The organism is Streptomyces sp. NPDC103540, assembly GCF_055584445.1.
In genome coordinates, this window is record NZ_JBVJMA010000006.1 from 458,428 (window position 1) to 516,098 (window position 57,671).

General features: G+C 74.7%; 40 protein-coding genes (2 of these 40 only partly in view). 17 read left to right on the plus strand and 23 right to left on the minus strand.

Features of this window, described 5'->3' with window-relative positions:
* From ACZ6ZI_RS17655 to ACZ6ZI_RS17680, 6 genes are all read right to left on the minus strand, one after another.
* Positions 1 to 531, minus strand: partial view of a hypothetical protein gene (locus tag ACZ6ZI_RS17655; protein ID WP_363058989.1) — the 5' portion only. The gene continues 120 nt to the left of window position 1, outside the view; the window shows 531 of its 651 coding nt (coding positions 1-531); the start codon lies at positions 529 to 531; the stop codon falls past the left edge of the window.
* Complete coding sequence (locus tag ACZ6ZI_RS17660) at positions 528 to 1,019, minus strand: DUF6114 domain-containing protein (RefSeq protein ID WP_469521469.1); 492 nt, start codon at positions 1,017 to 1,019, stop codon at positions 528 to 530. The genes ACZ6ZI_RS17655 and ACZ6ZI_RS17660 overlap by 4 nt, the downstream gene beginning before the upstream one ends.
* Positions 1,010 to 1,633 carry a DUF6230 family protein gene (locus tag ACZ6ZI_RS17665; RefSeq protein WP_469521471.1) on the minus strand — a complete coding sequence of 208 codons (624 nt, stop codon included), beginning with the start codon at positions 1,631 to 1,633 and terminating at the stop codon, positions 1,010 to 1,012. The genes ACZ6ZI_RS17660 and ACZ6ZI_RS17665 overlap by 10 nt, the downstream gene beginning before the upstream one ends.
* A 126-nt stretch (positions 1,634 to 1,759) precedes the next feature.
* Complete coding sequence (locus tag ACZ6ZI_RS17670; protein WP_469521473.1) at positions 1,760 to 2,716, minus strand: MerR family transcriptional regulator; 957 nt, start codon at positions 2,714 to 2,716, stop codon at positions 1,760 to 1,762.
* Positions 2,717 to 2,744: 28 nt separating this feature from the next.
* On the minus strand, positions 2,745 to 3,950 hold the full coding sequence (locus ACZ6ZI_RS17675; protein ID WP_469521672.1) for a methyltransferase: 1,206 nt from the start codon (positions 3,948 to 3,950) through the stop codon (positions 2,745 to 2,747).
* Between the two features lie 83 nt (positions 3,951 to 4,033).
* Positions 4,034 to 4,390 (minus strand): tetratricopeptide repeat protein, encoded by a 357-nt coding sequence (locus ACZ6ZI_RS17680; RefSeq protein WP_469521476.1) that lies wholly within the window; start codon positions 4,388 to 4,390, stop codon positions 4,034 to 4,036.
* Positions 4,391 to 4,541: 151 nt separating this feature from the next.
* On the opposite strand from ACZ6ZI_RS17680, the gene ACZ6ZI_RS17685 reads away from it, so the two are divergent.
* Both ACZ6ZI_RS17685 and ACZ6ZI_RS17690 read left to right on the plus strand, forming a co-directional pair.
* Positions 4,542 to 5,507 (plus strand): pirin family protein, encoded by a 966-nt coding sequence (locus ACZ6ZI_RS17685; protein WP_469521479.1) that lies wholly within the window; start codon positions 4,542 to 4,544, stop codon positions 5,505 to 5,507.
* Positions 5,508 to 5,746: 239 nt separating this feature from the next.
* Positions 5,747 to 6,997 carry a beta-propeller fold lactonase family protein gene (locus tag ACZ6ZI_RS17690; RefSeq protein WP_469521482.1) on the plus strand — a complete coding sequence of 417 codons (1,251 nt, stop codon included), beginning with the start codon at positions 5,747 to 5,749 and terminating at the stop codon, positions 6,995 to 6,997.
* A 721-nt stretch (positions 6,998 to 7,718) separates the two neighbouring features.
* Here the strand turns inward: ACZ6ZI_RS17690 and fabG are convergent.
* The 3 genes from fabG to ACZ6ZI_RS17705 form a co-directional block, all read right to left on the minus strand.
* Positions 7,719 to 8,507 carry a 3-oxoacyl-ACP reductase FabG gene (gene fabG / locus ACZ6ZI_RS17695; RefSeq protein ID WP_469521675.1) on the minus strand — a complete coding sequence of 263 codons (789 nt, stop codon included), beginning with the start codon at positions 8,505 to 8,507 and terminating at the stop codon, positions 7,719 to 7,721.
* Positions 8,508 to 8,890: 383 nt separating this feature from the next.
* Complete coding sequence (locus ACZ6ZI_RS17700) at positions 8,891 to 12,970, minus strand: DEAD/DEAH box helicase (protein WP_469521484.1); 4,080 nt, start codon at positions 12,968 to 12,970, stop codon at positions 8,891 to 8,893.
* Positions 12,971 to 13,174: 204 nt separating this feature from the next.
* The gene (locus tag ACZ6ZI_RS17705) at positions 13,175 to 13,423 is read right to left on the minus strand and encodes a DUF6243 family protein (RefSeq protein WP_469521487.1); all 249 of its coding nucleotides are present in this window, start codon (positions 13,421 to 13,423) and stop codon (positions 13,175 to 13,177) included.
* Positions 13,424 to 13,773: 350 nt separating this feature from the next.
* Between ACZ6ZI_RS17705 and ACZ6ZI_RS17710 the strand changes: the two genes are divergently transcribed.
* Positions 13,774 to 14,496: an SDR family oxidoreductase gene (locus ACZ6ZI_RS17710; protein ID WP_469521490.1), complete on the plus strand. Its 723-nt coding sequence runs from the start codon at positions 13,774 to 13,776 to the stop codon at positions 14,494 to 14,496.
* A 398-nt stretch (positions 14,497 to 14,894) separates the two neighbouring features.
* Positions 14,895 to 15,530: a carbonic anhydrase gene (locus ACZ6ZI_RS17715; RefSeq protein ID WP_363061271.1), complete on the plus strand. Its 636-nt coding sequence runs from the start codon at positions 14,895 to 14,897 to the stop codon at positions 15,528 to 15,530.
* 399 nt (positions 15,531 to 15,929) lie between these two features.
* Here ACZ6ZI_RS17715 and ACZ6ZI_RS17720 read toward each other — a convergent pair whose 3' ends face one another.
* On the minus strand, positions 15,930 to 16,616 hold the full coding sequence (locus tag ACZ6ZI_RS17720) for a TetR/AcrR family transcriptional regulator (RefSeq protein WP_469521494.1): 687 nt from the start codon (positions 16,614 to 16,616) through the stop codon (positions 15,930 to 15,932).
* Positions 16,617 to 16,680: 64 nt separating this feature from the next.
* Between ACZ6ZI_RS17720 and ACZ6ZI_RS17725 the strand changes: the two genes are divergently transcribed.
* The gene (locus tag ACZ6ZI_RS17725; RefSeq protein WP_469521497.1) at positions 16,681 to 18,300 is read left to right on the plus strand and encodes an FAD-binding oxidoreductase; all 1,620 of its coding nucleotides are present in this window, start codon (positions 16,681 to 16,683) and stop codon (positions 18,298 to 18,300) included.
* Positions 18,301 to 18,527: 227 nt separating this feature from the next.
* Here ACZ6ZI_RS17725 and ACZ6ZI_RS17730 read toward each other — a convergent pair whose 3' ends face one another.
* Entirely contained in the window at positions 18,528 to 18,821 is a 294-nt protein-coding gene (locus ACZ6ZI_RS17730; protein ID WP_469521500.1) for a VOC family protein, read from the minus strand.
* 141 nt (positions 18,822 to 18,962) lie between these two features.
* Positions 18,963 to 19,328 carry a transglycosylase family protein gene (locus tag ACZ6ZI_RS17735; RefSeq protein ID WP_469521503.1) on the minus strand — a complete coding sequence of 122 codons (366 nt, stop codon included), beginning with the start codon at positions 19,326 to 19,328 and terminating at the stop codon, positions 18,963 to 18,965.
* 436 nt (positions 19,329 to 19,764) lie between these two features.
* On the opposite strand from ACZ6ZI_RS17735, the gene ACZ6ZI_RS17740 reads away from it, so the two are divergent.
* Positions 19,765 to 20,373: a response regulator transcription factor gene (locus ACZ6ZI_RS17740; RefSeq protein WP_469521506.1), complete on the plus strand. Its 609-nt coding sequence runs from the start codon at positions 19,765 to 19,767 to the stop codon at positions 20,371 to 20,373.
* A 43-nt stretch (positions 20,374 to 20,416) separates the two neighbouring features.
* On the opposite strand, the gene ACZ6ZI_RS17745 is transcribed toward ACZ6ZI_RS17740, so the two are convergent.
* The 4 genes from ACZ6ZI_RS17745 to lanKC form a co-directional block, all read right to left on the minus strand.
* Positions 20,417 to 22,201, minus strand: coding sequence for an ATP-binding cassette domain-containing protein (locus ACZ6ZI_RS17745; protein ID WP_469521509.1), 1,785 nt, complete (start codon positions 22,199 to 22,201; stop codon positions 20,417 to 20,419).
* Positions 22,198 to 24,252: an ATP-binding cassette domain-containing protein gene (locus tag ACZ6ZI_RS17750; RefSeq protein WP_469521513.1), complete on the minus strand. Its 2,055-nt coding sequence runs from the start codon at positions 24,250 to 24,252 to the stop codon at positions 22,198 to 22,200. Before ACZ6ZI_RS17750 ends, ACZ6ZI_RS17745 begins: the two co-directional genes overlap by 4 nt.
* Before the next feature lie 67 nt (positions 24,253 to 24,319).
* Positions 24,320 to 24,457 (minus strand): SapB/AmfS family lanthipeptide, encoded by a 138-nt coding sequence (locus ACZ6ZI_RS17755; RefSeq protein ID WP_031143925.1) that lies wholly within the window; start codon positions 24,455 to 24,457, stop codon positions 24,320 to 24,322.
* Positions 24,458 to 24,471: 14 nt separating this feature from the next.
* Positions 24,472 to 27,093, minus strand: a complete 2,622-nt coding sequence (gene lanKC / locus ACZ6ZI_RS17760; RefSeq protein ID WP_469521517.1) for a class III lanthionine synthetase LanKC — start codon at positions 27,091 to 27,093, stop codon at positions 24,472 to 24,474.
* A 193-nt stretch (positions 27,094 to 27,286) separates the two neighbouring features.
* On the opposite strand from lanKC, the gene ACZ6ZI_RS17765 reads away from it, so the two are divergent.
* Positions 27,287 to 27,760 (plus strand): GNAT family N-acetyltransferase, encoded by a 474-nt coding sequence (locus tag ACZ6ZI_RS17765; RefSeq protein ID WP_469521521.1) that lies wholly within the window; start codon positions 27,287 to 27,289, stop codon positions 27,758 to 27,760.
* Positions 27,761 to 27,942: 182 nt separating this feature from the next.
* Here the strand turns inward: ACZ6ZI_RS17765 and argB are convergent, their stop codons facing one another.
* Positions 27,943 to 28,866, minus strand: a complete 924-nt coding sequence (gene argB / locus ACZ6ZI_RS17770) for an acetylglutamate kinase (protein ID WP_469521524.1) — start codon at positions 28,864 to 28,866, stop codon at positions 27,943 to 27,945.
* A gap of 106 nt (positions 28,867 to 28,972) precedes the next feature.
* The gene (locus ACZ6ZI_RS17775; protein WP_469521527.1) at positions 28,973 to 29,920 is read right to left on the minus strand and encodes a methionyl-tRNA formyltransferase; all 948 of its coding nucleotides are present in this window, start codon (positions 29,918 to 29,920) and stop codon (positions 28,973 to 28,975) included.
* Positions 29,921 to 30,192: 272 nt separating this feature from the next.
* Here ACZ6ZI_RS17775 and ACZ6ZI_RS17780 point away from each other — a divergent pair, with 272 nt between their 5' ends.
* The 8 genes from ACZ6ZI_RS17780 (at position 30,193) to ACZ6ZI_RS17815 (ending at position 50,483) form a co-directional block, all read left to right on the plus strand.
* Positions 30,193 to 31,548 carry a lysine N(6)-hydroxylase/L-ornithine N(5)-oxygenase family protein gene (locus ACZ6ZI_RS17780; protein ID WP_469521531.1) on the plus strand — a complete coding sequence of 452 codons (1,356 nt, stop codon included), beginning with the start codon at positions 30,193 to 30,195 and terminating at the stop codon, positions 31,546 to 31,548.
* Between the two features lie 99 nt (positions 31,549 to 31,647).
* Positions 31,648 to 32,706 carry a FecCD family ABC transporter permease gene (locus tag ACZ6ZI_RS17785; protein WP_469521534.1) on the plus strand — a complete coding sequence of 353 codons (1,059 nt, stop codon included), beginning with the start codon at positions 31,648 to 31,650 and terminating at the stop codon, positions 32,704 to 32,706.
* A gap of 89 nt (positions 32,707 to 32,795) precedes the next feature.
* Positions 32,796 to 33,830, plus strand: coding sequence for a FecCD family ABC transporter permease (locus tag ACZ6ZI_RS17790; RefSeq protein WP_469521680.1), 1,035 nt, complete (start codon positions 32,796 to 32,798; stop codon positions 33,828 to 33,830).
* 23 nt (positions 33,831 to 33,853) lie between these two features.
* Positions 33,854 to 34,708: an ABC transporter ATP-binding protein gene (locus ACZ6ZI_RS17795; RefSeq protein ID WP_469521536.1), complete on the plus strand. Its 855-nt coding sequence runs from the start codon at positions 33,854 to 33,856 to the stop codon at positions 34,706 to 34,708.
* 114 nt (positions 34,709 to 34,822) lie between these two features.
* A complete protein-coding gene (locus ACZ6ZI_RS17800; protein WP_469521541.1) occupies positions 34,823 to 35,899 on the plus strand; it encodes an iron-siderophore ABC transporter substrate-binding protein in 1,077 nt (358 codons plus the stop codon).
* Positions 35,896 to 37,692 carry an ABC transporter ATP-binding protein gene (locus ACZ6ZI_RS17805; protein ID WP_469521544.1) on the plus strand — a complete coding sequence of 599 codons (1,797 nt, stop codon included), beginning with the start codon at positions 35,896 to 35,898 and terminating at the stop codon, positions 37,690 to 37,692. The genes ACZ6ZI_RS17800 and ACZ6ZI_RS17805 overlap by 4 nt, the downstream gene beginning before the upstream one ends.
* Positions 37,693 to 37,747: 55 nt before the next feature.
* Complete coding sequence (locus ACZ6ZI_RS17810; RefSeq protein ID WP_469521547.1) at positions 37,748 to 48,796, plus strand: amino acid adenylation domain-containing protein; 11,049 nt, start codon at positions 37,748 to 37,750, stop codon at positions 48,794 to 48,796.
* A complete protein-coding gene (locus tag ACZ6ZI_RS17815) occupies positions 48,783 to 50,483 on the plus strand; it encodes an ABC transporter ATP-binding protein (RefSeq protein ID WP_469521552.1) in 1,701 nt (566 codons plus the stop codon). The genes ACZ6ZI_RS17810 and ACZ6ZI_RS17815 overlap by 14 nt, the downstream gene beginning before the upstream one ends.
* Positions 50,484 to 50,542: 59 nt before the next feature.
* Here ACZ6ZI_RS17815 and ACZ6ZI_RS17820 read toward each other — a convergent pair whose 3' ends face one another.
* Positions 50,543 to 51,622, minus strand: a complete 1,080-nt coding sequence (locus ACZ6ZI_RS17820) for an alpha/beta hydrolase-fold protein (protein ID WP_469521555.1) — start codon at positions 51,620 to 51,622, stop codon at positions 50,543 to 50,545.
* 149 nt (positions 51,623 to 51,771) lie between these two features.
* Here ACZ6ZI_RS17820 and ACZ6ZI_RS17825 point away from each other — a divergent pair, with 149 nt between their 5' ends.
* Both ACZ6ZI_RS17825 and ACZ6ZI_RS17830 read left to right on the plus strand, forming a co-directional pair.
* Entirely contained in the window at positions 51,772 to 51,990 is a 219-nt protein-coding gene (locus tag ACZ6ZI_RS17825; protein ID WP_469521558.1) for an MbtH family protein, read from the plus strand.
* On the plus strand, positions 51,990 to 53,564 hold the full coding sequence (locus ACZ6ZI_RS17830; protein ID WP_469521563.1) for an amidohydrolase: 1,575 nt from the start codon (positions 51,990 to 51,992) through the stop codon (positions 53,562 to 53,564). Before ACZ6ZI_RS17825 ends, ACZ6ZI_RS17830 begins: the two co-directional genes overlap by 1 nt.
* 123 nt (positions 53,565 to 53,687) lie before the next feature.
* Here ACZ6ZI_RS17830 and ACZ6ZI_RS17835 read toward each other — a convergent pair whose 3' ends face one another.
* The 4 genes from ACZ6ZI_RS17835 to ACZ6ZI_RS17850 form a co-directional block, all read right to left on the minus strand.
* Positions 53,688 to 55,517, minus strand: a complete 1,830-nt coding sequence (locus ACZ6ZI_RS17835) for an SIP domain-containing protein (RefSeq protein WP_469521566.1) — start codon at positions 55,515 to 55,517, stop codon at positions 53,688 to 53,690.
* Between the two features lie 117 nt (positions 55,518 to 55,634).
* Complete coding sequence (locus ACZ6ZI_RS17840) at positions 55,635 to 56,678, minus strand: ABC transporter substrate-binding protein (RefSeq protein ID WP_469521569.1); 1,044 nt, start codon at positions 56,676 to 56,678, stop codon at positions 55,635 to 55,637.
* A gap of 13 nt (positions 56,679 to 56,691) precedes the next feature.
* Positions 56,692 to 57,498, minus strand: a complete 807-nt coding sequence (locus tag ACZ6ZI_RS17845) for an ABC transporter ATP-binding protein (protein WP_363061177.1) — start codon at positions 57,496 to 57,498, stop codon at positions 56,692 to 56,694.
* Positions 57,495 to 57,671 carry the final stretch of a FecCD family ABC transporter permease gene (locus ACZ6ZI_RS17850; protein WP_469521574.1) on the minus strand. It continues 924 nt past the right edge of the window, so the window shows 177 of its 1,101 coding nt (coding positions 925-1,101); its start codon lies off the right edge, out of view; its stop codon occupies positions 57,495 to 57,497. Before ACZ6ZI_RS17850 ends, ACZ6ZI_RS17845 begins: the two co-directional genes overlap by 4 nt.

The following is a 57,671-nucleotide window of genomic DNA, read 5'->3' on the forward strand; positions in this document are numbered from 1 at the left end:
GACGGTGGCGCCCACGAAGGTCAGGCTGGGCGGGGCGCCGTTGGTCCAGGTGCCCGCCACGTTCGCCGGACCGGACGGGGCCGCCGTGACGGTGCAGTTGGCCAGGCCGGTCGTCTGGAGGACGAGACCGCCCGTCGGCACCGTCATGGTGGCGGTGATCGGCGAGCCGTTCTGCATGGACACCGACCAGGCGCCGCTGGTGGTGACCGTCGGGGTCACGCCCGGCAGGCTCGCCGTACAGGAGCTGTACGTCGGCGGCGAGATCGGCGAGGACACCGGTCCGGCCGGGTTGTGGTTGCCGGGGGCGGCCGGCACCGTGCCGGTGGACACGGAGACCGAGCAGGTCACCGTGACCGACCCGGCCTTGAGGGTGGCCTTTCCGCTGAGGGTGGCCTTGAAGGCGTGCCCGGCCGGGCTGACGGTGGTCGATCCGGCCAGGGGTGACGGCGAGGCGGTGGCGGTGGCGGAGGACACCGTCAGTGCGGCCGCGGCCGCCGTCCCGAGGATGAGCGCGGTGCGCGTACGGCTCATGGCTGAGCTCCTTGGGGATCGGGTTGGTGCGGGGCGGTGGTGGGGGAGGGCTCGAACTCCTGCGTGGGTGTGGGTGCGGGTGCGGGTGCAGGTGCGGACGCGGGCTCGGAGGCGGCGGAGCCTCGGGCGCGCGGGGCGGCGTAGGGCTGCCAGGCGAACATCAGCCCGCCGCCGAGGATGCCGATCAGGGTGCCGACGAGGAACCCGCCGAGGTTCGACAGGACCAGCGCGGCGGTGGCGATGAGCGTGGTGAGCACCCCGGCGAGGGTGCGCTGTGCGGGGGAGAACCAGGCGGTGAGCCCGAGGACGATCATGACGATGCCCATCAGGACGGACGGGATGCCCGCGACCCCCTGCTGGAGCATGATCTTCAGGGGGGCCAGCGGCAGGACGCAGATCCACGCGCCGGCCAGGACGGCGAGCAGACCGCCCCAGAAGGGTCGGCCGCGCCGCCACCGTCGCCACCGCCCGCCACGGCTCAGAAGCATTCCTTCTTGCCCTTGCTGATGTTCATGCTCAGCCCGGACAGCTTGAAGGTGCCCGCGTTCGTGGCCCACGCGGTCTGCTGGAGGTTGCTGATGGTGACGGAGTCGGCCTGCTGCGCGAACAGGTCCTGCATGCCCTGCGCGTCGGCCGGACCCTTGTCGAGGGTGGACGCGTCGCGCCCGATCTCGATGTTGCTGAACACGGCGTCGCCGGCGAGCTGGGTGGCGTCGACGAAGAGGTTGCTCGCCTCGACCGGGGTCTTCTGACCGGCGGTCAGGTTCAGCGAGATGTCACCGATGACGGGGAGGGTCGTGACCACCGACTGGCACAGGCTGTTCAGCTTGGCCTCCCTGATGGCGGTGACCGCCACCGGGATCAACTCCTGGCGGGCGTTGACGTCGACGCTGCCGTACTGGGCGAACCCCTCGCCCTCCAGGCTCTTCGCCGACACCTTGAACTGCTGGCCCGACACCGCGAAGGAGGCGGCGAGCACCCCCTGCGCGAGGGCGATCCCCAGGCCCGCGGTCACCGCCACGGCGGGCACGGTCAGTACGGCGAACCGGCGCCAGCGGACCCGGCCCCCGCCTCTGTCCTCGTCGCCGGGCGGTTCGGACACGTTCGGTGAGTTTGCCATGGGATCGTCCCAACATCTCGGCTGTGCACCTTTGTTACCGACGAGTTGAATGTAAGAGTGCCAATGGTGGTTGGCAAGGTTGTGCGACCGCACCCTTTCGGCCGACTCCTACCGCTCCGTACGCGGCTCCGCGTCCGCCCCGCCCCGCCCCTCGGGGCCCGTCCTGGTACGGGGCCGCGTCCCCAGCAACGCGGCCACCTCGGCCTCGACGCGCTGCGCCATCGCCCGTGAGAACTCCGCCGCCACCACCTCGCCCGCCACCGGGCGCAGAGCCGCCACGGCCTCCCTGATGTGATCCAGTTCGGTGGCCGAAAGCCGCTCCAGCCCGTCGGGGCCGATCACGTGCCGGCGGAACAGCGTGACGAAGCGGTCCGCGAGCGCGGCCGCCTGCGCCTGCGCGAAGTCCCCCGCGTCCAGGATCTCGTCGAGCGGCACCCCCTGCCGCGTCAGCGCCACCGTCGCCTCCAGCAACCGGCGGCTCGGGTACGTCACCCGGTCCCCGTCGACCCGTACGTAACCGGCCCGCGCCGCCCTGCGCGTGTGCTCGGCGGTGGCGCTCGGGCCGAACAGCTCGCGGAGCCCGTCCCGGGTCATGGTCACGGGCTCCTCCCGCACCCAGTCCCGCGTCATCTCCCGCTCCAGGCCCAGGAGTTGGGAGATCCCGCCGCCCTGCTCCCAGGCGGCCAGCAGCTCACCGATGCCGTTGACGGTGTACCCGCGCCCCAGCAGGTCGCTGATCAGGCGCAGCCGGGTCAGGTGGTCGTCGGAGTACCACGCGATGCGGCCCTCGCGGCGGGGCGGGGGAAGCAGCCCGCGCTCCTGGTAGTAGCGCAGGTTGCGCACCTTGACCCCCGCGGCCGCGGCGACGTCCTCCCGGCGGTAGCGCCGCGCGCCGCCGCCGGGAACCCCGTCGCGCGCCGCGTCCGCTCCTCCGGCCGCCGGAGGGTCGGCCGGAGGTCGCGTCGGATCGCCCCTCCGGCCCTCGGCCCGGCCCTCGGCCCGGCCCTCGGCCTTCGCCCGGGTGTCCGTCCGCCTGTCGTCCCGCTGTCGCGCCTGGCTGCTCACGCGGCCGAGTGTAGGACGTACCGGCAGGTCACATGGGGCGCGGACGGTTCTCCCGCTTGACCGCGCGCAGGACGACGAACTTCGGCTCGCTCGCGACGACTTCGTCGTTGCCGAACAGGCGGCGCAGGTGCGTGTGGTAGCCCATGTGACGGTTCGCGACCACCCACAGCTCGCCGCCCGGCCGCAGCACCTTCCGCGACTGCGCGAACATGCGCAGCGCGGTGGCGTCCGAGGTCGCCTGGTGGGAGTGGAACGGCGGGTTGCACAGCACCAGGTCCACCGAACCGGGCGCCAGCATGGCCGCTCCGTCCCCGACGTGGAACTCGGCCGTCCGCCGGCCCGGCCTGACGTTGGCCTCGTAGGTGGCCCGCGCCGAGGCGACGGCCTGGTAGGACTCGTCGGTGAAGACCACTTCGGCGTCCTCGTCGGCCACCGCCACCGCCGTCCCGACGACGCCGTTGCCGCAGCCCAGGTCCACGACCCGGGCCCCGTCGGTGTTGGTCGGGATGCTCTGGAGGAAGAAGCGCGTGCCGATGTCGAGGCGGTCCGCGCAGAAGATCCCGGCGTGGTTGACGACGGTCAGCCCGGCGCCCGAGCCGCCGTCCGGGTCCACCGTGTACGTCAGCGGCCACGGCGCGGGCGAGGGGGCGACGGCCCGCTCGCCGACCAGCGCCGGGTCGGGGGCGCAGAAGATCAGGCGGGCCTTCTTCTCCGCGAGGGAGGTCTTCGTCGGCCCGAGGATCTGCTCGAACAGGCGCAGCGTGGAGGTGTGGATCTCCTTCACCATGCCGGTGCCGACGATCACCGTGTCCGCGTGGACGTGCGGCGCCACCCGGTGGAGCTGGTCCTCCAGCAGCGCGAGGCTCTTGGGGACCCGGACCAGCAGCACGTCGATCCGCGCCGGCGGGGCGTCGCGCGTGGTCAGCAGCGTCACCGTGGCCTTGGAGGTGCCGATGCCGGCCCGGTCCAGGTTGGCCTCGGTCGCGGACCGGGTCAGGGCGGAATCGGTGATCTGCGTCGGGTGGTGCGCGGCCAGGGCCGTCGTCAGCGCTCCCCAACGGTCGCCGAGCACCGTGATTTGCCCGGCGCCGGCCAGGTCCATCGGGCCGCGCTCGCCGGTACCGGCGTCGAGGTGACGCAGCAGGTACTCGTCGGCGGCGTCCCAGGCGCGGAGCCGGTCGCGCGGGTCCGCGGGGAAGCGGGTGAGTTCGTAGGAGCCGAAGGGCGTGGTCAGGCGGTTCATATTGGGACCCAGGCTAGCCGAGGCGACCGCCCGGCCCCGCACGCGCGGGGCCGGGCGGCCGTGTCGGGGCGCCCTCAGGACCCGTCGGGGAACTCCCCGGCCATGGCGGCGGCCATCCGCAGGTACGGTCGGGCCTCCTCGGACCGACCGGCACGCTCCAGGGTCCGCCCCAGGAGCAGCTGCGCGTAGTCCTCCACCGGCCAGCGCTCCAGGAGGGCGCGCAGCTCGCGCTCGGCGCGCGCGAGCTGCGCCGAGTGGTAGTAGGCGCGGGCCAGCAGGAGGCGCGGAGCGAGCTGCTCGGGGGCCTCCTCGACGACCGTGGCCAGTACGCGGGCGGCGTTCGCGTACTCCTTCGCGTCGAAGAAGAGCCCGCCGCGCGCCCAGCGCTCGGCCGTCGTGCCCTGCTCGTAGTACTCCGGCGGCGTGTTCATCGCCCGCATCGCGTCCTCGCTTCCCTGCCGCGGTCCCGCGGCGCCCTGTGGCGCGCCCCGCGACCGTCCGGTCCCTGCAACACGGCGGCCGGCCCGAACATTCCTGACGAAGAGGCCAGGTGGGCGCCGGTACGGGGCTAAGTTGTGCCGTATGAGCAATCTCGATCGCCAGCCCGCCCTCTCCGCCTGCGGCGGCCGCGGCTTCGTCGTGGCAGAGCCCGTACGAGAGCTCCTCAGCCCGCGCACCGTCAAGCTCGGCGAGGCCACCGAGGTCCGCCGACTCCTGCCCAACCTGGGCCGCCGCATGGTGGGCGCCTGGTGCTTCGTCGACCACTACGGCCCGGACGACATCGCCGACGAACCCGGCATGCAGGTCGCGCCCCACCCCCACTCGGGACTGCAGACCGTCAGCTGGCTGCACGAGGGCGAGGTCCTGCACCGCGACAGCGTCGGCAGCCTCGCCACCATCCGCCCCCGCGAACTGGGCCTGATGACCTCCGGGCACGGCATCAGCCACTCCGAGGAGAGCCCGCGCCCGCACGCCCGCCTGCTGCACGGCGCGCAACTGTGGGTGGCCCTGCCCGACGCCCACCGCGACGTGGCCCCGCACTTCCAGCACCACGCGGAACTCCCGCAGGTCACGGCCCCGGGCCTGACGGCGACCGTGATCCTGGGCACCCTGGACACCGCCACCTCCCCCGGGACGGCGTACACCCCCATCGTCGGCGCCGACCTCACCCTCGCGGCGGGCACCGAGACCCGGCTCCCGCTCGACGCGGACTTCGAGTACGCGGTCCTGTCCATGTCCGGCGAGGCCCACGTCGACGGCGTCCCGGTCCTCCCGGGCTCGATGCTCTACCTCGGCTGCGGTCGCACGGACCTCCCCCTGCGCGCGGCCTCGGACGCGAGCCTGATGCTCCTGGGCGGGGAACCGTTCGAGGAGGAGATCGTCATGTTCTGGAACTGGATCGGCCGCTCCCACGAGGAGATCGAGCGGTTCCGCGAGGACTGGTCGAACGGCACCCGCTACGGCGAGGTCAAGGGCTACGACGGCCCCCCGATCCCGGCGCCGCAGCTCCCGCCGACCCACTTGAAGCCCAGGGGAAGGGTCCGCTGAGCTCCGGCTCCGGGGGTCTGTCGAGGGGCGATCCCGCATCGGGTCGCCGACCGTGGCGGTCCGATGCGGTGTTCGCGCGCCGAGGCCTGGCCGTCGACCCCGCCCCGGAGGCAGGCCGGATTGCGACATTTGGATTACTGGAGACATGTCGTGATTGATAATCAGATATAAGTACGCATAGAACGTTCCTCGCAGCTCGAACGGGGACACTCCCTGATCGGGTCGTTCGAGGAGGACCCATGCAGCACTTCGCCGTCCGCGGGAATCCGCGTGTGGGGAGCGTCCGGGGGTACGTGTCGGAGCACGGGGTCCGGAGGGCGTCGTGCGCGGTACTCGCCGCCGCGGCCGTTCTGACGCCGTCCGTCGCCCTGGCGGTTCCCGCCGCACCCGGGACGTACGCGTACGTCGCCAACACGGGCCAGAACGAGGTCCGGGTGTTCGACACCGCCACCAACGCCCTCGTGACGAGCATCGACACCGGAGCGTTCAGCGGGCCCCTTCAGGTCGCCGCCACCCGAAACGGCAAGAAGGTGTACGTGACGGAGCGGGACTCGGGCGCCGTTTCGGCGATCGACGCCCTCACCAACACCGTGGTGGCCGAGATCCCCACGGGGAACGGCACTCCGGAGAGCGTGGCCATCTCGCCGGACGACCGGCGCGCCTACGTCACCGTGGAGGGGAACGGAGCGGCCAACCGCGTGGTGGCGATCGACACCGCCACCGATGCCGTCGTGGGCACCCTGGAGACGGGGGTGGACACGCTCCCGAACGGGCTGGCGGTCTCCCCGGACGGGAAGCGCGTCTACGTCGCCTACCGGGGCGCGGGTGTGGTGGCGGTGATCGACTCCGCCACCATGACGCCCGTCACGACGGTGGACGTCGGACCGAGCGCACCGCGAAGGGTGGCCATCTCGCCGAGCGGCGCGCGGGTCTACGTCACGGAGAACAACTCGGGCGAGGTGTCGGTCATCGACACCGCCACCAACACGGTCGTGGTGCCGATTCCGGTCGGCCAGGGGCTGGACGGCGTGAAGGTCTCGCCGGACGGAAGGCGCGTCTACGTCGCCGACCGGAGCAACGCCCGGGTGACGGTCATCGACGCCGCCACGAACAGCGTCGTCACGTCGATCCCCACCACCTTCGATCCCGCGGAGATGGCGGTTTCCCCCACCGGAGCCCGCCTGTACGTCAGCCACCCCAACGGCGTGCACGGGATGTCCGTCATCGACCTCGCCACCGACTCCGTCTCCGCGACGGTCGACGGTCCCGGGCTCATCGGAATCGACCTGGGTTCGGTGCCCGGTACCTCGAAGGTGTCCTGCCCGGCCGGCAGCGTGCTGACCGGCGGCGGATTCGGATCCACCGGTCCCGCACCGGATCAGCTCGTCAGCAGGCCGGTGCCCGGCACCGACGCCTGGGAGGTGAACGGGCAGAACAGGACGCGGGACGACGTCACCCTCACCCCGTACGCCGTCTGTGCCACGCCATGAGGGCCTCGCGACGGCCCGAAGGCGATCGCCGACCGCCCACGGGCCCGGGCCCCGGGTCCACTCCCACCGGACGATGATCAGGAGCAAGCGCATGCCGTCTGACAGCACAGCAGCGACGCGGCGGAGCGGTCCGCCGCGCCGGACCGGACGGGTCGCCGGAGCCGTCGTCTCGCTCGCCCTCACGGGTGCCGGTTTCGCGGCGCCCGCTGCCGCCGCCACCCCGCAGGACCCGTCGGACGCGCTGTACCTGACGGTGGATCCGCCTCCGCACCACGACGCGTGCGCCGAGGCGCGGCCGTGGGAGTCGTGCGAGCCCCACCCCGGAGGGCCTCCGTTTCCCCCCGGACCCCCTGGACCCGCCGGACCTCCCGGACCCGCCGGCCCGGCCGGCGCCCCGGGACCGGCCGGACCGGCCGGTGCCCCCGGTCCTGCGGGAGCCCAGGGTGCTCCCGGGGTCCCCGGCCCGGCCGGCACCCCGGGAGCGGCCGGGCCCGCCGGGCCCCAGGGAGTGGCCGGACCCGCGGGCCCCGTCGGTCCTCCCGGACGCGTCGCCACCCTCGTCGTCACGGGCGAGCCCGTCTTGATCCCCGCGGCCCCGTAGCGGCTGCCGGGCCCCGTGCGGGCTGCCGCACCGCACGGCCGGTCGGGCGGCGACGACCCGCGGGAAACCCTCGCGCCGCCGTCGCCCGGTCGGGGGCCGGGCCGAGGGCGGCGGCGCGGGTCAGGGGGTTCGTGGGGTGAAGGCGTCCAGGGATTCGGGGAGGGTCTGGCCGCCGTCGACGGTGAGGGTCTGGCCCGTGATGAACGCGGCTTCGTCGGACGCCAGGAAGAGCGCGGCGTGGGCGACGTCGGCGGTCTCGCCCAGTCGGCCGAGCGGGATCGACGCGGTCATCCGCCGCAGGTAGTCCTCGCCCAGCCCCGTGAGGCCCTCGGTGCGGACGTTGCCGGGCAGGACGGCGTTGACCGTGATGCCCGAGGGCGCGAGTTCGAGCGCGGCGCCCCGCAGGAATCCGAGTTGGCCCGCCTTGCTCGCCCCGTAGTGGGTCCAGCCGGCGTACCCGGTGGCGGGGCCGGTGATCGAGGAGGTCAGTACGACGCGGCCGTGACCAGCCCGCTCCATCGCCGGCAGGAAGGCCTTCACGGTCAGGATCGAGCCGCGCAGGTTGACCGCGAGGACGTCGTCCACGTCCTCGGCGCTCATGTCGCGAAGCGGCTTCTCCGGGAAGACCCCGGCGTTCGCGCACACCACGTCCACGTGACCGTGGCGCCGTTCCGCCTCGGCGGCCACCCGCTCGACCGCCTCCGGATCCCGCAGGTCCACACCCAGGCCCTCGACCCGTCCGCCCGTGGCGCCGGCGATCCCGTCGGCGACCTTGCGGGCGACCGCCTCGTCCCGGCCGGTCACCACCACGGCCGCGCCGCGCAGGGCGAACAACTCCGCGATGCCCCGGCCGATCCCGCGCGTCCCGCCGGTCACGACCACGGACCGCCTTCGCCAATCGGTGCCCATCATCCCTCGCCCGTTCCCTCTCCGTCCGAACCACGCGCGAACCGGAGCCGCCGGAGCCGCTCGCCTCCGCCGGGGTCCGCGCCCACCCGGGACAACGCCCCGGCCCCGAGGGCCGTCACGGCGTCGGTCGGGTGGGCCCGCCATCCCCTCGCGAGGGCGAAGTCCTACCGCGCCCAGCGCTTCGATGGCCTCCTCCATCTCACGGACGCGGTGGCGCAGGCGCACCGGTTCCTGGAGGCGTTCGGTGTACACGTCCGCGCCGTAGCTGACCTGGTGGCCGCCGTTGGCCAGGGCTGTCGCGGCGAGTACCTCGGGGTGCGCCCCGCGTAGTTGTCGCCGGCGAAGCCACGCTCGTCCGGGTCATGCCGTCGCTGTACGGTTCCTCAGGGCTGTTCGGGTCCTCGGGGTGGGTCCGTTGCTTCGTGGAGGGCACTCTCCGGCGGCCAGTCGGCGCGGTCGCGCAGGTGGTGGAACTCGGTCAACTCGGAGGCGAGGACGTCGAAGTGCGCGAGCGGGGCCCACAGGGCGCGCTCGCCGATGACGTAGAGGCGGCGTTTGGCGCGGCTGGCGGCGACGTTGAGCAGGTGCGGGGTGCGGGCCGCCCACGCGCGGGCGCCGGGTCGGCCGCCGCCGAGCACGAGGACGACCACGTCGGCCTCCTTGCCCTGGGCCCGGTGGACGGTGGCGCAGCGCTCCTCGATCAGCGCGGACGTCCACTCCTCACGGCCCCGGCAGACCTTCTGGCACGCGGCGACCAGCGCCCGGAAGGGGGCGATGACGCGCACGCGTTCGACGTCCACGCCCTGCCGGCGCAGGTGGTCGAGGACGAACTCGAAGGCCCGGCGGTCGCGTTCGCCCCACGGCGCGTCGGACGGGCGCGCCGGATCGTCGGTGTTGAGCCAGCGGCTGGGGAGCAGGCCGTCCCGATCCGCGTCGGGGAACGCCTTGTGCGCGGTGCCGTGGACCATCAGGCCCCCGTACGCGACCTCGTTGCTGACCGTGAACATCGGTTCCTCGCAGCGGCGGTGCACGCGCAGCGGCGAGCCCACCCAGACCCGCTCGTCGCCGCCGTCCGGGGCCGGTAGGTAGGTGCCGTGGCGGTTGGTCCGGTCGGCGACGGCCTGGGCCGAGGTGGCCGAGGGCAGCCAGTGTTCGTCGACGCCGTAGGCGCGCAGCAGCCGGTGCTGGAGGGCCGCGGGCATCGTGACGACCGGTTCGAGCTGGAGGGGATCGCCGACCAGGACGGCGCGCCGGGCCCGCCACAGCGCCCCGGCGGCGGCCTGCGGGGTGGCCTGTCCGGCCTCGTCGACGAGGACCCAGCCGATCGACTCCCGGCCGAGTCGGGCGAACATGCTGCCGATGGAGGAGAACGTCGTGGAGACGACGGGCACCAGGAGGAAGAGGGTGTGCCAGGCGTGCGCGACCTCCTCGTCGGGAACGGGCCCGTTGGTTCCGGCCATCAGTTCCATGAGGACCTGGAGGTTGCCCCGGACCTTCTGCGCGGCCCCGGCGACGAACGCGCGGTGCAGGTCGAGCGCGGCCAGGAACAGGTCGCCACGTGCGGTGGACCACGCCTCGTCCGACCAGGGCGAGCCGAGTTCCTGATCGGCCTCGTCGAGGTGCGTCCAGCCGAGGGGCAGGGACGGCAGCGTCCGGGCCGCCTCCCGCAGTGCGCGCCGGCGGTCGTCGAGCTCCGTCACGGCGGCCCGCAGGTCACGGCGGGCCGCGTCCGCGAGGTGGCGGACGTGCCCGAGGCCGGCGACCGCCACGGCCTCCCGCTCGCCCGCGGCCCGTTCCCGGTCGAGCGCGGCGGTGAGGTCCGCGAAGGCGGCGGCGACGGCGGTACCGGACCGGGCGTGCCGGTCCGCGGCCAGGGACTCGGCGCGCACGGCCTCGGCGACCCGCTCCACGGCCTCGTCGAGCGCGGCGCGCTGCCGGACGAGCAGGTCCGCGATCTCGGCCTGGGTGTGCTCCTGCTGCCGCTCCGCCGCCTGGCGTTCGGCCGTGCTCCGCAGCAGGCGGCGCAGCCCCCCGCGCAGGCCCCGTTCGACGACCGGGGGAGCGTCGTGGCGGACGGTGAGCGCGGTCACGTACTCGCGGTGGTGCGCGGCCCGTTCGCGGGCGGCCGACAGGTCCGCGCGGGCGCCGGCCAGTTCCTGGTGGGCCCGCGGCACGTGCTCGGACGTCGCCCGGTGGCCGGCCTCGGCCGCCGCGGTGGCGCTCCGGGCGGCGGCCGAGGCGGCGGCGGCCCGGTCCAGGTCCGCGACGGCCTCGCCGACCCGCAGGTCGGCGCGGGTCACGGCGGCCTCCAGGTCCGCGAGCGCCCGCCCGGCCGAGGGGGACTCGACGGCCGCCAGCGTCACGGCCAACCCGGCGCGCTCCGCCCGCAGCCGCTCGACCTCGGCCTGTGCGGCACGGAACGCGGCGACCGCGTCGGTCCACGAGGGCACGGCCTCGGCGGGGCCGGCCGCCGCCGCGGCGGTTCGGTCCGCGCCGGTGGCGGGACGCGCGCCGCCGGGGCGGGGCCGGGGAGGGATCCAGTCGCCGAGGATCTCCCGCATGCCGCGCAGCGGCTCCAGCCCCGCGGCCTCGCGGGCTTCGCTCTCCTTCTCGGGCAACCGGCCCCACCAGAAGCGTTCCCCGAACTCCCTGCGGTTGCCCTTGTTGCCGAGCACCGCCGCGACCAGACCCCAGGCCGGCCCGCCGAGGAGCGCGGAGGCGAGGTCGGCGAAGGGGTCGACGTAGGGGTCGGGGTCGCCGCGCCAGTGATCGTCGAGCGCGTCGACGGCGGGCAGTTCGGCGGTGATGTTCTCCACGGCGCCGTTGTTGGAGGAGGCGACCACGATCTCGAACCCGGTCAGGCGCGGGTCGAGCCGCGCCACGAAGCGGGCGTGGGCGCCCTGGCGGTCCCTGCCCCGCCACGCCGGGCCGGTGAACGCCTGCGAGGGCCGGTCGTACGAGGCCAGCACCGCCGCCCGCTCGACGACGAGGGCGGCGACCAGGTCGCGCAGCATCGTCGTCTTGCCCGTGCCGGGCGGCCCGTTCACGGAGAACATCCCGCCCCCGGTCCCCGCCCGGTCGGCGAGCATGCGGTCGACCGCGAACTGCTGGCTCAGCGCGAGCGGGAACCGCGCCGCCGCGGGCCAGCGGCCGGCCGGAACCAGAGCCGGAGCCACACCGTCCAGCACGACCCCGCGTTCCTGGCGGACGTCCGTCCGGGCCCCCACCGCGACCTCGTCGAGCTCCGTCAGGTACGCCTCCAGCGCCGGCCCGACGCCCTCGCCCACGGCAGCGGACACCCGGGCCAGATCGGGCGGGAGCAGGCTGTTCAGGAACGGGGCCGCGGCCGTGACCTTCGTCCGGGGGTCCCGCGGCCGGTGGACCAGCCGGCTGCGCACGCGGATCACGCGCGGCCGCAGGTGATCCCGTACGCCGCACAGCTCGGCGATCTGCGCGGTCAGGGCGACCAGGTCCGCGAACCCGAGCGCACGGGATCCGGCGCCGGGGACGGTGTCGGGGGCGGGGTCGGTGGCGATTCCGGCGTCGGCCACCGGCCCGGGTGCGGCGTCGGCGACCTCGACCGGCGCCCCCGCGGGGACCTCCCCGGCGCCGTCGGGCCGTCCCGAGCCCGCACCCGCCCGCTCCCCGGCGGGGCGGCGGGCCGCGGCCCAGTCCGCGGCGCGGCGGACCAGGGGCTCCGTGGCGCCCTGCACCGCGGCGCCGGCGACCTCCCCGAACAGGGCGCCGACCGCTCCGACGGCCGCGCCGCCCAGGATCTCGGCGAGCAGCCGCTGCCAGCCCCCGCCGCCGGCCGTGCCGCCCGGCGCTCCCGACGCGGCCTCGGCGCCGGGCCGGCGCTCGAACGCAGCGCCGGCCGCCGGGGCCGTGGGCCCGTAGGGGATCGCGGTGGCCGTGAGCTCGTCGATCGCCCGGCCGAACGCCTCGTCGAGCTCCTCGAAACCGTCGAGCCACCCCGGCGTGGACGGCCCCGGATCGAACAGCCGGCCCGTCGCCCAGGCGCACGCGGAGACGACGGACGTGTCCTCGACCGGCCGGCCCTCGTCGTCCAGGACCAGCGCGAACATCGCGCTCTGGCCCGACAGCACCAGCTCGGACTGCGGCACCCCGGGGTCGGGATCGGTCCCCGGCGGCAGTACCGCGATCATCGCCTGGCGCAGCAGCTCCAGCTCGAAGACCCCGCAGTAGACCTCGTGGCGCCACATCCGGCCGAACGGCGCCCGGCGCGCCCCCGTCTGCGGATGGTCCACGGCCCACGGCAGCGGCGGCGCCGCCCGGCCCGGCTCCGGGGTCAGGTCGACGACGTACTCGTCCGCCGAACCGGAGCGCGCGGCGGGCCGCCGGCGGGGCGGCGCCGGGATGGTCGGCGGACTGAACAGCTCGATCGCGCGCCAGCACTCCAGCAGGGTCTCCCGCCGACGGTCCCGCGCGTCTGTGCTCCGCACCCACTGCCCCCGTGTCGCACGCGCGGCCCCCCGGCCGCTCTCCTGAAGATCAGCTGCGCCGCCGAATCTACCGGACCGTCAGCGGCCCGGGTCCCGGTCGGGTCGGCGGGACCGGCCGGGCCCGGTACGGCGAAGGGGCCCGTACCGCGCGGCGCGGTACGGGCCCCTCTCACGGGCGGTGCGCCGCCCCGCGGCGGCGGTGCCTCAGCTCCGGGCGGCGTCCCCGTCCGGCTGTCCGGCGGCGGCGTCGTCTTCGGTCGGGGAGGTGGCGGCGGCGTCGGCCGTGCCCGCCTTCTCGCGCATGAGGCGGATCAGCTCCGCCTTGCGGTCGGCGGCGCTCTGGCGGTCGCGGTTGCGGTGCGGACCGTTGTCCTGCCGCTCGGCGCGGGACTGCCGCTTGCGCGGGCCGCCGCCCTGGCCCACGGGGTTGTTGATGTTCTTGCTGTCGGGCACGGGTTCTCCCGGTGGTGAGGTGGAGGGGTCTACGGATTCGTCGGTGGGGACGGGCGCGGCCACGGGGATGGACGTCGGCGGGTGCCCGTCACGCGTTCACCCGGGAATCGGCGTCTGGAAGAACATGACAAAGACGTTACCCCGTCGCGCCGCTCCCGCGGACCACGCCCCGTGCCACCCCGGAGCCCTCCCCGCCGTTGCGCCGCACGGGGGTATCCGGGCAGGTCGGGCGGCACCACGCCCGGTGGCGCCGGGCGGGCTCCGGCGGGCGGTGGTCTCCTGGGGCGGGAGCCGACGGCCCGCGCCGGGGCTCCGTCGTCCGCGCCCCCGAGGGAAAGGCCCCGACCGGCATGCCCAAGCCCCTGATCGTGATCACCGGCGCCAGTTCCGGCATCGGCGCGGCCACCGCCCGCCTGTTCTCCGCCCAGGGGCACCCGCTGCTCCTGCTGGCCCGCCGACTGGAGCGCATGGAGGAGCTGGGGCTGCCCGACGCCCTGTGCCGGAAGGCCGACATCACCGACCGGCCGGCCGTGGAGGCCGCCGTGCGCGAGGCCGAGGAGCGGTACGGGCCGGTGGACCTGCTGGTCAACAACGCGGGCGCGATGCTGCTGGGCCGGATCGCCGACCAGCCGGTGGACGAGTGGGAGCGGATGCTCGACATCAACGTGAAGGGCCTGCTGTACGCGACCCGCGCGGTCCTGCCCGCGATGGTGGACCGGGGCGCGGGCACCATCGTGAACATCGGCTCGGTGGCCGGCCGCAAGACGTTCCCGAACCACGCGGCGTACGTGGGGACCAAGTTCGCCGTGCACTCCATGTCGGAGAACCTCCGCGAGGAGGTGGCCGCCACCGGGGTCCGGGTGGTGACGGTGGCCCCGGGGGCCGTGGAGACGGAACTGCTGTCGCACACCAGCGACGAACGGATCAAGAGCGACTACCAGGAGTGGAAGGAATCGGCGGGCGGCGCGCTGGACCCCGACGAGGTGGCCGCGGCCATCGCGTACGCCTACGGGCGGCCCCGGCACGTCACGGTCCGCGAGATCGTCCTGGCCTCGACCGGCCAGGAGTCCTGACCGGCCAGGAGTCCTGACCGGCCAGGAGCCCTGACCGGCGACGACGGGGCGGGGCGGTCGGGCGCCGGGGCCCCCGCCGCCGGGCGCGGTCACCCGTCCGGGCCGAGGGGGTGGGACGGTACCGGAGGACCGCTCGTGAGCCGGCGGGGCCGCGCCGGCGCCCCGGCAGGGGTACGGCCGCGGGGCCCGGCGACGCGCTCCGCGGGGCGCGGGCCGGTCCGCCCGCGCGCGGGCGCCACCGGAGCCCGCCACCCGCGCGGGGGAGCGCCCCACCTGCGGGCGCCGACGGTCCGGGCGGACGCCCGCGCCGAGCGGGCGGGGCGGGCCGGGCCGCCGCGGTCCGCCCGTGCGACGTACCCCACGGTGTGCGGACGCGGGCGGGGCCGTAGCCTGCGGTCATGAGTACCTCGCTGTCACCGACTCCGTCCGAGGCCTACGAGCTGCTGCTGGCCGGCAACCGGCGCTTCACGGCGGGCGCCCCCGAGCACCCGAACCAGGACGCCGCGCGCCGCACCGAGACCGCACCGGCCCAGACCCCCTTCGCCGTGCTCTTCGGCTGCTCCGATTCACGGCTCGCCGCCGAGATCATCTTCGACCGCGGTCTGGGCGACCTGTTCGTGGTCCGCACCGCCGGCCACGTCGCCGGTCCGGAGGTGCTGGGCAGCATCGAGTACGCGGTGAGCGTGCTCGACGCCCCGCTGGTCGTCGTGCTGGGCCACGACACCTGCGGTGCCGTCGCCGCGACCCGCGCCGCCCTGACCGACGGCGTCAGCGCCACCGGCTACGTGCGCGACGTCATCGAACGCGTCACCCCCAGCGTGCTGGCGGCCCGCGCCGCCGGACTCACCGACGAGGACGACATCATCGCCGAGCACATACGGCACACCGTCGACCTCCTCATGGACCGCTCGCGCGTCATAGCCGACCAGGTCGCGGCCGGGCGCACCGCCGTGGTGGGCCTGTCCTACCGGCTGGTCGACGGCAGCGCCCGGGTGGTCACCACCCGCGGTCTGCCGAGCGAGGTGCCCGCCTGACCTTCCCGCAGGGGTCCGGACGCCGCCGCGACGGCGAGGTCCGGACCGCCCGGGATCCGTCGTGTCCACCCCCGCCGGGCCCGCCCGTCGCGGGTGGACACGGCCCTGACCCCCTCGCGCCGGGCGCGGGACCGTGCGGGCGCGAGGACGCCCCGGTCGCGCCGGTCGTGCCGGGCAGGCCCGGCGGGGCGCCGGCCGCCGCCTCAGAGCGTGTTCATCAGGATGATGGCCGCGAGGTTCAGCAGGATGACGGCGAGGACGACGCCGATCCCGATCCAGGCCCTGCGCGATTCGTCCATGCCCGCCGGTCACCTCCCGACTCGGACTGGTCTCCCGCGCGCGGGGGACCTCCCGCCATGATGGCCCCGATCCGTCCGGGGCGCGTGTCGGCCGGGTCCGTCAGACGGGGCCGTCGGCGTCCGGCCCGTCGGCTTCGGGCGCTTCGGGCGCTTCGGAGGTCACGGAGGCTTCGGGGACGAGCGTGGCGGCGGTCGCGAAGAGACGGGCGCAGCGCCGGGTCATGGCCGCCGGGGTCTGTTCCGGGTGCTTGACCCACCAGCGGACGAGGGTGGCGACCAGGTCCCGCCAGACGTACTTGAGCGCGTCCGCGTCGAGCGGGTCGGTGGATCCGGCCGCGCGCAGCAGTCCGGCGGTGCCGCCCGCCGCGAGCCGGTCGATGGCCGACCAGTACTCCGAGGCGCGCCGGGCCGCCTCGCCCCCCTCCGGCAGGGTGGCGTCGTACAGCACGAACCACGCCTCCCGCTGCCCCTCCAGCGCGGTGAAGATGCCGTGGAGCACGCGCAGCGGGGTCTGCGGCGCGGCCCCGTCCGGGCCCATCGCCGTACGGATGGTGTCGAGGAGACGGTCCCCGACCGGGGTCAGGCAGGCGACGTAGAGGTCCTCCTTGGTCCCGAAGTACTGGTGCAGCAGCGTCTTGGTGACGCCCACGCGCGCGGCGATCGCGGGGAGCGACGCCGCGGCGTAGCCGCGGGTGCCGAACTCCTGCGTGGCGGCGTCCAGCATCTGCTGCCGGCGCTCGTGCCGCGGGACTCCCTTGGTACCGGCTTTCGAGGAAGGGGTTGCCATGCGTCGATATTATCAGTAGGTAATTTACCGCTGGGTAAATTCCTCCGACCCCTGGAGCGCCTCCATGGCCGGCACCACCGCGCAGCCCACCTCCCGCACCCGTTCCTGGTGGGGCTGGGGCTGGACCGACGCGCACCCCGACGACGCCGAGTGCGTGGCGATGGGCGCCCTGCTCCCCGGCACGCTCGCCCGCCCGCTCCCCGTACCCCGGATCCGCGACCTCGGCATCGGCGCCCCCGCCGTCGAACCCCCGCCGAGCCTGGCCCACGTCCTCACCGACGACCCCCGGGACCGCGCCGCGCACGCGAGGGGCAAGGCGTACCGCGACGTGGTGCGCGCCCTGCGCGGGCGGCCGGGCCGCGTCCCCGACCTCGTCGCCCGCCCGACGGACGACCGGGAGGTGGCCGACCTGCTGGACTGGGCGGGCGGGCGCGGGATCGCCGTCGTCCCCTACGGCGGCGGCTCCTCGGTCACCGGCGGCGTGGAGTACCGGGGCGACGCCCACCGGGCGGTGCTGTCCCTCGACCTGACCGCCATGGGGCGCGTCCTGGAGGTCGACACCGCCGGGCGGGCCGCGCGGATCCAGGCCGGCACCCTCGGCCCGAGCCTGGAGGACCAACTCCGGCCGTACGGGCTCACCCTGCGGCACTTCCCGCAGAGCTTCGAGTTCTCCACCCTGGGCGGTTGGCTCGCCACCCGGGCCGGCGGGCACTACGCCACCGGCCGTACGCACATCGACGACTTCGTGCAGTCGCTGCGCGTCGTCACCCCGGCGGGGACGAACGACTCCTGGCGGCTGCCCGCCTCCGGGGCGGGCCCCTCGCCCGACCGCCTCTTCCTGGGCTCCGAAGGGGCCCTCGGGGTCATCACGGAGGCGTGGGTGCGGCTCCAGGCCCGTCCCCGGCACAAGGCGTCCGCCGCGGTCGCCTTCGCCGACTTCGGGCGTGCGCTGGAGGCGGTCCGCGCCCTCGCGCAGTCCGACCTCGCCCCCGCCAACTGCCGTCTGCTGGACGCGGGTGAGGCCGCGATGGCGGGCGCGGCGCACGACGGTCACGCCGTGCTGGTCCTCGGTTTCGAGTCGGCGGACGGACCGGTGACCGACCGGCTGCGGAGCGCCGTCGACCTCGCCCGCTCGCACGGCGGCCGACCCGGCGACGGTGACGGTGACGGTGGCGATGCGGGCGCGGGCGGGGGCTCGGGCGACGCCGCCGTGGGCGCCTGGCGATCGGCGTTCCTGCGGATGCCCTACCTGCGCGACGGACTGGTGCGGATGGGCGCCGTGGCCGAGACCTTCGAGACGGCGGCCACCTGGGACCGGATACCCGCGCTGATCGACGCGGTCCGCACCGAGGTCGGCGCGGCGGCGCTCAAGGCCACCGGCCACCCCGCGATCGTCAACTGCCGCCTCACGCACGTCTATCCGGACGGAGCGGCGCCCTACTTCACCGTCCTCGCCGGTGGCCGCGAGGGCGACGAGGTCGCCCTCTGGGACGACCTCAAGGCCGTCGCCGGCGAAGTCCTGCACCGACACCGGGCCACCATCACCCACCACCACGCCGTCGGCCGGGACCACCGTCCGTTCTACGACCGCCAGCGCCCCGAGCCCTTCGCCCTCGCCCTGCGGGCCGCGAAGGGCGCGCTCGACCCGCACGGCATCCTCAACCCCGGCGTGCTCGTGGACTGACCGGGGCCCCTCCGAAGCGCTCCCACATGTCCCATCCCGTCGGCCATGTGCGGATGAGATGTCATCTCATTCGGCTGTTTCGGCAGGCTGTTGTCATGGTGGGGATCGTCGAGCGGCTGGTGGGGCGTGCCGGCGCGGCACGCCCGACACCGCGACCGGGCACGGCTGCTGTGGGGGCTGACGGTCCCGTCGTGGATCCCGACCGACCGGCCCGTCGTGTACGGGTTTCACGCGACCGTCAGCACGACGGTCCGTCCGTCCGGGTCGGTCAGGGTGTGCCGGCCCGGGGGCAGGGCGCCGGCGGCGTGCGGCGGTGCGGTGAGGCCGAGGCGCAGGTACCCGGTGGGCGGGCGCTTCACGGCCGGGTACAACTCCAGGACCCCGCCGTCGGCGAGCGTCGCCGCGTAGTGTTCCGGGCCCCCGCCGTGCCGCTCGGCCACGAGGTCGAGCCCGACGCCGGCGTAGAACTCGCGGCAGGCGTCGAGACGGTCGGTGTAGATCACGGCGAGGTCTATGATCACGAACTGCTCCCGGTGGCGCGGACGGACGGACGGACGTCCGGTCGGACGGCCGGCGACGGGGGCACGGTGGCCGTCCCGTTCGGACCCGTCCTCTCCCCGCCCCTCTCCCGCATTCCTACCACGCGGGGTGCGGCGGCCCGTTCAGCGCCGGCGGCGGGCGCAGCTCCAGGCTCCCATGCCCTGGATCTCGGCGAGTCTTCGCGCGGTCGCGATCTGTTCCGCCTTCGTGGCGAGGTCGGCGCGCGGAGCGTACTTGCGGCCTCCCGCCGCGTTCCAGCTCGACTGTGTGAACTGCAGCCCCCCGTAATGGCCGTTGCCGGTGTTCGCCCGCCAATTCCCCCCGGATTCGCACCGGGCGATGGCGTTCCAGTCGGGGTTCGGTCTGGAGTGCACCGATGCAGCGTACGCTCCGGTCACGTCCAACAGCGTGACGGTCAACAACAGTGTGAAGGCCCGTAGTCGGCCGTTCGTGCCTCGATTCGTCCGCTCCCTTCCTCGCTGCCTCATCAGTCCTCCTTCGCTGTAGGTGCGGCCTGCCACGAACAGCGGGCGGGCCCGCGTACGACCGTCCCGCGGCCGTGGCCACAGCAGAGCACGGACCGGCGCGCGGTCGGCGGCAGGTGCGGTCGCGCAGGGGGCGAAGCCACCCGAACGGACGCTCTACGGGCTCCGTATGGGCCCGACGGGACCCCGAGCGAGGCCGCCCGCGGGGGAGATGCGCCCGGAACCGGCCCATCCGGATCGCCGCGCCGCGATGTGTCCGCCGCGCGGGCGGGGGCGGTTGCCGAGGTGGGGCGGCGGATCGCGGTACGCGTGCGCGTGCGCGGGGGCGCGGGGTTCGGCCACCCGCCCCCACGCCCCGAAAGCGCGGACGTTCCGGCCGGGCGGCGGGTGGGCACCCGCTTGGTGCTGATCGATCGCCGCCCGTGTTGAGGAGAGCCCGATGACCAAAGTCCTCGTCCTGCACAGCACCGCACTCGTCAGGTCGGCACTGGCGGCCCTGCTGAGATCCGAAGGGGACTTCGACGTGACCTCCGCCGGCTGGCGAACCGCCGCCCGCCAGGCGGAGTTCTCACGACCAGACGTGGCGGTCGTCGACCTCGACTGTCCGGGGGCGTCCGCCCTGCTCACCCCCGACGGCCGGTCGGCCCGCCCCGCCCTCGACCCGCCCACCCCGTTGCTGGTGCTGGCCACCTCGCGCACGCCCGGACCCCTGCGCAAGGCCTTCCAGGCACAGGCCCCGGGCTACGTGGACAAGGACGGCTCGCCGCGCCGACTCGTGCGGGCGATCCGCAAACTCGCGGCCGGCGAGCGGTTCGTCGACGCCTCGCTGGCCTCGGCCCTGATGGAGGCGGAACCCATGCCGCTGAGCCCGCGCGAGCTGAGCGTGCTGGCCCGCGCCGCCGAGGGCGACTCGGTGGCGGAGATCGCCCGCGCCCTGCACCTGGCGAGCGGAACCGTACGCAACTACATGGCCGCCGCGACCCGCAAGACCGGCGCCCGCAACCGGATCGACGCCATCCGGATCTCCCGGCGGGCCGGCTGGGTCTGAGCGGGCCCGCCCGGCGCGGTCGGGCGCGCGGACGCGGGCGGCGTCAGGAGTCCGCGCCCCACCGGCCCACCAGGTCCCGGTACAGGGCCGATCTCGCCGGGAGCTCCGCGTGGGTGCCGCACACCGCCCGGGTTCCGTCGAGTACGAGGACCCGGTCGGCCCGGATCGCCGACGAGATCCGGTGGGCCACCACGACCAGGGTGCCCGGCCGGCGCGCCAGCGCCCGTTCCGCGCGTTCCTCGGCCCGGGGGTCGAGGTGACAGGTGGCCTCGTCGAGCAGGAGCAACGGGGCCGGGGAGAGGTAGGCGGCGGTGAGGGCCAACAGCTGGCGCTCGCCCGGTGACAGCGCGGCCGGGTCCACGGGGGCGTCCAGACCGCCGAGCCGGTCCACGAGGGCGGCGGCCCCGAGGGCCCGCGCGGCCCGGTCCGCCCGCGCCGTACCCGGCGGCCCGGGGGAGAGGTGGCCGAGGTTCTCGCGGACCGTGCCCGTGAACACGTACGCCTGCTGGGGCAGGAGGGTCCGATGCGGGTCCGGCCCCCCTTCCCGGGGGCGCCGGGCGGGGGAGCCGGACAGCGACACCGTCCCCCGGTCGGGCGGCAGCATCCCGGCCAGCAGGGCCAGGAGCGTGGACTTGCCGATCCCGCTCGGCCCCACGACGGCCAGGTGTTCGCCGGCCGCGACGCGCAGGTCGAGGCCGTCGATCACGGGGTGCGCGTGGGCCCCGTAGGCGAACCGGACCCGCCGCAGCTCGGCGGCGGGGACCCCGGCGGCCCGGGGCCCGTCGTCCTCCCGGGGGGCCGGTCGGGACCGCCCGTCCTCCCGGGGCGCATCCCGCGGTTCGGCCCGGTCGGACGCGGGGTGCGCCGGCTGCGGGGTGAAGCGGGACAGCACCACCAGCAGCCGGGTGCCGGCGGAGCCCACCGCCGTCATCAGCGCGTCGAGGGCCGGCAGCAGCGACTGGACCAGGTACGTCAGCGCGCCGGCCAGGGCGCCCGCGCCGACGCCCCGGTCCAGCAGCCAGGGCGTCCCGGCCAGCAGCGCGACCACCGGGAGCCGGCCGGCCACCGCGAGCGCGAGCGTCCGCAGGGCGGTCCACCCGGCCAGGCGGCGGGTGAGCGCCTCCTGGCGCGAGATCAACGCCTCCAACGGAGCCGCGGCCGCCGCCCCGCCGCCGCAGGCCACCACGTCGCGCAGCCCCGCCGCGAGCGCGCCGGCCCGCGCGGAGAGGGCCTCGTCGGTGTCGAGGGCCCGCTCCTGCACCCGGGCCATGGGGCCCAGCGTCGCCAGGAAGCACACCGTGCCCAACACCAGCGGCGGCAGGACGAACAGGAGCATGACCGGTGCCAGCGCGGCCATTCCGGCCAGCGCCCCCACCGCGGTGAACACGAAGGACCGCGCGACCAGCACGAGGCCGGCGAAGGAGTCGCGGGCCATCTCCGTCTGCTGGGCCAGCCGGGACACCGCGCCGAGATCGGCGGCCGTCCGTGGGTCGTCGACCGCCCGCCGCAGTGCCTGGCGCACGGCGCGCCGGACCAGGCCGTCGCGCAACGGTTCGACCAGGTCGGCGAGGCCCTGGAACACCCCGCGCAGGGCCCACGCGCCGAGCAGGGCGCCGGCCGCGGCGGCGACGAGCCAGCCGACTCCGGTCGCGGTCCGTTCCGCGAGGAAGCCGTCGTCGAGGGCGCGGGCCACCGCGTAGCCGCCGAGGAAGGTGTGGGCGGCCTCCAGCAGGGACCACAGGGCGAGTCGGCCCAGGGTGCGGGAGCGCCCGCGCAGGAAGCGGCGCCCGTCGGGGGCGAGCCGTCGCCAGGTGCCGTACTCGCTCACCGCACCGCCTCCCGCCCGCCCCCCGCGCCCCCGCCCGGCCCCCGCCCGACCCCCGGAGCCGACCCCTCCCGGAGGCCGGACCCGGCCCCGGCCCCGGACCCGGCCCCGGACTCGGCTTCGGCCCCGGCCCCGGACCCGGCATCGGACTCGGCGTCGGCCCCGACCCCGGCCCCGACCCCGGCCCCGACCCCGGCCCCGACCCCGGCGCCGGACTCGGCTTCGGAAGCGGCCTTGGCCCCGGACCCGGTTCCAGACCCGGCCCCGACCCCGGCCCCGGCTTCGGCTTCGGCGTTGAAGACGGCGCGGTAGGCGGGGTCCGACCACAGGTGGGCGTGGGTGCCGGTCGCCCGGACCCGTCCGGCGTCCAGCCACACGACGAGGTCGGCGCGGGCCGCCGAGGAGATCCGGTGCGCCACGACGAGTCGGGTGGCCCGCACCTCGTGGGCCAGGGCCCGCTCCACCTCGCGGGCGGTGACGGTGTCCAGGCTGGAGGTGGCGTCGTCCAGGATCAGCAGCCGGCCCGCGTGGCAGAACGCCCGCGCCAGGCCCAGGCGTTGCAGCTCGCCGCCGGACAGCGGGGCCCCAGCGAGGGGGGTGTCGTAGCCCTCGGGCAGACGGCGTACGAACGCGTCCGCGCCGGCGGCCCGGGCGGCGGCGCGCACGGCCCCGGGGTCGGGCGCGGGACCCGCGCCGAAGGCGATGGCCGCGCCGACGCCGGTGCCGAACAGGGCGGGCCGGTCGAAGGCGTGGCCGACCTCCCGGCGCAGCGCGTCGGCGGACAGCTCCTCCAGCGGCACCCCGTCGAGCCGCACGTGGCCGGCGTCGCACGCGGTGAGCCGGCCGGCCGCGGCGGCCAGCAGCGTCTTGCCGGATCCGGAGCGCCCCACGACGGCCACGGTGGCGCCGCCGGGGAGGTCCAGGTCGACGTCCCGCAGTACGGTGACGCCCCCGCGGACCAGGCGGACCCCGCGCAGCTCCAGCCGACCGGGGCCTCCCGGCGGCAACTCATGCTCTCCCTGCGGTAGTTCGGGAAGTCCGACGAGGTCGGCCACGCGGCGGGCGGCGGCCCTGCCCCGGACCACCGCGGAGAGCCGCCCGGTCACCGCGCCGACCCCGGCGGCGAGTCCCGCGTAGCGCACCGCCGCCAGCAGTCCGCCCACGCCGAGGGCCCCGGCGGCGAGCCGGAAGCCGCCCACGCACAGGACCACGTACAGGAGCAGGGGCATCAGTGCGGCCGTGCGGGCCATCGCCGCACCGTAGATCCGCCACATCAACCGTCCCTCGCGGCCCAGTTCGGGCAGCGCCGCCAGGATCCGGGCCACCTCGCGCCGCTCGGTGCCCGCGGCGGCGACGGTCCGGGCCCCGGCGAGGGATTCGACGAGGCGACCGGCCATCGCGAGCTGCACCTTCTGGTAACGGCCCACGCCGGCGCCGGAGTCGCGGGCGAAGGCGCGCAGGAGCAGGGCCAGCAGGGGGAGGCCGGCGAGGAAGGCCACCGCCGTCCACACGTCGATGAGCAGGAGCGCGACGACGGCGCCGAGCGGCGGCAACAGATCGGCGCCGGCGCGGGCGAGGGCGCCCGGCACGATCCCGGCCTCGGCGGCGTGCGCGGTGAGTCGGGCGGCGACCTCGCCCGGTGCGTGGCGGGCGGCGAGGTGCGGGGCCGTGCGCAGCAGTCGGGCCAGGCCGAGTCCGCGCAGCCGGGCGGTGGTGCGGGCGTCCACGTCGCCGGTGAGTCGTGCGACGGCGGCGTCCAGGAGCACTTCGGCGGCCACGACGAGGGCGCACCACACGATCCAGGCGCTCGCGGCGGGGTCGCGGCGCAGCAGCAGGTCCAGGGCGTGGCCGAGGACGGCCGGTTCGGCGAGGGCCGCGCCCGCGGCGGCCACGGAGCACCCGAACACGGCGGCGGTACGGCCGGCGCCGGGGCGGGCGGCCGTCTTCAGCACCCGGTCGGCGGCGCGTGCGGTCGCGTCCTTCCCGGCGCCCTCGCGGGCGGCTTCGCGGGCGTGGTCGCGGGCGGCGTCGGGCGCGGCGTCGGGCGGGCTCATGTGCGGCGGCTCCAGGGACGGGGAACGGGCCCGGTCGGCGAACCGACCGGGCCCGGCAGAGACCCGATCAGTTACAGGTCGTGATGCTCAGGCTGCTGTCACCGCACAGGAGGAGGCTGGCGCGGCTGCCGCCGCCCGTCAGGTGGGCGGCCTCGGTGGTCTCTTCCTTGACGGTGTCCATCGACTGCAGGTCGAGAAGCGTCATGACTGCGTACCTCTTCACTGGTGTGTGTTCCGATGGGTCACGGTCCCCGCGAGGGGGACCGGCTCTGGGGCCGCCGCGGTGGGCGGCGGGAGGAAGGGCAGGTGCGCGCGCCCGCCGGGCGCGGCGCTGCCGAGGGCGAGGAGCGCGCCGGCCGTGCCCGTGGACAGGTCCATGGACAGGCGCATCAACTGCTCGCCGGGGAAGGCCAGATGGCCTCGGTAGGGGACCGCGTGCCGGGCCAGGGCGTCGATCTGGCGGGTGATGTCCTCGGGTGCGGTGCCGGGGCCGGGCGTGGTGGTCCGGGCGAGGTGGAGGATCATCCCGGCGGCGCCGCGGAACAGGCCGGGCTGCGCGTAGAAGGTGGCCTGGGCGGCCCGGACGATCTGCCGGCGCGCGGTCTCGAAGCGTTCCCGCTCCGCGTGCGCGGGCCAGTCGTCCAGCACCATGCCGATGCCGACGCTGCCGGCGCCGAGGTAGGGCATCGTGCGCCATCCCTCGTCGACCTGGAGGGTGCCGAAGGCGCTGGTCACGCAACGGTCGAGGTCCCCGTCGAGGGCCAGGCCCGCACGCGTCAGCAGCTCCGGGTCTCCCGTGCGCCCGTACAGCCGCAGGTACAGCAGGGCGGGTCCGCTGCGGCCGTGGAGCAGGCCGGCGCGTTCGACGCCGGGCACCCCGCGCGACAGCAGGTCGGCGCAGCGCAGGGCCGCCTCGTGCAGGGCGCCCTCGCCGGTGGCCGTGCCCAGGGAGTCCAGGGCCAGGCCGATCCCGGCGAGGCCGCCGTGCAGGTCGGGTCCGACGGACTGCCAGGGCTCGGCCAGCAGCCGTTCGACCAGGGTCAGGGCCCGGTCGCGGTGACCGAGGCGGTCCAGGGTCCAGGCGATCCCGGCGAGACCGTCGTAGAAGCCGAGCGGGGTGCCGGAGGCGGGTTCCTTCGTACGGGCCAGCAGCCATTCCTCGGCCAGGGGCCACGGCTTGGCTCCGGTCTCGGCGAGGGCGTACAGGACGCCGGCGGCTCCGTACCCGAAGCAGGTCCCGCCGCCGGGGCCGGCGAACTGGGCGATGTCGCCGGGGAAGAGACGGTCCTCGCGGTCGGGGGTGGCGCTCGCCCGCAGGGCGGCCGTCATCGAGGCCAGGGCCGCCTCCGTGTCGCGCGGCTCGACGGGCAGGTAGGGGCCCGCGGGAGCGGGGATGCGGCCGGTCCGTCCGGTGGGGCCGTCGGGGCCGGCGAGGATCTCCTCGACCGCCTCGTCGAGGAAGCGTCGGGGTACGGGGAACAGGTCGGCCGCGATCCGCGCCAGGTGGGCCGCCTTCGCCCGGTCCATGACCAGCAGGCTGGTCAGCGGGAGGAACAGGGCCAGGCGCAGGCAGGCCAGGGCGTAGTGGTCGACCCGGACGCCGCGCCGGTCGGCGGGCGCGACGAACGCCGGGTTGGCGACCGTCTGCCGCCGCCCGTCGCCCACGCGCGAGGCGGCCTCGAAGTCGAGGAGGGCGACCGAGGGTTCACCGGTGTCCGGGTCCTCCGCGACCATGATGTTGAAGAGGTGCAGGTCGTTGAAGACGACGCCGCGGGCGTGCACCGCCTCGACGGCCTCGGTCACCCGCCGGTGGATCTTCAGCGCCCATTCGGTGTAGGCGGCCAGCTCCCGGGGCTCGGGGTCGGCCTCGATCAGCGGGTGCCGGCGGGCGAAGTAGGTGTTGAGGGGTTTGCCCTCCAGGTGCTGCATGACCAGGAAGTGGTGGTCGCCGACGGTGAAGGTGCCGTGCACCGCGGGGACGCAGTCCAGTCCGGCGAGCCGCTCCAGGGCCTCCCGCTCGCGGTGCAGCCGGGTCACGGCGTCGGCGCCGTCGGCGGCGAGACCGGCGTACGGGCGCCCCTCCTTCAGGACCACCGGCTCGCCGGTCCGGTCGTCGCGGGCGGCGTACACGCCGCCACCGTTGGAGAAGTGCAGGGCGCGTTCGACGGTGTAGGGGATGCCCGCGAGGGTGACGGCCGCGCGCCGCTCCAGGTGGGGCCGCAGGAAGGCGGGCGTCTCGATCCATTCGGGCGGCTGGAACACCGGGCCGCGCGGGTCCGGTACCAGCCGGCCGTCCGGGGCCTCGACGGCCGGGACCAGTTCGCCCCGCTCGTCGTAGCAGTGCCGCAGGGTGAAGCTGCCGTAGCGCAGGTGCACGGGGCCGTCGTTCCAGCGCAGGTCGCTGAGGACGTAGGGGCCGGGTTCGCCGGCCAGCAGGGCGTCCAGCTCCTCGGCGATCCGGCCGCACTGTTCCTCGTCCGCCGGATAGACGGTGATGAACTTGCCGCCGGCCGCGCGGTCGGCGTACTTGGCGTTGCGCAGGTGCAGCAGGTGGCGGCCGGGGACGAACTTGAAGGCGATCCGCCGTTCCACGCAGTGGGTGTGGACCCGGCGCAGGATCGACTCGGCGTTGTCCAGGCAGGCCGACACGTGGATCTTCCAGCCCTGCGCGGGCAGTTCGGCGTCCTGGGGCCGCAGGGCGAGCCAGTCCCCGCTGCGGTGCGCACGCCACCCGGCCGGTACGGGCGCGAGCGCCAGGGGGTAGAGCTCCTCGGCGCGGTGGTACGGCGCGTCGTAGAACCAGCGGTCGGCGTCGCAGAACGCCGCGTACCCCTTGTTCACACCTGCTCCCTCGGTCGGTGACGTCGACCACGGTGTCACCCGCGGCGGGGGCCGCGACAGTCACGCCTGTCACCGACGGGGTGTGCGATCCGCACGGGTGCGGGGAGCCCGTTCGGCTCCCTCCGGGTGAAGGGGCGCGCGGGACGGGGGGTCCCCCTTACCCTGCAAAATAGGTAAGGCTAACCTAAGTAATGTGATTCCAGTCGCAGTCGAGCTCCCCGCGGTACCGGTCCGTCCGGCCCGCCCGGGAGACGCACACGCCCTGTACGCCCTCTCACGGGCCTTCGTACCGTCAGGCGAGCTACGCGCCCGCCCCCCGCACCACTACCGCGCCCACCTGCGCGAGTTCCTCGTCGTGGAGGACGCGGCCGGCCGCCCGGCCGGCTGCGTCGCGGTACGGGACGAGGGGCACGGCGTGGCGGTGCTCCACAACTTCTGTGTCGCCCGGGGCAGCCAGGGTCTGGGCATCGGATCGGCGCTGCTGCGCGCCGCGCTCTCACGGGCCCGGCGACTGGCCGCCGGCCGGATCTTCACGGCCACCCGGGGATCCGCCGTGCTGTTCCTGCGGCACGGCTTCGAACCGGCCGCCCCCGAGCGGGCGCCGGCCGCCTGGGCCTCCGCCCTCGACCCCGACCGGGGCTCACGGGTCTACGCGCTCACCCTGTGACGGCGGCCCGGGGGCGGCGACGCGCGCCGGCGCCGCCCCCGGACGCGGAAGCCGGGGGCGAGGCCGAACCCGGCTCCGGTATCGGAAGCCGATACCGGAAGCTGAAGCGGAAGCGGGCCGGCCCGGCGGACGAGGTGTCCACCGGGCCGGCCCGCCCCGCGCGCCCGTACGGGCCCGGCCGCTCAGGCGGGCCCGGTGTGCTCCGGGAGGCCTCGGACACCCGGGAGGTCCGCGGCGCCCGGGAGGTCCGGGAGGTCCGGGACCACGACGGTGCCCGCCGTGCGGTGGTCGAAGGCCGCCGGGAGCAGCGAGTGCGGCACCCTCCCGTCGAGGACGTGGGCCATCGGCACCCCGCCGCGCACGGCCCGCAGGCAGCCCTCCATCTTCGGGGCCATCCCCCCGTCCAGCGACGGCAGCAGGGCCTCCAGCTCGCCGGCCGTGAGCCGCTCGACCACGTCCCCGCCGTGCGGCCAGTCGGGGATCAGCCCCGCCACGTCCGTCAACACGATCAGCTTCTCCGCGCCCAGGGAGGCGGCCAGCGCCGCCGCCGCGAGATCCGCGTTGACGTTGTACACCTGGCCGTCCGTGCCGCGGGCCACGGGGGAGACGACCGGGATCCGGCCCCGGTCCAGCAGCGCGCGCAGCGTCTCCGGGTCCACCTCGACCACCTCGCCGACCAGCCCGATGTCCACCTCCCGGCCGTCCACCCGGGCCGGGCGCCGCACCGCGGTCAGGGTGTGGGCGTCCTCGCCGGTGAGTCCGACCGCCAACGGGCCGTGCTCGTTGACCAGTCCCACCAGCTCGCGCTGCACCTGGCCGGCGAGCACCATGCGCACCACCTGCATCACCTCGGGGGTGGTGACCCGCAGCCCGGCGACGAACTCCACGCCAAGGTCCAGCCGCCGCAGCAGCGCGCTGATCTGCGGACCGCCGCCGTGCACCACGACGGGCCGCAGGCCCGCGCGGCTGAGGGACACCACGTCCGCGGCGAAGGCCCGTTTCAGCTCCTCGTCGACCATGGCGTTGCCGCCGAACTTCACCACCACCGTCGCGTCCGGCCGGGGCGCCGGCCGGGGTGGGGACTCGATCACGGTACGGGTCGTCATCGGCGTTCCCCGGGGCGTGAGGTGCGTCATCGACCTTCCCTTTCGCGGAACCGGTCCGGTGCGGTGGGCGGCGCCTCCCCGGCGGGGCGGGGGTCGGGGTCGGGGGTCAGGGGCGGTGGGTGAGGTACCCGCCCATGGAGGTGAAGTACTCGGTCGCGGGCAGTTCCCGACCGTCCTCGGTGCGTACGCGCGTGACGGCCAGCCCGTGGTTGCGGCCGGTGCGGGCGTCGGCGCCCGCGACGATCACCACGCCGTCGTCCTCGCGGTAGAAGATGCGGCCGGGCGTGCCGCCGTAGCGGTTCAGGGAGACGCGGGCCGTGAGGATCTCCAGCCGTCGGCCCCGGTGGAAGGTGAAGGCGCTGGGGTACGGCTCGGACTGGGCGCGGACCAGGCGGTCCAGGTCCTCCGCCGGCCAGGCCCAGTCGATGCGGCTGTCCTCGACGGAGCGCTTGTGGAAGAAGCTGGCCCGGGAGCGGTCCTGCTTCGTGAACTCCGTCCGCCCCGAGGCGATGGCGTCGAGGGCGCGCACGACGACGGGGGCGATGAGGTCGACCGTGCGGTGGAAGAGGTCGGTGGCGGTGTCCCTCGGCCCGACGGGGACCGCCTCCTGGTGCACGATGTCCCCGGCGTCGAGCTCGTCGTTCATCATGTGCGCGGTCACCCCCACCTCGGTCTCGCCGTTGATGAGGGCCCAGATCAGCGGCGAGAAGCCGGCGTACCGGGGCAGCAGCGCGTCGTGCACGTTCAGGGTGCCGTGGCGCGGGAGGCCGAAGACGCGCGGCGGGAGCCAGGTCCGCCAGTTGTTCGCCACGATGATGTCCGGGTCGACCTCCTTGAGGCGCTCGAACAGCTCGTCGTCGTCGGGGCGGTTGCGGATCACCACCGGGACGCCGTGCTCCTCGGCGAGATCGGCGACCGAGTCGCTCCAGATCTTCTCGTAGGCGTGCTCGCTCTTGGGGTGCGTCACGACCAGGACCACGTCGTGCTCGGAATCCAGGAGGGCTTGCAGGGTGCGGTGCCCCCAGGTCTGGTAACCGAACATGACGACGCGCATGGGTTCCTCCTCGGTACGGGGGCCGGCCACCATGGAGTAAAGCAAGGCTTGCCTAAGTGCGCAACGGGGCCTGGTGGCACGCCGGTTGACGACCTGTGGATTCCGGGCGCCCGTTTTGTCTATCGACAGTGTCCTCCTGATCAGCTTAGCCTTGCCTAAGTTTCGGGTTCCGGTTCCGCCGGCCTGCCCGACCCCCGCGATTCCCCGATGCACCACCGGCGCCTCCCCCGCCCCGTCCGGCTCGGTGGTCGCCCTCGCACGATGGGAGTGACATGGCACAGCCTCGTCATGGCGAAGCCCCCCTGATTCACGACCTGATCGGCATCGGCTTCGGGCCGTCCAACGTGGCCATGGCCATCGCGGTCAGAGAGCACAACGCCCGTGCCGGCGGGCAGGGGGCGATCGACGCCCTCTTCTTCGAGCAGCAGTCCTCCTTCGGGTGGCACCGCGGCATGCTCATCGACGACGCGACCATGCAGGTGTCCTTCCTCAAGGACCTGGTGACGCTCCGGAACCCGACCAGCGACTTCAGCTTCCTGTGCTACCTCCAGAGCAGGGGGCGGATGGTCGACTTCATCAACCACAAGAGCCTCTTCCCGCTGCGGGTCGAGTTCCACGACTACTTCGAGTGGGCCGCCGGTCGCGTCGACGACATGGTCTCCTACGGCCACGAGGTCGTCGGCGTCGCACCCGTCCTGCGCGACGGGGTCGTCGAGCACCTCGACGTGACGGTGCGCTCGGGAGAGGGCCTCGCGGTCCACCGGGCCCGCAACCTCGTGATCGGCACCGGTCTGCGCCCCGTCATGCCCGACGGTGTGGAGCGCACCGAACGGGTCTGGCACAACTCCGACCTGCTGGCCAAGGTCGAGGCCCTCGAAGGCGCCGCGCCTACCCGGTTCGTGGTCGTCGGAGCAGGTCAGAGCGCCGCGGAGAACGTGGCGTACCTGCACGGCAGGTTCCCCGGGGCCGAGGTCTGCGCCGTCTTCTCGCGGTACGGGTACAGCCCCGCCGACGACAGCAGCTTCGCCAACCGGATCTTCGACCCGGAGGCGGTGGGCGAGTACTTCGACGCCCCGGAGCAGGTCAAGCGCAGGCTGATGGACTACCACGGCAACACCAACTACTCCGTGGTGGACATCGACCTGATCGACGACCTCTACCGGCGGATGTACCGGGAGAAGGTGCTCGGCACCGAGCGCCTGCGCTTCCTCAACGTCTCCCGGCTGGTCGAGGTCAAGGAGACCTCGGACCGGGTCCGCGCCACGGTCCGCTCCCTCGTCTCCGGCGAGGAGACGCACCTGGACGCGGACGTGGTGGTCTTCGCCACCGGCTACCTGCCCGCCGACCCGCTCGGCCTCCTCGGCGAGGTCGCCGACCGCTGCCTGCGCGACGACGAGGGCCGGGTCCGCGTCGAGCGCGACTACCGCGTCTCGACCGACCCCGACCTGCGCTGCGGGATCTACGTGCAGGGCGGTACGGAACACACGCACGGGATCACGTCGTCCCTGCTGTCCAACACCGCCGTCAGGGTCGGGGAGATCCTGGACTCCCTCGTCGACCGGGGCCTCGCCCCCGGTGTCGACGCGGTCCGCGGGGTCGTCGACGGTACGGGTCGCATGGCCGGATGACCGCCTGCGCCGGCCCGCCCGGGGCGACACCGGGAGGGCCGGCGGGCGGTTCGGCAGGGCAGGCTTTACACGGGGGATCGAAGGGTAACGTACAGCGACATGGGCACGATTGCAGTCGAGCGTCCTGTGCTCAAGGGCACAACAGGCCTGCGTCGGCGTCGAGTTGTCGGCTCCGCCGCACTCGTGCTGATCCTTCTGGCGGCGGCGGTGGTGTCGTTGGCCGTCGGCGCGCGGGCACTCGGTCCGGGGGAGGTGTGGCACGGTTTGTGGGCCGGTCCGGACGCGGACCGGAGACTGACCGACATCAGGCTCATCGTGCAGACCGTACGGGTGCCCCGGACGCTCCTGGCGATCGTGGCGGGCACGGCCCTCGGCGTGGGCGGCGCGCTCATCCAGGGCTACACGCGCAACCCGATCGCGGACACGGGCCTGTTGGGCGTGAACGCGGGCGCCTCCTTCGCGGTGGTGTCGGTGGTCGCCGTCTTCGGGCTCTCCAACCCCTATCAATACGTGTGGTTCGCCTTCCTCGGGGCGGCGGTCGCCGGCGTGGTCGTGTTCGGGCTGTCGAGCGTCGGCCGGGGGGCGGGCAACCCGTTGACGCTCGCCCTGGCCGGGCAGGGCATCACGGTCTTCCTGGCGGCGATGACGACGGCCGTCGCACTGTCGGACCAGGCTTCGCTGAACGCGTTCCGCTTCTGGAACTCGGGGTCCGTGGCCGGCGTCGGGTACGACGTCATCCGGCCCGTGTCCGTGTTCGTCGGCGTCGGGCTGGTCCTGGCCCTCACCACCCTCCCGGCCGTCAACCTGCTGAACCTCGGCGACGACGTGGCACGGGCCCTCGGCGTGAACATCGCCCTGAGCCGGACCGTCGGCATCGCCGCCATCACCCTGCTGGCGGGCGCGGCGACGGCGGCGTGCGGCCCCATCGCCTTCCTCGGCCTCATGGTGGCCCACGTGGCCCGGTACCTCGCCGGGCCGGACTACCGCTGGCTGGTGCCGTACGCGGGCCTGCTGGGGGCCATCGGGCTGCTGGTCTGCGACATCGCCGGGCGCCTGCTGGTGCGGCCCGGCGAGTTGGACGCCGGCGTCGTCGTGGCCCTGCTCGGGGCCCCGTTCTTCGCGGTCCTGGTGTGGCGCGGAAAGCTGAGGAACGTGTGAGCGGAGACCTGGACGTGAACGCGGTGACGGGCGCGCGCGCGAACGCGCGGACGGACGCGGGCGGGGCGGGGTCCGCGCCGGCGCCGGGCCTGACGCCCGGCGTACGGATCGGCCGGGTGTCGTTCGTGTGGCGGCCCTGGCACGCGGGCGTCACGCTGCTGCTGGCCGCGCTGACCTTCCTCCTGTTCTGCCTGTCGATCGGGGTCGGTGACTTCCCCATCGGGCTGCCCCGGGTGGTCGCCACCATCCTGGGGCGGGGCGAGCAGGTCGACGAGTTCGTCGTCATGGACCTGCGGATGCCGCGGGCCCTGGCCGGGGCGGTGGTCGGCGTCGCCCTCGGGATCTCAGGGGCCCTGACCCAGTCCATCGCGCGCAATCCGTTGGCCAGTCCGGACATCCTGGGGATCACCGGGGGCGCCGGCGTCGTCGCCGTGTTCCTGGTGACGGTGTCGGGCGGCACCGCCGCGGCCGTGGTGGACTCCGTGGGCCTGTCCGGGGCGGCGCTCGCGGGCGGCCTCCTGACGGGCCTCCTCGTCTACTTCCTGGCCTGGCGGCGCGGGGTCGACGGCTTCCGGCTCATCCTCATCGGCATCTCGGTGAGCGCCGTGATGGAGGCCGTCACGACCTGGCTGCTGGTCGAGGCCGACATCAGGGACGTGGCCAGGGCCCAGGCCTGGCTGATCGGCTCGTTGGACAACCGGTCGTGGGACGACGTCCGGGTGGCGTCGTGGTGCGCGGTCGTCCTGCTGGCCGTCGTGGCGTGCGCCTCGTTCCAGTTCAAGCCCATGCACCTGGGCGACGACGTGGCCGCGGGCCTCGGCGTGCGCCACACCAGGGTGCGGGCGACGCTCCTGCTGTGCGCGGTCCTGCTGGCCGGCGTGGCGGTGAGCGCGGCCGGCCCGGTCCCGTTCGTGGCGCTGGTCGCCCCGCAGGTCGCGATGCGCCTGACCCGGTGCCCGACCCCGCCGGTGGTGGCCTCCGGGGTGACCGGGGCCCTGCTGTTGATCGGCGCGGACCTGGTCGCCCGTACGGCACTGCCGATCACCCTGCCGGTCGGCGTGGTCACCGCCGCGATCGGCGGCCCCTTCCTCGTCTACCTCCTGGTCCGGGCGAACCTCCGTTGACCGATCCATCCTCAGCCGGGCCTATGTCAGGGGGACTCGTGGCCACTTCGCACACCACCGGGACCAAGCCGGGGGCGCTCGACACCGCGCGCCTCGCGGCCAGGGGCGTCACCGTCGGGTACGGCGACCGCACCGTCATCGACGACCTGCACGTGTCGATCCCGCCGGGGGTGATCACCACGATCATCGGCCCCAACGGCTGCGGGAAGTCGACCCTGCTGCGCACCCTCTCGCGGCTGCTGAAACCGACCCGGGGGACGGTCGTGCTGGACGGCGAGGACATCGCCGCGCTCAGGACCAGGGACGTCGCGAAGAAGCTCGGGCTGCTGCCGCAGGCGCCGGTGGCCCCCGACGGGCTCACCGTGGCCGACCTGGTCGCCCGGGGGCGCCATCCGCACCAGAGCTGGCTGCGCCAGTGGTCCTCGGACGACGCGGCCGTCGTGGAGAAGGCGTTGGCCATGACCGGCGTGGCCGATCTCGCCGACCGTCCGGTCGACGCGCTGTCGGGCGGCCAACGCCAACGGGTGTGGATCTCGCTGACCCTGGCCCAGGGCACCGACCTGCTGTTGTTGGACGAGCCGACGACCTACCTCGACCTGGCGCACGCGATCGACGTGCTCGACCTCGTGGACGACCTGCACGAGGGCGGATGCACGGTGGTGATGGTGTTGCACGACCTCAATCTGGCCACCCGCTACAGCGACAACCTCGTCGTGATGAAGGCGGGTGAGATCCTGGCGCAGGGTCATCCGCGCGACGTGGTCACCCCCGATCTGCTGCACGAGGCGTTCGGTCTGCGCGCCCGGGTCATCGAGGACCCGGTGGGGGACCGGCCGTTGATCGTGCCGATCGGGCGGGCCCACGTCCGGCCGGATTAGGTCGGTCAAAGATACGAGGCAAGTAAGGCTAGGCTTGCCTCACTAGAGCGCGGTAGGGTTTGGCTGCCCTCGGGCGGGACTGCAATGGATGGCACGGAAAGCAAGGGATTGCGGATGCTCCTCCATCGAACGGTACGTATGGACTCCTGGCGGCGACCGGCGGCTCTGCTGTCCGCCGCGGCCCTGGGGTTCGGGCTCCTCACCGGATGTGGTTCCGGGGCGGAGGACAAGGGCGACAAGAAGAGCGACACCAAGGGTGACGGCACCCCGGCCGCCGCGGCCGGCGCCTTCCCCGTCACCGTGGAGCACGCGTTCGGGTCCACGAAGGTGGCCAAGGCCCCGCAGCGGGTCGTCTCCGTCGGCTACACCGACGACCAGAACATCCTGGCCTTCGGCATCAAGCCGGTCGGCATGGTCGACCAGTACCCGAACCCGCCCGGCACCACCCCCGACATCAACACCCAGTGGCCCTGGGTGAAGGACAAGTGGGGCGACACCCGCCCCGAGGTCGTCATGAACAACGGCGACTCCGGCCCCAACTACGAGAAGATCGCGGCGCTGCGCCCCGACCTGATCGTCGCGGTCTACTCCGAGATCGACCAGGCCGCCTACGACAAGCTCTCCAAGATCGCCCCGACGGTGGGTCGCACCAAGGCCGAGAAGGAGCCCTTCAGCGCCCCCTGGCAGGACAACGCGGTCCACATCGCCAAGGCGCTCGGTCAGGAGGCCAAGGGCCAGGAGATGGTGAAGGGCATCGAGGCCAAGCTCGAAGCGGCCCGCAAGGCCAACCCGGAGTTCGCCGGCCAGACCGCCGTGGCGCTGTCCTGGTACAAGGACTCGGTGGCCCCGTTCACCACCACCGACGTGCGCGGCCGGCTCGTGACGGGCATCGGCTTCAAGGGGCAGACCGAGATCGACAAGATCGCGGGCGGCAAGTTCTACACCACGCTGTCCCCCGAGCGCATGGACCTCATCGACGTCGACCGCCTCTTCGTCATCAGCGACAAGGCCGACCAGGAGGCGCTGAAGAAGTCCGAACTCTTCAACAACCTCTCCGCCGTCAAGAACGGCAAGGTCTCCTACCTGCTGGACAGCGAGGGCCCCGCCGTCGGCGCCGCCATCTCCCAGGGCACCCTGCCCTCCCTGCCCTACGCGATCGACGAGCTCGTGAAGTCGGTCGGTCGGGTGTGAGCACGACCGACACGATCCCCACCCCCGCCACCACCGCCACCCTGCGCACGACCGGCGGACGCGAAGCCGGCCGCTGGGTGGTGGCCCACTGCCGCGAGGTGCCGTGGCTGACCCTGGCCACGGCCCTGACGACGGTGGCCGGAGCGGCGCTCCAGGTCCTGCCGCTGCTCCTGCTCGGACGCGTCGTGGACGGGGTCGTCGCGGGTGAACCGCGCTCGATCCTCGTCACGACGGGGGCGTGGATGGTGGCCGCCGCGCTGCTCGGCGCGGCGGCCACCGCCCTGTCGACGTACCTGATCGGCCGCCTGGGCGCGGACCTCCTCGCGAAGCTGCGCGAGGGCGCCGTCCGGGCGGTGCTGGGCATGCCGAGCGCCCGCGTCGAGGAGGTCGGCCGCGGGGACGTGCTGTCCCGGGTCGGCGACGACGTCGCCGTGATCTCCCGGGGCATCCGCTCGGCCGTCCCCACCGTCTTCTCGGCCGGCGTGCTCGTCGCCATCGCCACGGTCGGCATGTTCGGCCTCGACTGGCGACTCGGCCTGGCCGGCGCCGCCGCCCTGCCCGCGTACGCGCTGGCCCTGCGCTGGTACCTGCCCCGGTCCGCCCCGCTCTACCGCCGGCAGCGCGCGGTCCAGGCCGACCGGGCGCAGGCCCTCATCAGCGGTCTGAACGGGATCGACACCGTCCGGGCGTACCGCCTCGAAGGCGCCGTCCGCGACCGGGTCACCCGGGAGTCGTGGCGGGTGCGCGACCTCGGCATCGAGGTGTTCCACCTCTTCGGCCGCTTCGTCGGCCGGGAGAACCGCGCCGAGTTCATCGGACTGACCCTGATCCTCGTGGTCGGGTACGTCCTGCTGGAGGCCGACGCCGCGAGCCTGGGCGACGTGTCGGCGGCCCCCCTGCTCTTCCACCGGCTCTTCACTCCCCTCGGCTCCATCATGTTCACCTTCGACGAGGCCCAGAAGTCCGGCGCGAGCCTGACCCGGCTCGTCGGGGTGCTCGGCGAGGGCGGCGACGGCCGGCTGGTGGGCGACCCGGACGTCACGCCGGCGGTCGTCGTGCCGTACCCGGTGACCGTGACGGGACTGACGTTCCGCTACCCCGACACCGAGGAGCCGGTCCTGCGGGACGTCGACCTGACGATCCCGGCGGGCGGCTCGCTGGCCCTCGTCGGCGCGACGGGCGCGGGCAAGTCGACCCTGGCCGCGCTGATCGCCGGCATCGGCAGCCCCCAGGCCGGGACGGTCCGCGTCGGTCCCACCGACCTCGCCGACCTGGACGAGGCCGGGGCGCGGGCCCTGGTCAGCATCCTGACGCAGGAGACGCACGTGTTCTCCGGCCCCCTCGCCGACGACCTGCGCCTGGCCGCGCCCGAGGCCACCGAGGCCGAACTCCTGGACGCGCTGCGCACGGTGGGGGCCGAGGGCTGGGTCGCCGCCCTGCCCGAGGGACCGCACACCCCGGTGGGCGAGGGGGGCGAGCGCCTGGACGCCACCAAGGTCGCCCAGATCGCCCTGGCCCGCCTGGTGCTGGCGCGCTCCCCGGTGGTGGTGCTCGACGAGTCCACCGCCGAGGCCGGCAGCGAGGGCGCGGCGGAGCTGGAACGGGCCGTACTGGCCGCCTGCGCGGGCCGGACCACGCTGTTCGTGGCGCACCGGCTCACCCAGGCCATGGCGGCGGACCGGATCGCCGTGCTGGACGCCGGACGCGTCGTGGAGCACGGCACCCACGAGGAACTGGTGGCCCTGGGAGGCCGCTACGCGCGACTGTGGCGCGCCTGGCGAGAGGGAAGCTAGCCGCCCGGACCGGGGCGGCTCGATCGGTTGATCTGGAAAGGGCGTTGAGTCTTCCATGACGGAACGGACCGCTCGTGTCGTGCGGCTTTCTCCCACGCGGCTGGCCGGGGTGCGCCGGCGGATCGGCGACCACGACGACAGAACCGTCGTCGCGGCGTGCGCCGTCGCCCTGGCCCACTGGGCGACGGGCGGCGGACCCGAGGGCACGGAACTCACCCCCGACACCCCCTTCGCCGACGTCCTCGGCCGCGTCGACAAGGGCGCGGCCGGGGCCCCGGGCTGGGAACTCGTCGAGGACGGCCTCGGCATCCTCGTCCCGCCCGGCGTCGACCCGGACGAGGCCCGCCTGACCCTGGAGGACCTGGCCGACTTCCCCGACCGCACCCTCGCCACCCTCGGCCCCTTCGACGCGGCGTCGAGGATCGCCACCCTCGCCGAGTGGAACGCCACCGGCGCCGACCGGACCCGCCCCACCCTGGTGGAGATGTTCCGCGAGCAGGCCAGGTCCCGGCCGGACGCCGTCGCCGTCGTCGACGAGCACCGCTCGCTGACCTACCGCGAGGCCGCCGAGCTGTCGAGCCAACTCGCCCACCACCTCCTCGCGCGCGGGATATCCGCCGAACAGGTCGTCGGCGTCTCGCTGGAACGCGGCGCCGAGATGGTCATCGCCCTCCTCGGCGTGCTCCAGGCGGGCGCCGCGTTCGTGCCGCTCGACCCGAAGTGGCCGGCCGCCCGCCGGGCCGTGGTCGTCGAGGACGCGCGCGTCGTCCTGCAACTCAACTCCACGGGCCTCCACGACGAGGGCGAACCCCCGGCCGCCGCCGTCGACCTCGACGACTGGAGCCACGGCTCCCACTCCGGCGAGGGGACCGGCGTCACCGTCCCCGGCGCCGCCCTCGCCTACGTGATCTTCACCTCGGGATCGACCGGTCGCCCCAAGGGCGCGATGATCCGCCACGAGGCGATCAGCGAACGCCTGCTCTGGCAGGTCGAGGAGATCCTCGGCTTCGGACCCGACGACGCCTCCCTGTTCAAGGCGCCGCTGTCCTTCGACATCTCCATCAACGAGATCTTCCTGCCGCTCGTGTCCGGCGGCCGGCTGGTGGTCCTGCGCCCCGGCGGCGAACGCGACCCGCACCACCTGCTCGACGTCATCGCCGAGCAGCGGGTGACCTTCACCTACCTCGTCTCGTCCATGCTCGACGTCCTGCTGGACATCGCCGGCGAATCCGGGCGCCTGGACAGCCTGCGCCACGTCTGGTGCGGCGGCGAGGTCCTCACCCCCGAGCTGTACGAGCGCTTCCGCGCCCGCCTCGACATCCCCCTGTACCACGGGTACGGCCCGGCCGAGACGACGATCGGCGTCTCCCACGTCATCTACCGGGGCGCGGCCGAACGCCTGTCGACCTCCATCGGCCGGGCCAACCCCAACACCCAGCTGTACGTCCTCGACGACGAGCTGCGCCCCGTGCCCGTCGGCGTCGGCGGCGAACTCTACGTCGGCGGCTTCCTCCTGGGACGCGGCTACGTGGGCGCCCCCGCCCTGACGGCCTCCCGCTTCGTCGCCAACCCCTTCGCCTCCGACGGGTCCCGGCTCTACCGGACCGGCGACCTCGCGCGCTACGCCCCGGACGGCTCCCTGGACTTCCTCGGCCGCGCCGACAACCAGATCAAGATCCGCGGCATGCGGCTGGAGATCGAGGACGTCGAACTCGGGCTCGCCGAACACCCCGACGTCCGCCACACCTGCGTCGTGGCCAGGAAGAACAGCGCCGGCGGCACCTACCTGGTCGGCTACGTGATCCCGGCCGGCGGCCGCGAGGATTTGCGCGCCGACGAGGTCAGGGCCTGGGCGGCCGACCACCTCGTCGAGTACATGGTGCCCGCCCACATCGTCGTGACGAAGGAGTTCCCGCTCACCGCGAACGGCAAGATCGACCGCGCCGCGCTCCCCGAGCCCGAGATCGCGACGGACGATGCCGTCGCCCCCACCACCGAGAACGAGCGCCTCGTGTGCGCGGCGGTCGCGGAAGTGCTGCGGCTCGAACGGGTCGGCGTCGACCAGGACTTCTTCCGACTCGGCGGCGACAGCATCCTCGCGATATCCCTGCTCGGCACCCTGCGCGCGGCCGGCCTGCACGTCACGGCGCGACAGATCTTCACCCACAGCCCCGTCGGCGCCCTGGCCGCGGTGGCCGGACGGGAGGAGGCCGACCCCGCGGACCACGACGACGTCCCGACGGGCCCCGTCCCCGGCTCGCCCATCGTGCGGTGGCTGGGCGAGACCACCGACGCCGTCGACGGGTTCGTGCAGTCCGTCGTGGTGAACACCCCGGCCGAGCTGACCGCCGAGGCCCTCGACCGGATCCTCTCCGCCCTGGTCGAACGGCATGACATGCTGCGGGCCCGCCTGGTCCGCGGCGACCACTGGGGCTTCGACGTACCGCCCCCGGACGGCGCCGCGCTCGGATGGGAGGAGAGCGACCGGCCGCTGGAGGAGTGCCTCGCCGGTGCCGCCGCCGCACTGGACCCGGCCGGCGGCGTGATGCTGCGCGCCGTGTGGCGGCGCGCGCACCGCCAACTGGTCCTGGTCGCCCACCACGTGGTCGTCGACGGGGTGTCCTGGCGGATCCTGCTGGAGGACCTCGCCACCGCCTGGCGGCTGACGACCTCGGGCGCCCCGATCGACCTGCCCCGGCCCGCCACGTCGTTCCGGCGCTGGACGCAGCTGCTGGAGCGCACCGGCTTCGACCGCGACCTCGCCCACTACCGACGCCCGCTGCCCGGGCCCGACGCCCCGCTGGGCCGGCGCCCCCTGACCGCCGCGGACACCGTCGCCCGCGAACGGACCACGACGCTGCGCGTGGACGCCGGGGCCACCGCCGCGCTGCTGGGCCCCGTCCCCGCGCGGTTCCACGCCGGCGTCAACGACGTCCTGCTGACCGCGCTCGCCGTCACCCTGGCACGGTGGCGCCGCGAACTCGGCCAGGAGCAGACGTTCGCCCACATCGAGCTGGAGGGCCACGGCCGCGAGGGCCGCCACGTCGCCGACAGCGCCGGCTACGAGCCCGACCTGTCGCGCACCGTGGGCTGGTTCACCACCCTGTTCCCGGTGACCGTGGACCCCGGCCCCGCCGACGACCCCACCGACCCCGCCCACCTCGCCGCCGCCCTCAAGGCCGTCAAGGAGGACCTCGCCCGGGTGCCCGCGGCCGGCCTCTCCTACGGGGTCCTGCGCCACCTCGGCGGGGCCGCGTTCGACGCGCCGGCGCCCCAGGTCCTGTTCAACTACCTGGGCCGCCACGGCGCCGGATCCGGCGGGGACTGGGAGATCTCCGGCAGCACGGACCAGCTGGGGGAGAGGCGCGACCCGAGGATGCGGCTGCCGCGCGCCCTGGAGTTCAACGCGATCGCCGAACCCGACGCGAACGGCGACCTGGAACTGGTCACCACCCTCTCCTGGCCCGACGGCGTGTTCACCGACGAGGACATCGCCTCCCTCGGCACCTGGTTCCGCCGGACCCTGATCGCCCTGGCCGCACTCGACGCGGGCGGCCACACCCCCAGCGACTTCCCCCTGGCCCCCCTCACCCAGGCCGACGTGGACGACCTGGACGGCCCGAACCTGCGCGACGTCCTGCCGCTGACCCCGCTCCAGGAAGGCCTCTACTTCCACTCGGTCTTCGACGACGACTCCGCCGGCAACTACGTCGAACAGCAACTGCTCACCCTGGAGAGCCGGCGGGGCGAGGTGGACGCCGAACGCCTCGCGCGGGCCGCGACCCGCCTGTTCACCCTCTTCCCCAACCTGGGCGCGCGGTTCACCGCGCTCGCCGACGGCCGCGTGGTCTCCGTACTGGAGGGCGGGCGCGAGGCCCCGTTCACCACGGTGGACCTCCCCGGGGCCGGCGACGCGGAGATCCGCGCCCTCGCCGAGGGCGACCGGCGCGCCGGGTTCGACCTCGCCGCGGGCCCGCTCATGCGCTTCACCCTCGTGCGCACCGGCGCCGGGCGCGCCGTCCTCGTCCAGACCGTGCACCACATCATCGCCGACGGCTGGTCCGTACCGGCCGTGCTGCGGGCCCTGTTGGCCGAGTACCACCGCCCCGGCACCGCGTACCCCCTCGGCGGTTTCGCCGACTACGTACGCTGGCTCGCCTCCCGCGACGCGGAGGAGAGCGACCGCGTGTGGAGCGGGCAGCTCGCCGCGCTGCCCGGTCCGTCGCTGGTCGCCGAGGGCCACACCCCCTCCGACCGGTTCGCCGACGCCGTGCTGGAGCCGGCGGACGACCTCGACGCGGCGGCCCGCACCGCCGGGGTGCCGCTGAGCGTCGCCGTCCACGGTGCCTGGGCGCTGACGCTGGGCGCGATCCTGCACCGCGAGGACGTCGTGTTCGGGTCGACGGTCTCCGGGCGCGACGCGGACCTGCCCGGCATCGAGGACATGGTCGGCCTCTTCATCAACACGATCCCCGTGCGCGCCCGGTGGACGACCGCCACGACCGCCGCCGACCTGCTGGCCTCCCTGCGCGAGCGGCACGGGGCCGTCCTCGCCCACCAGCACGTCTCGCTGGCGCGGATCGGCCGCCTCGCCGGCGCCGGCACCCTCTTCGACACCCTGGTGGTCTTCGACGTCGCCACCGACGTCGAGGCCCTGCGGGAAGACGGGGACACCCTCGTCGTCACCGACGTCGTCAACGAGGGCGCCCCGCACTACCCGCTCACCCTCGTCGTGGAGCGCGCCGCCGACGGCCGCCCGCGCTTCAACCTGATCCACGACGGCGCGCTGGTGCGCGAGAGCGGCGCCAGGGCGATCCTGGACACCTTCACCACCGTCCTCACCGGCCTCCTCACCCGGCCGGACGCCCCCGTCGACACCCTCACCCCGGCCCGCACCGCGGCCCACACTCCGGCCGGCGCACCGGTCGTGGCGGGGGACTCCGTGACCTCCGGGACATCCGTGACCTCCGTGACCTCCGGGGGCGGACGACACCTCGAACCGCCCGCGCCCGGCGACCTGGGCGCCCTCTTCGACGCCGCCGCGCGGCGCGATCCCGCCGCCACGGCCGTCACCCAGTGCGCCCTCGACGGCCGGACCCGGTCCCTGACCTACGGCGAACTCTCCGCCGCCAAGGACGCGCTCGCCCGCGCCCTGCGCGCGGCCGGCGTCGGCCCCGGGGAGCGGGTCGCCGTCGCCGTCTCCCGCTCCGTGGAGCAGGTGGTCGCCCTGGTCGCGATCGTCTCCGCGGGAGGGGCCTACGTACCGCTGGACCTCGCCTACCCGGACGAGCGGCTGGAGTACGTCCTCGCCGACTCCGCCCCGCAGGTCGTGTACGTCGACCCGGACCAGCGGGAACGCTTCGCCGGCCTGCTGGCCCGGGCGGGCGTGCCGGCCCGCCTGCTGGTCCGGGGGGAGCCGCTGCCCGCCGACGCCGCCGGGGCCCCCGCGCACGGCGCCGACCCGCACGATCCCGCGTACGTGATCTACACCTCCGGCTCCACCGGCCGCCCCAAGGGCGTCGTCGTCCCGCACTCCGCCGTGCTGGCCCTGCTCGCCAACACCCGCGCCGCCATGGGCTTCGGACCGCACGACGTGTGGGTCCAGTTCCACTCGTACTCCTTCGACTTCGCGGTCTGGGAGCTGTGGGGCGCGCTCGCGCACGGCGGTGAACTGCTGGTACCGGACTACGGACTGACCCGCTCGCCGGTCGACTTCCACCGCCTGGTGCGCGAGCGCGGCGTGACCGTCCTCAACCAGACCCCCTCGGCCTTCCACCGGTTCGTCGAGGCCGACCGCCACCTCGGCGAGCCGCTGCCCGCCCTGCGCCGGATCGTCTTCGGCGGCGAGGCCCTCGACCTCGACCGGCTGCGCGACTGGGTCGACCGGCACGGCACCGCCTCGCCCGAACTGGTCAACATGTACGGGATCACCGAGACGACCGTCCACGTCACCCACCGGGTCCTCACCGACGAGGACTTCGCGCGCGACACCGGCACCAGCCCGATCGGCGCCCCCATCCCGGGCCTGGTCACCCACCTCCTCGACGAACGCCTGCGCCCGGTGCCGCCGGGCCGGACGGGCGCCGTCTACGTGGCCGGCGCACAGGTCTCCCTCGGCTACCTCGGCCGGCCCGCGCTCACCGCGGGCCGCTTCGTCGCGGACCCCTTCGCCGGCGACGGCTCCCTCATGTACCACACGGGCGACCTGGCCCGCCGTACGCTCGACGGCGAACTGGAGTTCATCGGCCGCGCCGACGACCAGGTACAGCTCAAGGGCTTCCGCATTGAGCTCGGCGAGGTGGAGTCCGCGATCCGGGGCCTCGACGGGGTGGTCGACGCGGCCGTCACCGTGGCCGACGCGGACCACCTGGTCGCGCACGTCGTCGGCCGGACACCGGCGGACCTCCTCGGCCGGCTGTCGACCCTGCTGCCCGCGCACATGGTGCCCGCCCGCGTCCTGCCCGCCGACGCCCTGCCGCTGACGGTCAACGGCAAACTGGACCGCGCGGCCCTGACCGCACGGGCCGAGCACGCACGGAACACCGAACTCGCCGAGCAGACCGAGCGGCACGCCGGGACCGACACCCCCGCGACGGACCCCGCGGGCGACGCCGCGCTCACCGCGCTGGTCGGCATCCTCACCGCGACGCTGCCCGACGTCGAGGTGGACGCCGACACCGACTTCTTCCGGGCCGGCGGCGACAGCATCCTCGCCATCACCGTGGTCAACCGGGCCCGGGCGCTCGGGCTGCCGATCGCCCCGCGGGACGTGTTCCTCCTCAAGACGCCGCGCGCCCTCGCCGGACACCTGGCGGCGACCGCCACGCACCACCCGGCCGCGCCGGCGCCCACGACCGCCGTCCACGAGGACGGCCCGCTCACCCCCACCCCGATCATCCTGCGCCGCCGCGAACTGGGCGGCTCCCTGGCCCGGTTCGCCCAGGCCAGGGCGCTGCCGACGCCCGAGGGCGCCGGCCTCGCGGACGTCGAGCGCGCCGCGCTGGCCGTCGTCGTCGCGCACCCCGCCCTGCGGCTGCGGCTGCGGATCGACGCGCACGGGGTGTGGTCCCTGAGCACCACCCCCGCCCGTCCGCGGGCCGTCGTACGCACCGCGACCGGGGACCCCGCGTCCGCCGCGAACGAGGCCGCCGACCGGCTCGATCCCGAGAGCGGCGAGGTCGTCGCGTTCACCTGGCTGGAGGCGAGGCGGACGCTGGTCGTCACCGCCCACCACCTCGCCGTCGACGCGGTCTCCTGGCTGATCCTGCTCGACGACCTGGACACCGCCCTGCGCGGCGCCCCGCTCCCGCCCCCGACGACCTCCTACGCCGCCTACGCCGCGGCCCTCGCCGAGCGCTCCACCCACTCGACCGAGGACCTCGACCACTGGATCACCACCCTGCGCGCGCCCACCCTGCCCGCGGCGGCCGGCGGGGTGCGCGAGACGCGGGTCGTGCTCGCCCCCGCGACCGCCGACCTCGTGACGCGGACGGCCCCGGCCGTCCTCGGGGTCGGCGTCACCGAACTGCTCTGCGGAGCCCTGCGCACCGCGCTGACGCACGTCCAACCGGAACCCACCGACCTCGCGGTCGACCTGGAACACCACGGCCGCGTACCGGCGCTGCCCCACCACGACTACACCCGCACCGTCGGCTGGTTCACCGCGATCGCCCCGGTGCGCCTGACCGCCCACACCGACCCGGTGGCGGCGGCCCGCGAGGTCGCCGAACGCCGGCCCTCGCAGTCCGCGCACGTGGCCTACGGCGCGCTGCGGTACCTCAACCCGCAGACGGCCCCGCTGTTGCCGGCCCGCCCGCGCGTGCTGTTCAACTACCTCGGCCGGGGCGACGAGTCGCGGGTCCCGAGGGTCACCGGCGCGGACGAGGGGGCCCCGTACGCCGTCGAGGTCAACGCCTGGACCGACGCCGCGACCGGCGCGCTGCACGCCGCCTTCACCCTCGCCGACGACGTCCCCGACGCCATCACCGCGCACTGGCGCGGCGCCCTGGAGCGGATCGCGGACACCGCCGCGACGGCCGAGCGCACGGCCCCCGTCACCCCGCTCCAGCGCGGCCTGTACTTCCAGGCCCAGCTGGCCGGCCCGGCCGGACACTACGTCGCGCAGAGCTGGTTCACCTTCGACCGCCGCCTCGACACCGACGCGCTGGCCGACGCGATGGCCTGGGTGATCGGCCGGCACCCCGTCGTGGGCGCCGGCTTCGGCGCCGACGAGGACGGCAGCCCCGTCCAGCTCCTCGCCGCGGGCCGCCGGGTCCCCGTCCGCACCCTCGCCCTCGCCACGGACGCCGAGGTCGAGGCCCTGCTCGTCGCGGACCGCGACACGGGCTTCGACCCGGGCGAGCCGCCGCTGGTCCGGCTGACCGTCGTACGGCTGCCCGACGACCGCGACGGCCTGCTGCTGAGCTACCACCTGCTGCTGTGGGACGGCTGGTCCCGCGAGACCGTGCTGCGGGACCTGTTCGAGGCCTACCGGGCCGCCGTCGCGGGGGAACTCGCCCCGCCCGTCCCGGCCACCCCGACCTTCGAGGAGTACGCCCGGGCCCTCGACGACCGGGACCCCGCCCCCGCGCAGCGGTTCTGGGCCGAGCACCTGAGCGGCCTGCCCGGGCCGACGCTGCTCGCCGGCTCCGCGCCCGCCCTCGTCGACGACCTGCCGCGCACGCTCGTGCACACCCTCGACGCCGAGGCCTCGCGACGGCTGCGGGAGGCCGCCAAGGAGCACGGCGTCACCCTCAACACCGTGCTCACCGGCGCCTTCGGCCTCCTGCTGGGCGCGCACACCGGCCGCGGCGACGCCGTCTTCGGCGTGACCGTCTCCGGCCGGGAGGGCGAGGGCCTGGAGGAGGTCGTCGGCGTCCTCCTCAACACCGTCCCCCTGTGGACCCGGGCCCGGCCGGACGACACCGTACGGGAGTACCTGTCGGCCGTGCAGACGGCGCGGGTGGCGGCCATGGAACACGAACACCTCGGGCTCGGCGAGATCCAGCGCGCCGGCGGGCACGACGTCCTGTTCGACAACCTGTTCGTGCTCCAGAACTTCCTGAACCTCGACGCGTTCGCCGAGATGAACGCCCGCCACGGCATCACCTCGGTGCGCGCCGACGACTCCACGCACTACCCGTTCACCTGGGTCGTCACCCCCGGCGAGCGCCTCACCGTCAAACTGGAGTACCGCGACCACGACACGCCGGCCGCGCGGCGCCTCCTCGACGCCTACCTGCGCCTCCTCGACGACCTGGCCCGCTCCACCGGGCCGGTCGGCGCCCTGCCCGGCCTCGCACCGGACCCGGGGAGCACCCCGCGCACGGACATCGGCACGGACACCGTCGTCGACCGCTTCGACCGGGCGGCGGACCGCCACCCCGAACGCACCGCGCTCGTCGCCGACGGCCGCGTCCTCACCTTCGGCCGACTGCGCGACCGCAGCCGCGCGGTGGCGGGCGCGCTTGTGCGACGCGGCATCGGCCCCGGGAGCACGGTGGGCCTCGCGATCCCCCGCTCCCTCGACTCGATCGTCGCGCTGTTCGCCGTACTGCGCACCGGCGCTGCCTACGTGCCGCTGGAGCTGGACCACCCCGACGAGCGGATCGCCGCGATCCTCGCCGACGCCGCCCCGGGGGTGGTCCTCACCGTCAGCGCCGTCTCCCCCCGACTGACCGGCGAACTGATCGAACTGGACCGCCCCCTGCCCGAGGCCGAGCCGTACACCACGTTCGCCCCGGACGACCCCGAGCGCCTGCGCCACCCCGCCTACGTGATCTACACCTCCGGATCCACGGGACGACCCAAGGGCGTGGTCACCGAGTACGCCGGCCTCACCAACATGCTCGTCAACCACCGGCGCCGGATCTTCGAGCCGGTGCTCGCGGACCACGGCCACCGCGTCTTCCGCGTCGCGCACACCGTGTCCTTCGCCTTCGACATGTCCTGGGAGGAGCTGCTGTGGCTCGCCGACGGACACGAGGTGCACGTCTGCGACGAGGAACTGCGCCGTGACGCGCCCCGGCTGACGGACTACTGCCGCGAACACCGCGTCGACGTCGTCAACGTGACCCCCACCTACGCGCAGCAACTCCTCGCGGAGGGCCTGCTCGACGACCCCGACCGGCGGCCGGCGCTGGTCCTGCTCGGAGGCGAGGCCGTCACCCCCACCCTGTGGCGGCGGCTCGCCGACACCGAGGGGACGGTCGGCTACAACCTCTACGGCCCCACCGAGTACACCATCAACACCCTCGGCGTCGGCACCTTCGAGTGCGAGGACCCGGTGGTGGGCGTCGCCATCGACAACACCGACGTGTACGTGCTGGACCCCTGGCTGCGCCCGCTGCCGGACGGCGTTCCCGGCGAGCTGTACGTGGCCGGGATCGGCATCGCCCGCGGCTACCTGGGACAGCCGGGCCAGAGCGCGGAGCGGTTCGTCGCCTGCCCGTTCGGCGCCCCCGGCGAGCGGATGTACCGCACCGGCGACCTGGTGGTCCGCCGCCCCGACGGCAACCTCGCCTACCTCGGCCGTACCGACCAGCAGGTCAAGATCCGGGGCCACCGCGTGGAACCCGGCGAGGTCGAGGCCGCGTTCGCCGCGCACCCCGCGGTGCGGTTCGTCGCCGCGGTCGCCCAGCCCGACCCGCGGGTCGACGGGGCGTACCTGCTCGCCGCGTACCTCGTGCTGGAAGGCTCCGACCTGGAGACGGTGGCCGGCGAGGTCGGCGCCGCGCTCCCGGACTTCCTGCGGCCCACCCACTACGCCCGGGTCGACGCCATCCCCCTCACGGTCAACGGCAAGGCCGACACCAGGGCGCTCCCCGAGGCCAGGCCGCTCGGCGCGCTGACCACGGCCGGGCGGCGCGACCCGCGCCCCGGCACCGAGACCTCGGTGTGCCGGTTCTTCGCCGAGGCGCTGGACCTCGACGACGACGAGGTGGGCGCCGTGAGTGACTTCGTGTCCCTCGGGGGACACTCCATGCTGGCGGTGCGGCTGATCGGGCTGCTCCGCCGCGAGTACGGTCCTGTGATCACCATTCGTGACCTGTTCACGTTGCGCACCCCGGAAGCGATTGCCCTCCATCTCGATGACAACTCCTGACACTCAGCGACCCCGCCGGGGGTCCGACATCCTCCGCGTCGCCCTGCGCCGCAACGTCGGCGCCATGCTCGCGGGCACCGTCCTCATGGGCCTCTACCAGGCCGGCGAGACGGCGTTCCCCATCGCGCTCGGCCTCATCGTCGAGCACACGATGCGCGACCGGAGCCCCGGCGGGCTCGCCCTGTCGATCGCCGCGCTGGCCGGGATCACCACGACGGTGTCCCTGTCGTGGCGGTTCGGCATGCGCATCCTGCAGAAGGCCAACACCACCGAGGCGCACCGCTGGCGGGTCGCCGTCGCCGATCGCGGGCTGCAACCCGTGGCGCACGATCTCGACCTCAAGTCCGGCGAGGTGCTCACCATCGCCACCGAGGACGCGGACCAGACGGCCGACATCATCGAGGTGGTGCCGCTGCTGATCAGCTCCCTGGTCGCGGTGCTCGTCTCGGCGGTCGCGCTGGGCCTCGCCGACATCCGGCTGGGGCTGCTGGTGATCGTGGGGACCGCCCTGATCCTCACCGTCCTCAGCGTGATGTCCAAGCGGATCGGATCCAGCACCCGGGAGCAACAGGCCCGGGTGGCGCGGGCGGGCGCCAAGGTCGCCGACCTCATCACCGGCCTGCGCCCGCTGCACGGCTTCGGCGGCAACCACGCCGCGTTCCGCTCCTACCGCGCGGTCAGCACGGAGGCCAAGCAGCAGGCGGTCACGGTCGCCCGGGTGAACGGCGTCTACGCGGGCACCGCCCTGGCCCTCAACGCGGTCCTCGCCGCCGCCGTGACCCTCACCGCGGGCTGGCTGGCCTTCGCCGGCCGGATCGGCATCGGGGAACTCGTCATGGCCGTCGGCCTCGCCCAGTTCATCATGGAGCCCCTGCGGCTGTTCTCGGAGATGCCGAAGTACGTGATGATGGCGCGGGCCTCGGCCGAGCGGATGGCGCTGGTCCTCGGCGCCCCGCCGGCGACCGTCCCGGGGCAGCGACCGCCGGCCCCGGGCGGGGACCTCGCCGTGGACCACGTCCGCTACGGGGCGCTGCGCGGGCTGGACTTCCGGGTGGCCGCGGGGGAGTTCGTGGCGATCGCGGTCTACCAGCCGCGCGCGGCGGCCGACCTCGCCGCCGTCCTCGGCTCGAAGGTCGCGCCCGGCGCCTACGAGGGCGCGGTCCGGCTCGGCGGGCAGCCGCTCGCCGACCTCGCGCTCGACGCCGTCCGCGCGCACCTGCTGGTGAACCCGTACGAGGCGGAGATCTTCGCCGGCACCCTGCGGACGAACATCGACCCGTCGGGCACCAGCCGGACGGTGGCCGAGGCCGTGGAGGCCTCCCTGCTGACCGACGTGGTCGCCCTCCACCGCGAGGGGCTCGACCACGGGGTCCGCGACCGGGGCGCGAACCTCTCCGGCGGGCAGCGCCAGCGGCTCTCCCTGGCCCGCGCCCTCGCCGCCGACAGCGAGATCCTCGTCCTGCACGATCCGACGACGGCCGTCGACGCGGTCACCGAGCAGCTGATCGCGCGCAACCTGGCGCGGCTGCGCCGGGGCCGCACCACCGTGGTGATCACCAGCAGCCCGGCGCTCCTGGACGCCGCCGACCGCGTCCTCGTCGTGGACGACGGGGTCGTCACCGCCGAGGACACCCACCGCAACCTGCTGGCCGGGGACGAGGACTACTGCCTGGCGGTGACCCGCTGACCGGCTGACCGGCTGACCGGTCGGCCCGCCGGCCCGTCCGGGGGCGGTCGGCGGGCGGGCTACCCCAGGGCCCAGGCGACGTCCCGCAGGAGGGCGTGGCGCCAGCCGGCGCGGTCGTGGTCCGAGGCCGACCGGGAGGTCCGTACGGTCGCCCCGGCGGCCTCGGTCAGCCGCTCGACGAGCGTGCAGTGGGGCAGCATCCGCGCCTCGTGCTCGCCCACGTCGAAGGCGATCCGCAGACCGCTCAGGTCGGGGCGCTCGCGCAGGCGCGCCGCGAGGGTCCCGCCGACCGGGCCGCCCAGCGGGTCCGCCGACTCCATGGCCCCGGGCGTCCACCAGAACGATCCCGACTGGCACGCTACGCGGGACACCAGGGTCGGGAACTCCAGGGCCGCGTACAGGGCGCTGAGACCGCCGAGGCTCTGCCCGGCGACCACCAGGCGCCCCGGGTCGGCGGGCAGGCCGCACTCCGCCACCAGCGGCAGCAGTTCGTCGCGCACCGCCTCCCACGGTTCGGGCCGGCAACCGAACTCGGTCAGGCGGTCCCCCGAGGGCAGGAAGACCAGGGTCGCCGGGGGCATCTCGCCGGCGGCGACGGCCGCGTCGAAGGCGGTCACGGCCGGGTGCAGGTAGAGCCAGTCGTCCCCGTCGAGGAGCAGGACCACCGGCCCGCCGCCGCCCGCCGCGTGGACCCGCACGGTGCGCCGGCCGCCGAGCCGCGCGCTGTTCCAGCGGATCCGGGTGTCGGGCAGCGGGAGCACGTCGCCGGGGCCGATCGCGGGCCAGTGCGGCTGGGGCGGGGCGTCGGGGGTGGCGAGGATCGACCGGTCGCCGCCCGCCCCGAGCGGGTTGAGCGGGTCGGCGTACGCCTCGTCGTCGACGAGGAACCGGTACGTCACCCGCAGCCGCGCCGGCAGGGGGACCTCGGCGTACCAGCAGTCCGTCGCGCCCCACCGGCGCAGGGGCAGGGGACCGGGCCGGCTCTCGAAGTCCACGCGCGCCGGGGAGGCGCCGCGCCACAGGAACAGGGCCGTCCAGCCGCCGTCGGGGGAGGGGAGGGGGGCGGGCGTGCGGGCCGCGGCCCAGAAGGCCCCGTCGCCGGGTTCACCGGGCAGCCCGTAGGCGGAGAACGGGGTCACGGGCGGCCCCTCCGTACCGTCGGCAGGCACATCCGGGGCTCCTTGTGAGGGGCGGGGGCGAGGGCTAAGCTCGTCTCGATTAGGCGAGCCTAACCTAATGTTGGTGTCCTTTCCATGGACCCGACCGACCCCACCGGGAGGCACTGGACGTGAGCACCAACCCGTTCGACGACGCCGAAGGCCGCTTCCTCGTCCTGGTGAACGACGAGGGCAGGCACTCCCTCTGGCCGGCGTTCGCCGCGGTACCCGGCGGCTGGAGCACCGTCTTCGGCGAGGACACCCGGGACGCCTGCCTGGACTACGTCGAGACCCACTGGACCGACATGCGCCCCCACTCCCTCGCCCGTTCCGCGGACGGCCGCCCCTGATGCTCTGCACCAGGCTGACGAACGCCCGCTTCCTCACCATGGATCCGGACCGGCCCCTCGCCCGCGAACTGGGCGTCTGGCGCGGCCGGATCGTCGGCCTGGACGAGGCCGTGGCCGGCCTGCCCGCGCGCGAGGTGATCGACCTCCAGGGGGCCACGGTGCTGCCCGGATTCGTCGACGCCCACGTCCACCTGGCCTGGACCGGCCTCAAGCAGACCACGGCGAGCATCGCGGGCCTCACCCGGATCGACGAGGTCCTCGCCGTCGTGGCCGAGGCGGTCGCCCGCCAGGACGCGCCCGACGGTTGGGTGAGCCTCGCGGGATACGACCAGCGGCCCCTGGGGCGCCACCTGACCGCCGCCGAACTGGACACGGTGAGCCGGGGGCGCAAGGTGTTCGTGCTGCACGACTCCGGCCACGGCTGCGTCGTCAACACCGCCGTCCTCGACCTGCTCGACCCGGGTGTCCCCCACGAGGACGGCTTCCTCGCCGAGGGTGCCATGGGCGCCGCCCGCGCCCTGCGACTGCCCTACGCCCAAAGGGAGTTGGCGGAGGCGATCGGACGGGCCGCCCGCACCTGCCTGGCCGAGGGGGTCACCGCCTGCGCCGAGGCGGGCATCGGCGGAGCCCTCTTCGGGCACAGCCCGGTCGAGCTGGGCGCCTATCAACTCGCTCGGGACAGCGGCCTGTTGCCGCTCCGGGTACAGCTCATGGTCTCCGCGGACCGGCTGCGTCCGGTCGCCGCGCACGAGGCCGACGGCATCCCGGCCGCGCTCGACCTCGGCCTGCGCACCGGATTCGGCGACGCGTGGCTGTCCGTCGGCGCGCTCAAGGTCTACACCGACGGCGGGATGATGGCGCGCACGGCCGCGCTGAGCGCCCCGTACGAGGGCTCGGAGCACGCCGGGCAGTTGCAGGAGGACCCCGAGGCCCTCACGCGGACGATCGTGGACGGCCACCTGGCCGGCTGGCAGCTCGCCGTCCACGCCATCGGGGACCGCGCTGTCGACCTGGCCCTGGACGCCCTGGAACGCGCCCAACGCCTGCGCCCCCGGCCCGAGGCCCGCCACCGCGTCGAGCACGCCGGCCTGGTCCGCCCCGACCAGCTGCCGAGGTTCGCGCGGCTCGGCGTCGCCGCGGTCGTCCAGCCCCACTTCCTGCGCTCGTTCGGCGACGACTACGCCGACATCATGGGCGCGCACCGCGCGCCGTGGCTCTACCGGGGCCGGGGCTTCCTCGACCACGGGGTCCCCCTGGTCGGCAGTTCCGACCGCCCCGTGACGGACGGCTCCCCGCTCAGGGCGATCCAGTTCATGGTCGAGCGGGCGTCCGGCTCCGGGCGGTCGATCGGCCCGGACGAGGCCGTCACCGTCCGCGAGGCCCTGCACGCCTACACGGTCGCGGGCGCCCACGCCTGCCACTGGGAGGACACCCTGGGCAGCCTCACCCCCGGCAAACGCGCCGACCTCGTCGTCCTCGGGGACGACCCGCTGGGCGTGGACGTCTCGCGCATCGGGGACATCGCGATGGTCGCGACGTACGTCGACGGCCGCGAGACGGGCAAACCGGCCTGACACGGCGGGTCGGCCCGATGGGGCGAGCCGGCCCGCACCCCGCCGACACGGGGCCCGGGCCGGCACGCCGGCGCCGCGGCTCACGCCGGCGGGCCGCACCGCGACGGCGTCGGCGCGACGAGGTCACGCCGCCCCGGTCAGCACCCACAGGCGGTGGTCCCAGCCGATGTCGGTGACGGCGCGCACGCTCAGCCCGGCCCGCTCCACCAGCCGCGCGTACCCGGCCTCGGTGCGCAGCTCCGAGCCGAAGGCCGCGGCCAGCCGCAGGTGGTGCAGGGCCGCCTCCTCGTCCTCGGGGTCCTGGCCCCGCACCGGCTCCACCAGGAGCAGCTCGCCCCCGGCCGGCAGCGCGAGCGCGCTCTCGCGCAGCGCGAGCACGGCGTCCTCCTCCGGCAGCAGTTCCAGCAGCCGGCACAGCAGGACGGCGCGGTCGCCGGGCGGCACCGTACCCGTCGTGGGCAGCAGCTCGACCCGGGGCAGCACCTCGGTGTGCAGGACCCGGTCCCGGACCACGCCCAGCGCCGACGGCTGCGCGGCGATCCTCGCGCGCAGCGACGGGAAGGCCTTCAGGAGGGTGTTGACCACGGCTCCGGCGCCGTGTCCGGCCGCCGTCAAGGACTCCACCGAGGCCCAGTCGTAGGCCTCGACCACCCCGCCCGCGATCCACAGGGCCTCGTCCTCCACCGCCTCCCGCGCCGAGCCGCCCAGCCGCTCGTCCGTCGCCATGGCCTCGGCCAGCGGGGCGCCCGAGGCGGTGCGGTAGCCGGGGCGGCCCGTCCACAGCGCCTCGGGGAGGCCCACCAGCGACAGGTCCAGGGCGGCCTGCGCGCCCCGCAGGTCGTACTCGGCCAACGAGTGGTCGTCCTCGACGAGTTCCTCGCCGACCGGGGTCAGCCGGTAGCCCTCGGCGTCGTGTGCGAACACCTCCAGGGACACCAGGTACGTCAGCAGCGCCCCCAGCGTCCCCGGCCGCGTGCCGGTGCGGGCCGCCAGCTCCTCCGTCGTGCGCACCCCCTGGTAGACCAGGTCCACCAGGCCCACGGTGACGGCGGCGCGGATCGCCAGACCCGGCGCGATCTCGGTCAGTTCGTGCAGCCGCTCGTGCGCGTCGTCGTCCTCGACCTCCGCGCCCGGGGCGACCACCGGCTCGGTGCGCCGCCAGTACCCGGTGATGTGCGTCCGCTCGCGGGGCACCTCGCGGTCCACCGCGAGGTGGCGCCGGATGCCCTTGAGGGTCACGGCCTCGCCGGCAGCCCAGGCGAACACGGTGCCCGGCAGCCAGGTCATCGCGCGCACGGCCCGCTCCAGCAGGTCGGTGGCGCCGGCGGGGGCGCCGTCGCGCACCACCCAGGTGATCTCGGCGTCGGCGCGGGTCGGCAGCTCCTGACGGTGGCTCTCCTCGCCCACCTCGACGAACACGCGGGCGACGGTGCCCTCCGGCATCTCCTCCAGCCAGCGGGCGATGGCGGGCAGGGCCGTCTCGTCGCCGATGGCCAACAGCCAGTCGGCGCCCTCCGGGTGGCCGTGCGACATCTTGGGGCCGGCGATCCAGGTGACGTCACCGGGCTTGGCGTCCCGGGCCCAGGAGGAGGCGACGCCCCCGGGGTGGTTGACGAAGTCGAAGTCGATCTCGCCGGCCTCCGGGTCGAAGCGCACCGGCGTGTAGTCCTTGGTGAGCGGCCGGGCGTCGGTCGGCCAGTCGAGACTGGCGACGTTCTGGCCGGGCAGCACGGGGGCGTTCCCGTCCTGCCCGAAGAAGAACTTCACGTGGTCGTCGAAACCCTCGGTGCGCAGGGCCGGAAGGTCCAGCCCGTCCTTGGTGAAGGCGGCCAGCTGGGGTCCGCCGAGCGTCACCCGCCGCATCCCGGGGGTGACGTCCGCGACGCGCAGTACGGTCAGTTCCCGCAGCACGATGGGGAAGGTGACGAGCGTACGGGGGTTGCGGCTCGACATGGGGGCTCCTTACGGGGACCGGCCGCGGGGGCGGCCGACGGGACGGTGCGGTGCGCGGGCGGCCCACGACGGCCGGACCGCGTCGGTGCGCGGGCCGGCCGTCGTGGAACGCGGGTCCTACTGGCCGGCGACGGCCTTGGCCAGGATCGGCGTCAGCTTCTCGACGACCCAGGGGGCGTTGAGCGGGTCCGGGTAGGCCAGGGAGGAGGCGAGGTTGGTGTCGGACGGGATCACCGCGAGGTGCTTGTTCTTCACCGAGTTCAGCGACTGGAAGAGCTTGTTGCCCTCCAGCTCGGCCGGGCTGATCACGCCGCGGTCGCCGAAGGGGTAGGTGAGGAGCAGCACGTCGGCGTCGAGCTGGTCCAGGTTCTCCAGGCTCACGCCGTTCTTGTCGGGCGCGTAGTTCTTCGCCTTGTCGGTCTTGGTGAAGCCGAGCTGCTCGAAGACGCCCGGGTCCTGCGCCCCGTAGGACATGAAGCTGATCTGCTCGGGGTGGACCACCGTGTAGGTGTAGGTCTTGCCCTTGAACTCGGGGTGCGCGGCGGCGGCGTCGGCCGTGACCTTGGCGCTCGCGGCGATGACCTCCTCGGCCTTGGCCTCCAGACCCAGCGCCTTGGCGGCGGTCTTCAGCCGCTCCTGCCAGGTCATGGTGTCGGCCTGCTTCTTGTCGGTGTAGGTGACGACAGGCGCGATCGGCGAGAGCTTGTCGTAGTCCTTGTCCATCTCCCAGGTGTTCACGCCCAGGATGACGTCGGGGGCCTCGGCCGCGATGGCCTCGTAGGCGGTGCCGTCGGTGTCGTCGTAGGTCTTGAGCTTGCCGGCGCCGAGCTTGTCGATGGCGCGCTGCTTGTACTCGGGGACCTTGCCGCCGTCCTCGACGTCGGGGGTGATGACGGGGACCACGCCGAGGGCGAGCGCGATGGAGGTGTCGCCGTCGGAGACGGTGGCGACCTTCAGGGGCTTCTTCTTGACCTCGGTGTTGCCCCAGGCGTTCTTCAGGGCCACCGGGAAGGCGCCCTTGCCGGCCTCGGCGGAGGCGCCGGCGGCGGGCTTGTCGTCGGCCGCCTTCTCGGTGGAGCCGCCGCAGGCGGTGAGCAGGGCGAGGGAGAGGGCGGTGGCCGTGAGGGCGGCCGCGCCGCGGGTTCTGGCGAAGGTGGACACGGGGACTGTTCTCCTAGGGGGTGGTGCGTCGGCCCAGGGGGAAGATCTGGGGCCGGCCGGAGCGGGGATGGGGGACGACCAGACAGTCCAGTCCGAAGACCTCGCGGACCGTCCGTTCGGTGAGGACCTCCTCGGGCGTGCCCTGGCGGACGATCCGACCGTCGCGCATGGCGACGATGGTCGAGGCGTACAGGGCGGCCTGGTTGAGGTCGTGGGAGACCAGCACGATGGTCTTGGAGGACTGCTCGTTGAGATCCGCGAGCAGGTCCATGACCTCGATCTGGTGCGCGATGTCGAGGTAGGTGGTGGGTTCGTCCAGCAACAGCGTGGGCGTCTCCTGGGCGAGGGCCAGGGCGATCCACACCCGCTGGCGCTGACCGCCCGAGAGCTGGTCCACGGGCCGTCCGATCAGCTCGGCCGTGCCGGTCGCGGTGAGCGCCCGGGCGATGACCTCGTCGTCGGAGGCCGTACGCCGCCGGCCGAACCGCTGGTGCGGATGGCGGCCCCGCCAGACGAGGTCCCCGACGGTGATGCTCTCGGGGGCGATCGGCGACTGCGGCAGGATGCCCAGCCGGCGGGCCACCTCGCGGGTGGGCAGGGCGTGGATGTCGTTGCCGTCCAGCAGGACGGATCCGGCCGCGACCGGCAGCAGTCGGGCCAGCGACTTCAGCAGCGTCGACTTGCCGCAGGCGTTGGGGCCGACCAGGGCGGTGATCTCGCCGGTGGCCACGTCCAGGCTGAGGTCCTCGATGACCTGCTTGCGTTCGTAGCCGGCGGTGATGGACCGGGCCGCCAGGCCCGGGGCCGCGGTGCTGGTCATGAGGTGGCTCCTTGCCTGCGGCGGAGAATCAGCCAGATGAAGTAGGGGGCGCCGAGCAGCGCCGTGAGGACTCCCGTGGGCACCGGGCTGATCAGCGGGCCGTGCTGGGCCAGTACGTCGGCGCCGAGCACCATGACCGCGCCGATCGGGGCGGCGAGCAACAGGGACCGGTC

What these genes read in the sequence shown, in the direction of transcription:
- ACZ6ZI_RS17660 (WP_469521469.1), bottom strand. Translation starts at nt 1,019, where the DNA reads ATGCTTCTGAGCCGTGGCGGGCGGTGGCGACGGTGGCGGCGCGGCCGA.
- ACZ6ZI_RS17680 (WP_469521476.1), bottom strand. Translation starts at nt 4,390, where the DNA reads ATGAACACGCCGCCGGAGTACTACGAGCAGGGCACGACGGCCGAGCGC.
- ACZ6ZI_RS17685 (WP_469521479.1), top strand. Translation starts at nt 4,542, where the DNA reads ATGAGCAATCTCGATCGCCAGCCCGCCCTCTCCGCCTGCGGCGGCCGC.
- ACZ6ZI_RS17690 (WP_469521482.1), top strand. Translation starts at nt 5,747, where the DNA reads ATGCAGCACTTCGCCGTCCGCGGGAATCCGCGTGTGGGGAGCGTCCGG.
- fabG (WP_469521675.1), bottom strand. Translation starts at nt 8,507, where the DNA reads ATGGGCACCGATTGGCGAAGGCGGTCCGTGGTCGTGACCGGCGGGACG.
- ACZ6ZI_RS17710 (WP_469521490.1), top strand. Translation starts at nt 13,774, where the DNA reads ATGCCCAAGCCCCTGATCGTGATCACCGGCGCCAGTTCCGGCATCGGC.
- ACZ6ZI_RS17715 (WP_363061271.1), top strand. Translation starts at nt 14,895, where the DNA reads ATGAGTACCTCGCTGTCACCGACTCCGTCCGAGGCCTACGAGCTGCTG.
- ACZ6ZI_RS17720 (WP_469521494.1), bottom strand. Translation starts at nt 16,616, where the DNA reads ATGGCAACCCCTTCCTCGAAAGCCGGTACCAAGGGAGTCCCGCGGCAC.
- ACZ6ZI_RS17725 (WP_469521497.1), top strand. Translation starts at nt 16,681, where the DNA reads ATGGCCGGCACCACCGCGCAGCCCACCTCCCGCACCCGTTCCTGGTGG.
- ACZ6ZI_RS17735 (WP_469521503.1), bottom strand. Translation starts at nt 19,328, where the DNA reads ATGAGGCAGCGAGGAAGGGAGCGGACGAATCGAGGCACGAACGGCCGA.
- ACZ6ZI_RS17740 (WP_469521506.1), top strand. Translation starts at nt 19,765, where the DNA reads ATGACCAAAGTCCTCGTCCTGCACAGCACCGCACTCGTCAGGTCGGCA.
- ACZ6ZI_RS17750 (WP_469521513.1), bottom strand. Translation starts at nt 24,252, where the DNA reads ATGAGCCCGCCCGACGCCGCGCCCGACGCCGCCCGCGACCACGCCCGC.
- ACZ6ZI_RS17755 (WP_031143925.1), bottom strand. Translation starts at nt 24,457, where the DNA reads ATGACGCTTCTCGACCTGCAGTCGATGGACACCGTCAAGGAAGAGACC.
- argB (WP_469521524.1), bottom strand. Translation starts at nt 28,866, where the DNA reads ATGACGACCCGTACCGTGATCGAGTCCCCACCCCGGCCGGCGCCCCGG.
- ACZ6ZI_RS17775 (WP_469521527.1), bottom strand. Translation starts at nt 29,920, where the DNA reads ATGCGCGTCGTCATGTTCGGTTACCAGACCTGGGGGCACCGCACCCTG.
- ACZ6ZI_RS17780 (WP_469521531.1), top strand. Translation starts at nt 30,193, where the DNA reads ATGGCACAGCCTCGTCATGGCGAAGCCCCCCTGATTCACGACCTGATC.
- ACZ6ZI_RS17785 (WP_469521534.1), top strand. Translation starts at nt 31,648, where the DNA reads ATGGGCACGATTGCAGTCGAGCGTCCTGTGCTCAAGGGCACAACAGGC.
- ACZ6ZI_RS17795 (WP_469521536.1), top strand. Translation starts at nt 33,854, where the DNA reads ATGTCAGGGGGACTCGTGGCCACTTCGCACACCACCGGGACCAAGCCG.
- ACZ6ZI_RS17800 (WP_469521541.1), top strand. Translation starts at nt 34,823, where the DNA reads ATGCTCCTCCATCGAACGGTACGTATGGACTCCTGGCGGCGACCGGCG.
- ACZ6ZI_RS17810 (WP_469521547.1), top strand. Translation starts at nt 37,748, where the DNA reads ATGACGGAACGGACCGCTCGTGTCGTGCGGCTTTCTCCCACGCGGCTG.
- ACZ6ZI_RS17815 (WP_469521552.1), top strand. Translation starts at nt 48,783, where the DNA reads ATGACAACTCCTGACACTCAGCGACCCCGCCGGGGGTCCGACATCCTC.
- ACZ6ZI_RS17830 (WP_469521563.1), top strand. Translation starts at nt 51,990, where the DNA reads ATGCTCTGCACCAGGCTGACGAACGCCCGCTTCCTCACCATGGATCCG.
- ACZ6ZI_RS17835 (WP_469521566.1), bottom strand. Translation starts at nt 55,517, where the DNA reads ATGTCGAGCCGCAACCCCCGTACGCTCGTCACCTTCCCCATCGTGCTG.
- ACZ6ZI_RS17845 (WP_363061177.1), bottom strand. Translation starts at nt 57,498, where the DNA reads ATGACCAGCACCGCGGCCCCGGGCCTGGCGGCCCGGTCCATCACCGCC.